This window comes from Cohnella sp., from assembly GCF_041641335.1.
Taxonomy (GTDB): domain Bacteria; phylum Bacillota; class Bacilli; order Paenibacillales; family Paenibacillaceae; genus Cohnella.
In genome coordinates, this window is record NZ_JBEPYQ010000029.1 from 1 (window position 1) to 57,671 (window position 57,671).

Here is a 57,671-nt window from a genome sequence, read left to right on the forward strand (position 1 = left end):
TGCAACAGGTCCAACAGGAGCAACCGGTCCAACGGGTGAAACAGGCCCAACTGGTGCAACGGGTCCAACGGGAGCAACAGGCACAACCGGAGCAACCGGTCCAACCGGAGCGACAGGTCCGACAGGAGCAACTGGTGCAACGGGTGCAACCGGTCCAACGGGTGAAACAGGTCCAACAGGAGCAACAGGTCCAACGGGAGCAACAGGCCCGACAGGAGCGACAGGTCCAACGGGAGCAACAGGCCCGACAGGAGCGACAGGTCCAACAGGTCCGACAGGAGCAACGGGAGCAACAGGTCCGACCGGAGCAACGGGTCCAACGGGCGCAACTGGCCCGACAGGCGCGACTGGCCCAACGGGAGCAACAGGTCCAACCGGAGCAACAGGTCCAACAGGTCCAACAGGAGCGACTGGCCCAACGGGTCCAACAGGAGCAACTGGCCCAACGGGTCCAACGGGAGCAACCGGCGCAACGGGAGCAACAGGTCCAACAGGTCCAACAGGTCCGACAGGAGCAACAGGTCCGATAGGAGCCACTGGCCCAACAGGAGCTACCGGTCCAACGGGTCCGACAGGTCCGACGGGGGCAACCGGCCCAACTGGAGCCACAGGCCCAACGGGAGCAACAGGCCCGACAGGAGCAACCGGTCCAACGGGTCCGACAGGTGCGACAGGAGCTACGGGTCCGACAGGTGCAACCGGAGCCACAGGCCCAACGGGAGCAACAGGCCCGACAGGAGCAACCGGTCCAACGGGTTCGACAGGTCCAACGGGTGCAACCGGAGCAACGGGTGCAACAGGTCCAACGGGAGCAACGGGTCCGACAGGTGCAACTGGCCCAACAGGAGCGACTGGTCCGACAGGTCCGACAGGTCCGACAGGCGCTACAGGTCCGACGGGTGCAACCGGTCCGACAGGTCCGACAGGTCCGACGGGTGCGACAGGTCCAACCGGAGCAACAGGAGCGACTGGTCCGACGGGAGCCACTGGCCCAACAGGAGCAACCGGAGCGACTGGTCCAACAGGTCCGACAGGCGCAACAGGAGCAACTGGTTCAACCGGAGCAACAGGTCCGACAGGAGCAACTGGTGCAACGGGTGCAACAGGTCCAACCGGAGCAACAGGCCCAACCGGAGCAACAGGTCCGACAGGAGCGACTGGCCCGACAGGAGCAACGGGTCCGACAGGAGCTACTGGCCCAACGGGTCCGACAGGAGCGACTGGTCCAACGGGAGCAACAGGTCCGACAGGTCCGACAGGAGCGACAGGCCCAACGGGAGCAACGGGTCCGACAGGTCCAACGGGAGCAACAGGTCCGACAGGAGCGACTGGCCCGACTGGTCCAACAGGAGCCACAGGTCCGACGGGGGCAACAGGCCCGACAGGTGCAACCGGCCCAACTGGAGCCACAGGTCCAACGGGAGCGACAGGTCCGACGGGAGCAACGGGTGCAACAGGCTCAACGGGAGCAACGGGTCCGACAGGAGCGACTGGCCCAACGGGAGCAACCGGTCCAACAGGTGCTACAGGCCCGACAGGAGCAACAGGCCCAACGGGAGCAACCGGTCCAACAGGTTCTACAGGCCCGACAGGAGCAACAGGTCCGACAGGTGCGACAGGAGCCACAGGCCCAACGGGAGCAACCGGTCCAACAGGTGCTACAGGCCCGACAGGAGCAACAGGTCCGACAGGTGCGACAGGAGCTACGGGTCCGACAGGTCCAACTGGCCCAACTGGCCCAACTGGCCCAACAGGCCCGATGCCGGAATTATTTGCAACCGGCGCTGCTGGAGCTGTGTCATTGACGGATAGCACTCCGCTGACTTCCATGACGGTGAACAATGTGTCTGTAACTACCTCGGATAATGTGAAAATAGATTATTCGATTCAGGTGAACTCGACCATTACCGTAGGGGACGTTGATCTGGTGGTTACTCTGGAACTGCAGAGAGACGGCACACCTATTCAAACTATTCAATATGCGGTTTCGGGACTTGCCGTAGGAACTCAAATCCAGCCGATCAGCTACACCTTTGTAGATACTCCGCCGGCTACCGCCTCCGTGGATTATTCCGTCGAAGTCACTTACTCGGCCACGGGTGCCGGAACGGCGAGCGTTACGGTAAGCAACAGATATATGAACGTCGCGATTTTCCAATAATGATTCCATGACTCTCAATCGGCATGCAGGATACGCCAACCTTGTAGGCGTATCCTGCCTTTGCCTTTTGTCAGGCCCGATAAGTCGCAAGGCACAACTTGATTCGGAAGGGGAAGATAATAAGGTGGTTTCAATCAGCCTCTGCATGATCGTTAAGAACGAGGAGGCCGTTTTGGCCCGCTGCCTCGATTCCATACGCGATCTGGTGGACGAGATCAACATCGTCGATACCGGATCGACGGATGATACGGTTGCGATCGCTCGCCGATATACGGATCGGGTTTACTTTCACGAATGGACCGGCAACTTCGCCGATGCCCGTAACGTATCTTTCTCCTATGCGACCAAAACGCACATCCTCTACATGGATGCCGACGATGTTCTTCTCGAAGAAGATCGCCACAAATTCGTAAAATTGAAGGAAACGCTAGACCCGGAGGTCGATTCGGTATCGATGTTTTACAATGCCGGAGAAGACAGCTTCGGCAACGTCACGCTTCGTTATCGTCGCAATCGGCTGATTAAACGAGCGCGCAATTTTCAATGGAAGGGAGATTGTCATAACTACCTGGAGGTGACGGGGCTGATCGTGAATTCCGATATCGCGATCACCCACCGCAAGATCAAACATTCCGTCAGCAGAAATTTAAATATCTATAAAATGAAGCTGGAACGAGGGGATGCTTTTACCGCGAGGGATTACTTTTACTACGGGAATGAATTGAAGGATAATCGGCATTATGCGGAAGCGATCGAGAGCTACGAGAAGAACATCGAGCTCAGAACGGGCTGGGTCGAGGACAAAATCAACGCCTGCATCAACATGGCTGACTGTTATCGGTTCTTAAACGACCAAGACAACGAACTGCCGGCGTTGTTTCAATCGTTTCGGTTCGACAGTCCCCGGCCCGAAGCGCTGAGTCGGATCGGCGATCATTTCAAGCGCCGCAAATCCTACAGAATAGCGGCCTATTGGTATGAGCAGGCGATCCGAATTCCAGAAAACCTTAACCAATGGAGCTTTAGCTATCCGGCATACCGGACGTGGTACCCGAATTTGCAGCTATGCGTTTGTTATTACTACCTGGGAGATCTGGACGCCGCTTATCGCCATAACGAGGAAGCGCGCAAATATCGGCCTGATGATCCGCACGTTCTTCACAATAAGCAATTGATAGAATCCAAAAGGGCCTAAGCGGCAAAGCCCGGAAAAGAAAAGCCGCGCGGAAAGCGCTCAGGCAGCTTTCCGCGCGGCTATATTCAGTCGTTCACGCTTCCGTTATTTCAGTAGTCGGAACAAGTCCTTGTGAGACAGCAGGATGAGATCGTTGCAGCCTTTATCCAACGCGAAGTACCGGGGGACTTCGTTTACGGGATCCGCGAATTCGATGAGCTGCCCGCGCTTGTTCACCGTACAGACGTCAAAAATCTCTTCCAGGTAGTCGAGAAATTCCGCCGTATCGATTTTTTTACTCTGCAAGTAAGCGAAATTGAATTCTATGCAACCCACGACCGCGCGACACTGCGCCAGCAAGCGCTTCATTCCGCGCAAAGCGTGCCACTCGTAACCCTCGATGTCCATTTTGAACAGGAGTACTTCGCGGTCGAGATCCCTGTCGCCAAAAAGGCTGTCAATCGTTGTCGTGCGAATTACTATTCTTTGCGAAGACTTGGAATATCCAGGATGCGCAGACGATAAACCGGAATGGAGCTTATTGACGAAGAAAGAGGCGTTCTCCTTGTCTTCGTCGGAAACAAGGGCATGTACAATCCTCATTTGGGCGGCATTCGGATGCTCATCGATTGAACGCCGCAAATAAGGAAGCAGCGCCTCGTTTGCTTCGATTGCCGCGATGACGGAATCGGCCGGATATTCCGAGGATAGCAGGATTTCTCCGTAGTTGACGCCCGCATCCACGACAATCGAGGGCTGAAGCGCGTTCACTGCATGCTTCCAGAATGTCGTCACGCGCGGCTGCGATAAGCCGCCGAATCGGATCATCCTGCTGCCTCTGCGGTCTTTCGGGTTGACGTACATGACGCGGTCCGTGCCGCGAATCGAAACCGGGTACAAGATGGGTGGGCACCTCCTTGAACGATTAAAGCTAGATTAGCGCTTGGACTAGCATATTCGGGGAGGATGAGATCGGAGTGGATGGTTTGCTGGGAGAGAACGCCCCTTTTCGAATCCGTTCGTGCTGAGAAGGTTATCAAGCGGCGGGAAATGTTATAATCATAATATCCCGTAATGAAGGAGGGCAATGATGAGCTTTCGCAAACATTCCACGTTTCTGAAGTATTCGGTGCTCTTTATCGGATACGCGATTGTGGTTGCTCTCTATGCATGGTATACGATGCCGAATCAGGTCCCGGAAGCTTATCGGGGCACGGCGGCCGATCCTACGACCTTTTTCACTGCGAACCAGCTTCGGAACAGCGAATGGCTGAATGCGGCCCGCAACTGGATTTTCTTCATGAGCGGCCCTTGGGAATGGCTGATCTATTTCATGATGCTGGCCAGCGGGCTTGCGCGCCGCTGGAGAATCAAACTCGAAGAGCGAGGACTTCCGATTTACATACGCTTTCCCCTCTATGTGATGATGATTCAAGCGACGGCGTACTTGTTATATTTTCCGATGAGGGTCATCGGCTACAATCTGTCGAAGGCTTACGGCATCTCGACGCAGCCGGTGTCGGGGTGGCTCAGAGACAAGCTGATCGCGTTCGGGATCAGCTACGCGACGATGCTGGTCGTATCCGCGGTGGCGTTCTGGATCGTCTCCAGGGGAGGGAGATGGTGGCTGAAGCTGTGGCTGCTGTCCGTCCCGTTCACCTTATTCATGATGTACGTGCAGCCGGTCGTGATCGATCCGCTGTACAGCGACTTTACCCGTCTGTCCGATCCTAAGCTGGAGGCGGCCATTTTGGAGCTTGCCGAGAAGGCGGATATCCCCGCGCATCGCGTATACGAGGTCGATATGTCGGAGAAAACGAACGCCTTGAACGCGTACGTCAACGGCATCGGCTCCTCGCTGCGAATCGTGCTGTGGGATACGACGCTGCAGCGGCTGGACGAGCCGGAAATTCTGCTGATCATGGCGCACGAAATGGGACATTACGTCATGCATCATCTGGAATGGAGCGCGGTGGGCGCGGTCGGTTCCTCGTTCGTGCTGCTTGCCGTGGGGGGCTGGATTTACCGGGTGGCAATCCGCAGCCGGGGCCCTCGCTGGGGCATTCGGTCGCTGTCGGACATGAACGCGCTGCCGCTGGCGCTCATGATCGTCTCGATGATCTCCTTCGCGGCGTTGCCGGTATCCAACTACGTGTCGAGGCAGGCGGAGACGGCGGCCGACCGGTATGCGGTCGAATTGATCGGAAGCGCGGAGGGCTCGGTGACGATGAATCAGAAGATGGCCGTAGCCGCGCTGAGCGACGTCAATCCGCCGCTGCTCGTCAAGTGGTTCAGAGACACCCACCCTTCCGATATGGAAAGGATTCTATATGCGGACAATTACGAACGGGCGCGCGGACAATAAAATCGAAATGTATTTTCTGGCGGGGCTGGCGACGGCTCCCCTCTTTATGGAAAATTTGCGGCTGGCGCTGGAGCGGAGGCTCTGGCAAGCGGATATGTCCGATGAGGCCGTAATCCGGTCAACTCTTCTGTACCCTTACGGCGATTGGAGCCGAAACGTGCTCGCCCAGATCTGGGAAATTCGCGCGGACATGAGAAGGAAGGACGGGGGATTGGAGAAATCGATCGGAGGCAGCCGCACGTTCGAAGCGATTAAGCGCGCACGGGGAGAAAATGGCGATTCGGAAAAAGCGGGAACAACGCTGCTCGTCGGCCACAGCGGAGGCGGCATCGCCGCCGTCCATGCCGCCGCGATGCTGATGGCGGCCGGAGAAAGCCCGTCCTGCTTCGCCGTCAAGGTCGGTTCGCCTCGCTGCCGCATTCCGGAGCGAATGAAACGTCGCGTGCTCTCGATCCATGCGGAAGGACGAAGAAGGGGGGACGCCGTCGGAAGGTCGCCGGACTTCGTATCCCGCATCGGCTCCTATGGAGGCTGGGGCAGAAGCAGGGCATTGCCCGTCTGGCAGAAGGGCATGCATGCCCCGGGAACCCGGACCGCCGTGCCGATCGTCGGGAAGCACGCGGACTATTTTCGCGACCGGGCTCCTTACTTGAATGAGGAAGGGAAATCGAACCTGGATCTGATCGTCGATGCGATCGTCGCCTGGTTAACTGCATGGAAATAAACATCATTTCGGTAGTATCGCGCATTTTGGCTCTGCTCCTCCGGCTTCATAATGGAAGGTACATTCGAAGCCGAAGGCGAGGGAGCAGCTATGAGTTGGATCGTGGAGGAAACCGAATTCGATCCGGACCGGATTGCGATCAGTGGAAACAAGTACATGCTCGGCAACGGAGCCATGGGATACAGGGGGACGTTGGAGGAGTTCGGGAAGGAGCAATTGACGGCTTGCACACTGGCAGGCCTGTATGACAAAGTCGGCGACTGTTGGAGGGAGCCGGTGAACGCGCCGAACGGGCTGTCTACGCGGTATTACTGCGAAGGCGAGCCGCTCGGCTTATTGTCGTCGGACCACGACTCGCACCGTCAATCGCTGAATATTCGCAATGCGACGTTTCATCGGGAGACCGTATTCGCAACCTCGGGAGGCGTCCGGGTCGAGATTGGTTCCCGGCGTTTCGTCAGCATGAGACGGCTCGACTTGCTGCTGATGAAGGTGGAGTTCCGCGTCTCGGAAAATGGCGAGTTCACGGCGGTTACGGGCATCGACGGCGACGTGTGGGACATTAACGGACCGCACTTGGAAGAGGCGGAAACGCTCGCGGCGGATGGCATCGTCGCCGTATCGGCAATCACGCATGAATTGCGCAAGACGGTAAGCGTGGCCGAGGCAATCCGCTGGGGAAGCGCTCCGGCGGCCGAATCGATCGAACGGGAAGGCTCGTCCGTGTACAGAAGGGCGACGTTCTTGTGCAAGGCTGGGGAGACGTATTCCTTCACGAAATACGTGGCGGTTGTTACCGGGGAGGAGCGGCAATCCGTTCTGGAGCAGGCGATAAGCCGGGCGCGGAGCGCGGCCGAATCGGCTTACGAAGACCATCTGCGGGAGCACGAAGCGGAATGGGAGAAAAAGTGGGAGGAATCGGACGTCGCGATCGATGGGGACGAGGAAGCCCAGTTCGCGCTGCGTTACAGCCTCTACCAGTTGCATATCATTGCGCCGACGCATTCCGAGAAAGTATCCATTCCCGCCCGCGGACTGTCCGGTCAGGTGTATAAAGGGGCCGTATTCTGGGATACGGAGATGTTCATGCTGCCGTTTTTCCTGTACAGCCAGCCTGACGTCGCCAGAAATCTGGTCATGTACCGCGTGCATACGCTGGAAGGCGCTCGCAGGAAAGCGGCCGAGTACGGCTATCGGGGCGCGTTCTACGCTTGGGAGAGCCAGGAGACGGGCGACGACGCCTGCACGTTGTTTAACGTGACCGACGTTTTCACGAACCGTCCGATGCGGACGTATTTCCGCGACAAGCAAATCCACATCAGCGCCGACGCGGCCTACGGTATCTGGCAGTATTACGAATACACCGGAGACGAGAGCGTGCTGCTGGACGGCGGCACTGAAGTGATTCTCGAATGCGCGCGCTTCTTCTATACGTATTCCTACTATAAAGAGGACAAGAAACGCTACGAGCTGCTCGACGTTACCGGGCCGGACGAATATCACGAGCGGGTCGGCAACAACGCGTTCACGAACGCGATGGCCAAGCTGACGATCGGAATCGCGCTGGCGACGCTGGAGCTGCTGGAATCGAAGTATCCCGAAGCCTGCCGCGCGTTGGTCGGCAAGCTGAACTATTCCGAGGATTTGGCCAACCTGAGCAAAATGCACAGCGAGCTGTACGTGCCCGGCCCCGACCCGCGGACGGGAGTGATCGAACAGTTCGACGGCTTTTCGAAGCTGGAAGATGTCGATCTGCCGACGTTGAAGTCGCGAGTGCTGAACAAAAATGAATATTTGGGCGGCGGCAGCGGACTGGCGACGACGACGCGAATTTTGAAGCAGGCGGACGTCGTGCTCATGCTCCATCTGCTGAAGGACGATTATTCGCAGGACGTGAAGCGGGCGAACTGGGAGTATTACGAGCCGAGGACGGAGCACGGCTCCAGCCTCAGCTCGTGCATCTACGCTCTCGTCGCGTCGGACATCGGTTCCCCGGATTGGGCGTACCGCTACTTCATGAAGACGGCGACGATCGACCTGAACGGGGAATCGAAGCAGTACGTCGGCACGCTGTACATCGGCGGAACGCATCCGGCCGCGAACGGGGGCGCCTGGATGGCGGTCGTGCTCGGCTTTGCGGGCGTACGGCTGCACCGCGGCGCGATCGTTGTGAAGCCATCCCTTCCGCAAGGGTGGGAGTCGATCTCGTTTCCGATGCACATCAAGGGACAGCGTCTGCTTCTCACGGTGACGCCGACGGAGGTTGTCGTCCGCTCCGACGCCGCGAACCGTTCGTCGCAGCATGTTCGCGTAGGTGAGGAAGAGCGCGCGGCGCTGCCGGGAAGCATGCTGACTTTTCGCTGCGAGAATTCCGAGAGGGGTGACGGACTTGCTGGATAATTTCAAAGGAGCGCTGTTCGACTTGGACGGGGTGCTGGTCGATACGGCGAAGTATCATTATCTCGCTTGGAAGCAGCTTGCCGAGCAGCTCGGCTTCGAATTTACGGAATCCGACAACGAGCGGCTGAAGGGCGTCAGCCGGATGAGATCGCTGGAGATCGTGCTGGAGGTCGGAGGCGTCGAGTTGACGGAGGAAGAGAAGCTTAGGCTGGCGGAGGAGAAAAACGAGAGGTATCTGCAGTACATTCGGCGGATGGACGAATCCGAGCTGCTTCCGGGAGCCAAGGAATATTTGCAGGCGCTCAGGGCGCAGGGCGTGCGGATCGCGCTCGGATCGGCGAGCAAAAACGCCGCGTTCATTCTCGACAAGGTAGGCATCGCGGGGCTATTCGACGCGGTCGTCGACGGGACCAAGGTGTCCCGCGCCAAGCCCGACCCGGAGGTGTTCGTCGTCGGCTGCAAGGAGCTAGGGCTGGAGCCGGCCGATTGCGTCGTGTTCGAGGACGCCGAAGCGGGCGTTCAAGCGGCTCTCGCCGCGGGCATGCGAGTCGTCGGAATCGGGCATGCCGACATTCTCGGCGCGGCGGACCGGGTCGTGCGCGGATTGGATGAGCTGGTCGGTTAGTTGACGCTTAAGCTTGGCGCTTATATACTCGTTACAGCACGACAATATCGGAGGGATATGCGCCATGACGCAGCATGAGGCAAAGCTGGGGCAATACGAGAGCGAGCGAGCGGTCTTTTTGAAATACGGAAAATATTCAGCCATCGCGCTGCCGGGCATCGGCGGCAATTTGATTTCTTTCCGGGACGACGATCGGGGATTCCAGTTCGTTCGCGAGCCTGAGGGAGACGCATGGGCGGGATTCGTGGAACGTCCGTGGGTACACGGGATTCCGGTTCTGTACCCGCCGAACCGCTACGATGCGGGAACGTTCGAATTTGACGGACGTACATACCGGTTTCCGGTGAACGAGCCGTCGACAGGCAACCATCTGCACGGCTTCGTCTATAGCTCGAAGTGGGAGCTTGTCGAGTATGGCAGCTCGGAAGAGAAGAGCTTCGCGACCGTTCGGCTGCGGTTCGACGAGAAGGAACCGGGCTTTGCGCATTTCCCGCTTCGGGTCACCCTGTCGCAGACGTTTACGCTAACGGACGCCGGACTTTCGCTTCGGTTCGACGCGACGAACGACGACGACAAGGCGATTCCGTTCATGCTCGGCTTCCATACGACGGTGAACGCACCGTTCGCGCCGGGAAGCCAGGTAGAAGATCTGGAGTGCGGCTTCTCCTTCGGCGAACGCTGGGAATTGAACGAAAGGATGCTTCCGACCGGGAAGCTGCTACCTTTGAACGAGGGCGAGCAGCAGCTCCGCAACGGGAAGGGCAATCCGTACTTCGCGGCGATGGACAACCACTATACGGCGGCGAATGTGAACGGGATGAACGCGATGACGCTGTACGACCGCCGTGCAGGCGCGCGCTTCGTCTACGAGGCGGGCGACGCCTACAAGCATTGGATGGTATACAACGGTGAGGCGAGCGGCAGCTTCTTCTGTCCGGAACCGCAGACCGGCATGGTGAACGCGCCGAACGTCGACTTGCCGGCGGAGCAGACCGGTCTGATCCGGCTTGAGCCGGGCCAGAGCTGGAGCGCGGTCAGCCGCATGTATTCGGAGTAAGGGAACGGATAGCAGATAGGACAAAAACGCGAGTTCGAGGGAGATTGTCCCTGAGCTCGCGTTTTTTAATGGCTGCACTAGGGCATGTATGCAAACCCGCTCAGGGGCATCTCCCCTGCTTCGTCACTTTTGCTTGACGTACCCCCGGTACGCCTTCACAAAAGTTCCTTGCATCATTCCGACAAGGAGAACGGATAGGAACGTCGAAACGAAACAAAAGACAGGATGAACAATTTCGCTCCTACCGAACGCAGCATACGCATGAAGACGCCTTCTCCGGGATTGACAGCCTCAGTCCGCAAACGAAATACTCGAGTGCGTAACCTTAATTGTAAAGGCTTACGCCAGACTGATAATGTGTTATTCTACGGAAACTAGGTGCGCTTGTACGACGTTGGGAAGTTGCACTGCCGCGACCGACGGATCGCGTGCGATAATATGGTCGAGAGTCGTTGGAGGGATAGCCGTGCGCTTAAAGTTAACGAATCCTCTGACGAGGATGAACGTCAGACAGCAGCTCATTTTACTGTTCCTGATCTTGGTCAGTCCGGTTATTTTGTTGAACTGGTATGCGAACTCGAAAGCCGAGGACATCTTGAAGGAGCATGTCACGAGCGCCTACGAGGAGCTGAACAAGCAGAACCACTTCCTGATCAACCGGGATATCGATACGATCAGCCGCATCATGACGACGATCATCCAAAACCCGGTGACGCAGAGCATGATCAGCAAAGAGACGGATACGGAGTTCGATCGCGTCGTGAAGTACGGGGATATGAACACGCTGCTCGGCAACAATTCCGTCGGCCTGTTCGGCGGGGAAGCGATCTATTATTTCCTGTTCGTCTACGATCCGAATAACAGCTATCCGTTCGCTCCGGCCATTCCGGACATCAACCGCAGAAACAACGGTTCCTCGGTCTTCTTCTATTCCGACGAGACGAAAACTCCGTGGATCGAGGCGGCGCTGGAGGTGAAAGGCAAAGGCGTGCTGGCGCTGATCGACGATTTCGGACCGAGGGGAGACCAGAGGACGCTGGCGTATCTTCGCGCGGTCAACAGCATCACGAACGGCAGAAGCGTCGTCGGCGTGCTTGTCGCGACGAAGATGGACAAGAAAATCGAAGAAGCGTTCCGCACCGTGTCCTTGCCCGAGGGCGGCGAGCTTTATTTGACCGACTGGTCCGACCGCATTCTGGCCGCCACGACCCCGACGATGGGAGAGACGTTCCGGTTTCCGGACGGCCTGGTAACCGGCCAGGCGATGGAAGAGACGCTCAGCGAAGTGACCGACGATTCGATCTACGTCGTCCATACGAAATACTCGCTGAAGCAGAAGCTCGTCTATACGATTCCGACGCAATCGCTGCTGCAGCAGCAGAGCGCGCTGAAGCGGGTCATTCAGACGATCTCCATCGTCTATTCGGTGTTCGCGATCATCGTCATGATGTATTTCTGGCGATCGCTCATGAATCCGCTGCGCAAGCTGGCGATGTTCGCAAGGTCCCACGAGCCGGGCAAACCGCTCTCGTCCGCTCCGTCGAGGGAGCGCAACGACGAGGTCGGCGTGCTTATTCATTCCGTTCACAATATGGCCAATCGGATCAACGATATGATCCACGAGCATTATTCGATGGAGATCAAGCAGAAGGAATCCCAGCTGCAGCTTCTCTATCAGCAGATCAATCCGCATCTGTTGTACAATACGCTGGAAAGCATTTATTGGAAGAGCTCTCTGGAAGGCAACGCCGACTCCGCGGAGATGATCAAGGAGCTGTCCAAGCTGATGCGGATCAGCTTAAGCCGAGGCAGGGAGTTGATCTCGATCGAGGAGGAGCTGGAGCACGCTCGGGCCTATACGAGCCTTCAGCAGAAGCGATACGAATACGGTTTCTCGATCCGCTGGGACGTCGAGGAAGACGCCCTGCCGTACCTGATTCCGAAGATCACTCTGCAGCCGCTGATCGAGAACGCTATCATCCATGGCGTGATCAATATGGGAGAGGACGGGGAAATTGTCGTCTCCGTCCGCTCGGACGAAGATCTGATCCGGCTGACCGTCGAGGACAACGGCTACAAGCCTGTAGACGTCGCGTCGATCAATCGGCTGATCTCCGACGAGGAGTCGGGAGCGGGTTACGGAATCAAGAACGTCAATAAGAGAATTCAGCTGCATTTCGGCAGCGAGTTCGGGCTCCGCTACGAGGAGAGACGGCCGGAAGGCACGAAGGTGGAAGCCGTTATTCCGAAACGGCAGGACGAATCCGCGGAACGACACCAGGGCAGAGGAGGCAACGCCAATGTATAACATTCTGATCGCAGACGACGAGCCGCTTATTTGCAAGGGGCTGGCGAATTTGCTGGAATCTTCCGGCCTGAACATCGAGAACATCTATACCGCGCACAACGGCTACGAAGCTTTGGACTATTTGAAAATGGAATCGATCGACTTGCTCGTGACCGACATCCAGATGGGCGCGATGAGCGGCATCGAACTGATGCAGCAGGCGAAAATCGTCAAGCCTTGGGTGCAGGTCATCGTCATCTCCGCCCACGAGACGTTCCAGTACGCGCAGCTCGCGATGAGACTCGGAGCCCGGGACTATCTCATCAAGCCGATCAACAGCGAGCAGCTGCTTAATTCCGTCCGGCACGTGCTTCTGCACATGGACCGGCCCGAGCAGAATCAGGAGGAGCTGATCTCGGATTTGCGCGAGCATTTCCGCATGGAACAGCCACAGCCGCAGCGCATGGACATTCTGAGTCGTCTCGTGAGCAAGTCCGGCTCCTCGGGGGAGCTGCTGAGGCAGGCGAGGGAGCAGGGCGTCGATCTTCGGGGGCCTTACTTCGCCATGCTCAAAGTCCGGCTCGATTTCGAGAGCGGAGGCAAGACGATCGCCGACAAGGACGTCCTCCTGCTGCAATACGCCGTGCTCAACATCGTGAACGAGCTTCTGGACAAGGATTGGAGCCATCATTCTTTCTATTCCGCCAACCGGGACGTCAGCATCATCGTGCAATGGGACGAGGCGGCCTACGGCAATATCAGCTCGGACAAAGTCAATCAGCTCGAGATGATCGGGCGCAGCCTGCACTTCAACATTCGCAAATATTTGGGCTTCGAGTGCGTCGTCGGCATCAGTCAAATTCTGAAAGGGCACGAATTTCTGCCCGAGCTGAACGATCAGGTAGGCAAGGCAATCGTCTGGAACCGCCAGCATCGGGACCATTACGTGTTCTTCTTCGGCGACTTCAAATGGGGGCTCCCGACCGAGGATCCGACGGAAGAGGACTTGGCCGCGCAGAACAATCTGATCGTTGAGAAGGCCCAGGAGTACGTGCTGGCCAACTATGCGCAGAAGGGGCTGACGCTGAACGAGGTGGCGCAGAGAAACCACGTGAGCCCGAACTATCTCAGCTACCTGTTCAAGAAATATACGGGGACCAATCTGTGGGAATACGTCATCAAGCTGCGCATGGAGGAGAGCAAGCGGCTCATTCTGACGACGGACTTGCGCCGATACGAAATTTCGGAGCGGGTCGGGTACGAATCTCCCGAGCATTTCAGCAAAATTTTCAAAAAATATTTCGGAATGAGCCCCAGCGAAATGAAGAAGTAAGAATGCCCATGATCCGCATAGATACGCACATGTTCACGCCTCGTTCCTTTTCCTACAATAAAGTTTATCGATAAGATATTCTAAGCGCGAGTCCCGGAGCCCGGTCAGGCTCCGGCGGCGATCGCTTAAGGAATGAGGGAGACCTAATGAATCAAACGACCGCAGTCCCGATCCGTCCCTTGGACGCTCCGCCCAAGCGACCTCCCGCCAAGTGGAAAAAGCATCTGTGGGGCTACCTGTTCCTGCTTCCCGCCATCGGCATTTTCTTCACGTTCTTGTGGCTGCCTATCGGCAAAGGAATCGTCTTCAGCTTCTACCACATCGATTTCGTCAAAGGGGATACGTTCGTAGGCTGGGACAATTACGCCAAAGTGCTGAAGGACCCGGACGTGCTCGTATCGGTAAAAAATACGCTGTACTACATGCTCCTCGGACTGGTCATCGGCTTCTGGGTTCCGATCCTGTTCGCCATCGCCATCTCCGAGATGAGGAAGTTCCAGGGCTTCGCCCGGATCGCGGCCTATTTGCCCTACGTCGTGCCGGTCGTCGTGCTGTACGGCCTGTGGAGATGGCTGTACGATCCGGTAGGTCCGATCAACGCCGTGCTGACGAGAGTCGGCTTCGATTCCGTCCTCTTCTTGACGGACAAGGCCTGGTCGATGATCTCCATCGTCATCATGGAGACGTGGCAGAGCTTCGGCTCGGCGCTGCTTATCTACATCGCCGCCGTTCTAAGCATTCCGCGCGATTGGTACGAGGCAGCCGAGATCGACGGCGCCGGCGTCTGGCAGAGAATCCGCTACATTACGCTTCCGGCGATCAAAAACCAAATCGTGCTGCTGCTCCTGCTGCAGTTGATCGCGACTTCGCAGAACTTCCAGACGCATTACGCGGTTCTGGACGGCGGGCCGAACAACGCGACGCTAACCTACGCCCTGCTGGTTATCCGATATGCGTTCACGAGGCAGGATTACGGCTCGGCCTCGGCGCTCGGCGTGCTGATGTTCATCGTGCTCAGCGTGCTGGCCATACTTCAATACCGGATGTCCAACAGGAAGGAGGCCTAGCGCATGAAAGCGGTCGAGAGAGGCATTATATCGGATTACGACTTGAAGATTCCGGGCAAACGCGCGCTCTATTACTTGATGATGTTCGTCGTGCTCGTCATGGTGTGCACGATGCTGTACCCGATGCTCGTCATCTTCTTCAACGGCGTCAAGCTCAATACGGAGGTCAATTCGTTCCCTCCGACGTTCCTGCCCAGCGAGTGGCATTTCGAGAACTACAAGAAGGCATGGGGCTATATCAACCTGCCGCAATTCGCGAGAAATACGCTGTACATTTTCGCCGGCAACATGGCGATGACCGTGCTCGTCGTCGGGTTCGCAGCGTTCAGTCTCTCGCGGATGGACGTACCTTACAAGAGGGTCATCCAATATTTCTTCCTGCTGACGCTGTTCATTCCGCCGACGACGTACATCATTCCGAACTTCGTCAACCTGCGCGATCTCGGGCTGATGAATACGTTCTGGGCGCTGTGGCTGCCCGCGGGAGCCAACGCGTTCTTCCTGCTGCTGCTGAAGACGTTCTTCGACGGCATCAACATGGAGATGTTCGAATCGGGCCGGATCGACGGCGCTTCCGAGCCGCGCCTGTACTTCCAAATCGCGTTCCCGCTGTCGATTCCGATCTTCGCCACGCTGGCGATCTTCGTGTTCTCGTCGGCCTGGAACGATTGGTATTGGCCTTCGCTCATTCTGTCGAGCGACGAACGATATCCGCTGGCGACGGCCATATACAAGTACGTCATCAACGTCAGACGGCTGGACTTGAACCTCAGATTCGCCATCCTGTCGATGATAACTTTCCCGCCGGTCATCGTGTTCCTGATTTTCCAGAAATACATCGTCAGAGGTCTTCATATGGGTGGCGTAAAAGGATAATCCCGATTTCCAGCATGCGTAAATCTGCACATGATCGAAATAGGAATACACATCGCTTTAAGAATTGCGCCTCCATTATGATGAGCGTGTAAGCAAAACCAAAACGAAAAGGGGATTAACACCATGCGCAAGATTTCAACGGTAATCGCTTGTCTTCTCGTGTTCAGTCTGGTACTGGCCGCGTGCGGCGGCAACGACAAGAACAATACGTCGTCTCCGTCCGCTTCCTCGGCATCGCCTTCGGCCAGCCAATCGTCGAGTCCTTCGGACACGCCGTCGGACGGCGGCAGCGGCTCCGGCGGCTTCGATCCCGCCACGCTGAAAGCGACGATCAGCATCTACTATCCGACTCCGGACCAAGTGGAGAAACGCGCGTTGGAAGACGACAGAATCAAGCGCTTTAACGAAGTGTTCCCGAACGTAGAAGTCGTGAAGAGCGACTGGCAATACAATCCGAACGAAATCGGCATCAAGATGGGCGCGAACGAAGCGCCGACGCTGTTCAACACTTACGCGACCGAGGGCAAATTCCTCGCGGAAAAAGGTTGGGCGGCCGACATTACCGAGCTGTTCAACGCCTACGACAAGAAAGACCAGCTGAACCCGATTTTGCTGAACCAGTTCAATATCAACGGCAAAATCTTCGGCATTCCGCAGCAAGGCTACGTCGTCGGAACGGTCGTGAACAAGAAGATGCTGGAGGATAAAGGAGTAGCCGTTCCTTCGCTGAACTGGACTTGGGACGACGTGCTGAGCACGGCGCAGGGGGTCGCGGATCCGGGCAAAGGCATCTCCGGCATCGCCCCGATGGGCAAAGGCAACGAAGCCGGATGGAACTGGACGAACTTCCTGTTCGAAGCCGGCGGAGAGATCCAGGCGGTCGAAGGCGGCAAGGTCGTGGCGAAATTCAATTCCGAAGCCGGTCTGAAAGCGCTGGAGTTCTATAGCAAGCTGAAGGAAGCGAACGTCATCCCGGCCGACTGGGCGCTCGGATGGGGCGATGCGGTAGGCGCGTTCGCCCAAGGCAGAACGGCGATGGTCATCGCGGGTCCGGACGGTCCGGTCGACCAAGGCTTGAACCAAGGCGGCATGAGACCGGAAGACATCGTCGTGTACCCGATGCCTGCGGCAACGGCGGGCGGCAAGCACACGGGCGTTCTCGGCGGCGACTTCCTCGTCATCAACCCGAACGCGACGCCGGAAGAGCAATACGCGGCATTCCACTACGCCGTGTTCGACTACTTCACGGACAAAGGACTGGAGTCGCTGGAAGCGAACATCCAATCCCGTAAAGCGGAAAACAAATACTTCGTGCCGCCGGTCATCCAGTACTTCAGCCAAGATTCCGAATATGGCCAGAAGCTCAAGGACATCTACGCGAAGTACGACAACGTCTATCAATACAGCGACGAGCTGATGTCGCTGCTCGACGGCAAGCCGGAAGCGCAGTTCAACACGCAAGAATACTACGCTGCGATGACGAACGTCATTCAAGAAGTGTTCTCCAAGAAGGGCGTGGATCTGAAAGCGCAGCTGGACGCCGCGGCGAAGACGGTGCAAGAGCAATTCTTCGATAACATTAAAGTGGAATAGAAAGAGAAGAGGGTTGCCTTGGGCGAACGAAAGTTTGCGAGGGGCAACCCTCTACAGTATCCGAGGATCGAGTGCCTCGGCCAATCCGCATAACGGGAGGGCAGGTTCGGTGAAGCGAATTCGGCAATCGAAAGCGATATGGATATCGGCCGGCGCGCTTGCGGCGCTGCTGGCGGCCGCGGCTTACGCGCTGCTGTACTCGCCGCTCGGCGCCAAGGCCGGCTTCAAAGACAAGGACGGGCTTCTGATCGTCAGCCGCGCCGGCGCGGAGATCGCGTTCCGCGCCGACAACGGGGCGATCGCCCATATCAAGAACAAGGAAGCGGCCGGCGTCTTGACGATGGGCAACCGCGAGAACGCGCTGTGGTGGGCGTTCTTCGAAGACGATTCGTCCGTGAACGGTCAGAAGGCGGACAGCTTCTCGTACGACTGGAATTCGCGCAAGGGCGAGCTTACGCTGAGCTACGGCGGCCAGATTCAAGTCGAGATCGCGGCAACGTTCGACGAGGACGATCGTATCCGTCTACGGGCGGAGGTCGACAACCGGACGGAGAAGGCGATCAAGTCGTTCCGGTTCCCGTACGAGCTGAAAGTCGATTCCGCCGAAGTGAAGGACGCGCTGCTGCCGATGCTGCCGGGAGTTAAGCTGCGCGACGCGTTCTTCAAGGAAAGCAATTCGTTCCAGGATCAGTATCCGGGCGTTCTGTTCGCTTCCTATTTGGCCTTGCGCACGGGAGGCGGGGAGCTGGCCGTATACGACCTGAGCCGCGATATCGCGCCGATGACGGAGCTGGGATTCAAGAACCAGGTGGACGACAAAGGCAAGTCGGGCATCGTTCACAACTACAAGACCTGGATCGCTGCCGGGACGAAGTGGAGCAGTCCGACGGTCGTGCTGGAATTCGGCGATTACGAGAAGACGATCGCCAGCTACCGCGAGCTGAACGGCATCGCGGAGTACAAGTCGCTGTCCGAAAAGCTGGGCGACGACAAAGCGAAGTACTTCGAGCTTCCGTTCTACAAGACGGACGTTTCCGCGATCAAGGACAGCGGCTGGAGCCACTTGACGACGAACTTCATCGACAAGATGAACGATAACGGCGTTATCCATCTCGTCGGCTTCCAGAAGGGCGGGCATGACGAGAACTACCCGGATTTCATGCCTCCGGATCCGCAATGGGGCGGCCAGAAAGCGTTCGCGGCGTTCATGCAGGCGGCGAAGGACAAAGGCAATCTCGTCATTCCGTACACGAACATGAGCTGGTGGGGTGTCGATTCGCCGACGCTGGCGAAGCTTCCCGAAGGAACGTCGATGGAAGAACTGATCGTGAGGAAAGACAACGGGCAGATCCTGAAGGAGGATTACGGAGCGCACAGCGGCTACGTCGTCAATACGGGCCATCCGTTTTTCAAGCAGCGCACGGCCGAGGAGCACAAGAAGCTGTTGGAGGGCGGATTTGACGGCATTTTCGAGGACCAATGGGGCATTCGCAATTCCCCGTACGCCTTTAATGCGACGATCCCCGAAGGCACGGATCCTTCGACGGCCTACTTCAAGGGGCTGCGCGATTACGTCAGCTCGATCGGCCACAAGCTGTACATGGAGGACGGAACGGACGTGCTGGCGGACGGGGCGGTCGGCTTCATGGGCTCGACCTATCTATGGGACCTGCTCGGTTATCGTAAAAACACGGCCAGCTACGCGGACTATTATCCGATGTCCGGCATGCTGCTGCGGGACAAAGTGCTGCAATACCAGCACGACCTGGCCGCGGAGACGATGACGGACGATCCGGATATGCTGCGCTGGAACTTGGCGATGGGCTACAATCTGGCGGCGGACTTCTTCAACGGGGTGGCGAATCCGTGGGTGGACGCGGTGGCCGTTCTTCAGAAAAATATTTTGTCGCAGTACGGGGATTCGCTGGTAAAGAGCTTCGAGGAGGTCGCATCGAACGTGACGCGCACGGACTTCGGTTCATACGCGGTGACGGCGAACTGGAGCAAGGAAGGCGGATACGAGATAAGCGCGGAAACGGAGCTGGCTCCGGGCGGATACGAGGCCTCCGCTGCCGACGGCAGCAGACGGGCCGGAAGCTACAGCCGCTTGAACGGACTTGAACTCGACGCGGGCGAGCATCACTTGGTCGAAGTGCGGGAGAAGAACGCGATCCGGGTATACCAGCCGATCGGCTCCGATACGACGCTGAAGATCAAGAAGGGCGACGGCTGGAAGCATGCGGTCGCAAGCGCATACGAGGCGAACGGGACGAAGATCGCCGATCTGGTCGTCCGGGATGAGGGAGACTACGTTCAATTCGACTACGTGGGCGTTGTTAAGGAGCGCAAGGTCGCTTACGTCGAGTTGGCAAGCTCGGCAGAGGCAAGCAAGGCGACGGAGACGTTCAAGAAGGTCAAGGCCATGACGAACGTAGCGCTCGGGAAGAAGGCGCGGGCGACATCGCTGACGGCCGACGCGTTCCCGCCGGAGCTGGCGGTGGACGGAGATCCGTACACGTACTGGGAGAGCACGGACAAGCAGTTCCCGCAATCGCTGACGCTCGATCTGAGCGAGGAGCGGGAGTTGACGAAGCTGATCGTGCGGCTGCCTCCGCAGGACGCCTGGGAGACGAGGCAGCAAGAGATCGAGGTGCTCGTAAGCTCTGACGGACAATCGTATGCGTCCGTGCTGGCTAAAGCGGCTTACACGTTTGATCCGGCCTCCGCCAATGCGGTGGAGATCCCGTTGGACGGAACGAAGGCGAAGTTCGTGAGGCTGACCATCACGGACAACACGGGCTGGCCTGCGGCGCAAATTTCCGAATTCGAAGCTTATTGACGAAGGGGCGGGAAGCTCACGCGATCGTGCGTGCGGTTTTCCCGTCTTTTCGCGCGGAATGTCGCGATCCTTATCAGAATCGTCTCCGACAAAGCGCATTGATCGTCCTGTAGACGCCGAAGACGCTTTTGCATGAAAATCGGGGAGATTGTACGCATGAAAAACACCGTTCCAATCTTGTCCCACCGCTCATATGCTAGATTATCATCTGCAACAATGAGGGGGAACGGTACATGCAACTGTACGCGGGGACGGTATGCGCCTTGCTCGGCGCGGCGGTGACTTTCTCGTTCGGCATTTGGAGCGAGTCTCTTACTTTTTTGCTTGTTCTGATGGCCGTCGACTATATTACCGGAGTGGCCGCGGCATTGAAGGAGGGCAGCGGGCTCAACAGCAACATCGGTTTCTGGGGACTGTTCAAGAAAGGACTCATTCTGCTCGTCATGATCATTACGCATCGGCTGGACGTGCTGCTCGGAGCGGATTTGATCATGGGCGGAGCCGTATTTTTCTATATCGCCAACGAACTGCTGTCCATCATCGAAAATTACGGACGTTTGGGGCTTCCGCTGCCCGACCGGCTGAAGCGCATCGTTCAGGTGCTGCGCGACCGGGCCGGGGAACCGAAAAATCCGAGTTAAACGAATCGTTTTTTGTTTCGGGCGGAATGGCTATAATGGATGAGTAACCCCATTTAGCCAGGAGGTTGATTCTAGATGAGACTGGAAAGCGGGACGAGCGTCATTTTTCGGGTCGAGATGGACAAGCAGAAGGTGACGTTCGGCGAACTCGTGTCTTTGATCGGCCAGCAAGGGGGGGATATCGTCGCCATCGACGTCATTCAGCCCGGCAGAAAAACGGAAATACGGGATCTCACGGTCAGCGTCGCCGAGCCGTCCGAGATCGGCACGCTGTCGGACGCCGTCAAGGCGATGAAGGGCATTCATCTGGTCAACGTCTCCGACCGGACGTTCCTGCTGCATCTCGGAGGGAAAATCCAGGTCCGCTCTAAGGTTCCGATCAAAAACCGCGACGACCTGTCCCGCGTGTACACGCCCGGAGTGGCGAACGTCTGTCTGGCGATTCGGGACGATATCAACAAGTCTCACTCGCTTACGATCCGCCGCAATACGGTCGCGGTCGTATCGGACGGGACCGCGGTGCTCGGACTGGGCGACATCGGGCCTCACGCGGCGATGCCCGTCATGGAAGGAAAGGCGATGCTGTTCAAAGAGCTGGCGGGCGTGGATGCGTTCCCGATCTGCCTGAATACGAAAGATACGGAAGAGATCATCTCCATCGTGAAGGCGATCGCGCCTACATTCGGCGGCATCAACCTGGAGGATATCTCCTCGCCGAGGTGCTTCGAGATCGAACGCCGGCTGAAGGAAGAGCTGGACATTCCGGTATTCCACGACGACCAGCACGGGACGGCTGTCGTGCTGCTCGCGGGTCTGATCAATGCGCTGAAAATCGTAGGCAAAAACATTTCCGACATTAAGGTCGTCGTCTGCGGCATCGGCGCCGCGGGCTTCGCCTGTTCCCGGATGCTGCTGGCCGCGGGCGTATCCCGGTTGATCGGGGTCGATAGGTTCGGCGCCATTCATAAGGACGAGCAGTACGACAACGAAGCTTGGAACGAGTTTGCCAGGCTGACGAACCCCGACAACGAGAAGGGGAGCTTGTCCGAGGTAATCGCGGGAGCGGACGTATTTATCGGGCTGTCGAGGCCCAAGCTGTTACATAACGGAGACGTTCGGAAGATGAATTCGGACCCGATCGTGTTCGCGATGGCCAATCCCGATCCGGAGATTACCCCGGAGGAAGCCGGTACGGACGTGCGGGTGTTCGCGACCGGACGTTCCGATTATCCGAACCAGCTCAACAACGTGCTCGCCTTCCCGGGTATTTTCCGCGGCGCTCTGGACGCCCGGGCGAGAACGATCAGCGAGTCGATGAAGCTGGCCGCCGCGCACGCGATCGCCTCGATCGTGACGCCGGAAGAGCTGAACGAGGAGTACATCATTCCCAGCGTGTTCAACGACAAAGTCGTGCCCGCCGTTCGGCGCGCCGTCATCCAGGAAGCGATCAACGCCGGGGTCGCCCGCAAGGTTCCGAGCGATTTTCGCAACCTCGACTGAGCGTTATTAGTCGCCTTTTCTCGGCCGAATGCGGAGTTGTTCATGAATTTGTCAAAAGTTTGGCGGGAAGAAACGCGACAAATGCTTGAGTTCAAACGCGGATTTTAGGTAGAATATGAGTTAGACATTTTGTAGGAAGCAGGGGAGCAGACAATGCACAAATGGATGATGTCCGCATTGGTGACGATCGCGTGCGCAATGGGGGTCTACTTGCTGGCGACCGCGCTGCCGGAGAGACCGAAAGAGGAAACTTTGGCCGAAGGCCAGGAGATGCTCAGAATCAAAGCGACGAACTTCGAGTTCGACCAGGCGGAGTACAAAGTTAAAGCCGGAACCAACTACAAAGTGAAATACTCCAATACGCTCGGAACCCATGGTGTCGAGTTCGTCGGATTGGGCATCGAACTGGACAAGGACAATCCGGAGACCGAAGTGACTTTCGATAAGCCGGGCACTTACGAGCTGCACTGTTCGATCATGTGCGGGCAAGGTCACGCCACGATGATTTCCAAACTGATCGTCGAATAGAAAAAGAAGGAGCCGTCAGGCTCCTTTTTTCCAACCTTATGATCGGCTTCTTGCCCGGGAGCGGGTTCGGGAGACGCCGAAATCCGCCAAATACCCGATCAAGGCCCAGCTAAGCACCGTAAGCGCGTACATGAACCATACGCTGACGCTGTGGAGATCGGTGAACAGCTCGATGAACCATATCGGCACGCTGAACATCATCAGGAACAGGTTGTGGGGATCGTAGCCGGTCATGTTAAAAAGGCAAAGCGCAAGTCCGATAAGCGTACATATTGCGGTAATGGGATAGCGCATATCGCGTGCATGCCCCTTTCGCTGTTTATGGCCTAGTATGCGCGGAACGACATATCCTCATGATAAGAAAGGAATGGAAAACATGATTACTCATATCGTATTGTTCAAGCTGAAAGACCGCAGTCCCGAGAGCGTCGAACGCACCGCTCAAGTGCTGCGCGACATGGAAGGCAAAATCGACGAGCTTCGTTATTTGGAAGTGGGCAAGGACGTGATTCATTCCGAGCGTTCCTACGATATCGCGTTGGTAACGAAGTTTGATTCTCTTGAGGCTCTTAACGCTTATCAGGTGCATCCGGTGCACAAAAAGGTCATCGAGCATATGACGGAGGTCCGCGAAGCTTCGGTCGCGGTCGATTATGAGAGCTGATCAAATATTGACGCTTGCGACGGAGAAAGATCCGTCCAATATGGGCGACGTGTATCAGATGGCTACGTACACGATCCTTATTTTGATCAGCGCGGTCATCATGATCGTATGGCTGAAACGCAGAGGACGCGCCAAGAAGAAATGATAAGGGGAGGACGTCCGATGTACGACGTTAACGTAACATACATTCGCAGTCGGCTGGCCTGTCTTCCCGAGCTTGCGCAGGCGCTGTCTGCCGCGACCGTGTCGTGGTCCGGGGCGTTGACGGAAGGGCTCGCCCAGGAGCGCGCGCTTCATCTGGCCGCGGAAATTGCGACGGATGTCGGACATGCCCTGATCGACGGCTTCATTATGAGAGACGCGAGCAGCTACGAGGACATTATCGATATCATCTCCGAGGAAGGCGTCGTCGCGAAGGAAGTAGCGGAGCCGCTGCGCCGTCTCGTGCTGCTGCGCAAGACGCTCGTGCAGGAATACGACCTCTGGCCGCGCAAGGAGCTTCATCCGCTTACTCCGGAGCTTCCGAGAGTGCTGATGGGCTTCTCCGATCAGGTCGAGGCTTATTTGAAGAAAGAGCTGATCTAGACAATACGGATTCGGCAAACGCATAAGGCTGTTCCATAAGAAGTCAGGAGCAACAAATGGCATTATCGATGAACAAGAACGGGGTATGTATCTCCTTACGCTACAATGCACCCCAGAAAGTGACGAGAAGCTTCGCAGCTTATTCCGATTACTTTCCGGGGACCCCGAAGCGCGTCATGAAATTGGGAATTGATTAACCCGTAACAGGGTAATTTCATGACCGTATGAGGCAGGCGCTTCGCTCTCCAGGAGATACATACCCCTTTTCTATCTCGATAATACCTGTTGCCTGACCTCTTGCGGGACAGCTTTTTTGTTATGGCCGGATGCCCCGAGAGAATATTTATGCCCGTCCGCTGTGTCAAGACAAGCGGCTGCTACTTATATTGTATTAACCGCATGGGCATTCGCCCGGGAAAGCGGCGGACGGAGGGGATGCGGATGGCGTGGCAGGTGGCGGGTTACGGAATTGCGGCGGCGGCAGTAGCCGTCGCGGCGGCGATTGTATTCGCGTTGGCGTCGCTGTCGAGGTCGGTAAGGCGGCTTGAGCGAGCGGCGGAAGCCGTCGGCAAGGAGGCGGAGGTTTCCTTGCGGCAATGCGGCAGCTTGGCCGAAGAGGCCAGAGAGACGCTTGCTCTGTCCCGAAGAAGCCTGGAAGGCTTCGCTTCGCTCGCGGAGGGGGCGCGGGCGATGGGAGAAGCCGTTCATGCCGCCGCCAAGACGACGGCGCGCTTGACGGAGCTGTACCGAGACTGTTTGTCCGCGCCGTTCCAGCCCGCGTCCGGCGAAAGCAAAGCAGGAGAGGGAGCGGAGCTGTCGGAGCTCGGGCGCTTGCTATGGTCCATGTGGAAGAACCGCTTCGGCCGCGACCGCGCCTCGGCCGCCGATCGCCGCAACCCGGAGGCGAATGCGGATCTATCAGAGGGAGAGTGAGTAAGATGGCAGAGAAGAAAGTCGTAAAATCGTTCTTGTGGGGTGCGTTGACCGGAGCCGTTACGGGCGCGGTCGCCGCTCTGCTGCTGGCTCCGAAATCGGGGCGAGAGCTTCGCGGCGATATCGCGGACACGGCGCACAAGGTCGGAGAGAAAACGGCCGATATCGGCCGTCAAGCCGGTACCGCCGTGCAGTCGCTGGCGAAACGCACGTCCGGCCTGATTACGGATATTCGTTCGCGCAGAAGCCAGGAAGACGCCGAAGCGGTTCCCGCCGAGAAGGAAGAGGAAAACGCGGCCGCACTGTAACATCGTCAGCCTTCGCGCATACGAACATGAGCCCCCCGCTCCCGCGGGGCGGCTCTTTGCCGTTCGCGGAGGGAACCATTTGGTCTTCGTCCTCATAATGTAATCTGAAGCGACCTCTACAACAATGAAGAAAGCGGTGTTTCTGTGCAGCAAGCGATCGCTGTTCTTGACTCCGGAGTGGGGGGGCTGACCGTCGTCAAAGAAGTGATGCGTCAGCTTCCATCTGAGCAAATTTTGTATTTCGGCGACACCGCGAGAACTCCTTACGGACCCAGAGCAGCGGAAGAGGTCGCGCAGTTTACGCGCGAGATCGTCGACTATCTCGTTCAGTTCAATCCGAAGATGATCGTCATTGCCTGCAATACGGCAACCGCGGTAGCGTTGGAGGATATTCGCCGGCGGGTCGCGATTCCGGTCATCGGCGTCATTAACCCCGGCGCGAGAGCGGCGTTCGGGCGAACGCGATCCGGAATCGTCGGCGTCATCGGCACGGAAGGAACGGTAAGGAGCGGCGCGTACGAAGCCGCGTTAAAGCGCCTTTCTCCCCAGGTGGAAGTCGTCAGCCGCGCCTGTCCTTCGTTCGTCCCGTTGGTAGAGGACGGCAACTTCCACTCGGATCGCGCGTTGGAGATCGTCGCGGATGCGTTGTCCCCGCTTCGGAGTTCGAAGATAGACTGTTTGATTCTCGGCTGCACGCACTACCCTTTTCTGGCGGACAGCATCTCCCGAGTCATGGGGCCGGAAGTCGTTCTGATCAATTCGGCGGAGGAGACCGCCAGAGAGATTCGCGACGTGCTGAGGCGGAGCAACGAGCTTGCCGGCAAGGACGTGTTGCCGATCCACAGGTTTTTCTGCAGCGGGGAGCCATGGAAGTTCAGGGAGATCGCCCGGGAGTGGCTGGACGAACAAATCCGGCTGACGCCTGTCGTATGGCAATTTCCGCATATCGGCGTGTAAGGCCTCGATTCTCGTCGACAAAGAGAAGAACGCCTCGCTGTCCGGTCGGGCGTAGTTCGGAGCGCTTCGCTCTTCGGCCGATCCGTCCCGGTTATTCATAAGTCGGGTTCGCCGCGCATACATGATAGCATCTCGGAAAAACGGGAGGGATCGCGATGGCGGACGAATCGATTGAACCGGTTTGCTGCGCTTACGAGGATTACGGGCCGGAGAGGCTGGAAGCGGATCTGCAAGCATTAACCCAGAAGCATTCCTTTATCTCCGCGGGATCGATCGGCAGCAGCGCGCTGGGCCGGCCGATCCCGTTCTTCAGGTTGGGGACGGGGCCGTTCCGGTGGCACTTCAACGGCGCGTGCCACGCGAACGAATGGATCACGTCGGTGCTGTTGATGAAATTCGCCGAGGACTACGCCGACAGTTATGCGCGCGGCGCTTTGTTTTGGGGCAAGTCCGCGAACGATCTGTTCGCCAGGTGCAGCCTGTGGGTCGTGCCGATGCTGAACCCGGACGGCGTGGAGCTTGTCCAGCGGGGATTGACGGAGGAGCATCCGTACTATCGGGAGCTGCTTCGATGGAACCGGGGTTCGGGACAGTTCCGGCGCTGGAAGGCGAACGCGAGAGGCGTCGATCTGAACGACCAGTTTCCCGCGTTCTGGGAAGAGGAGCGCGCCCGCCGCGCTATGGACGGTCCGGCCCCTCGCGATTATTCCGGGGAGAAACCGCTGAGCGAGCCGGAGGCTGCGGCTTTGGCCGAGTTTACCGAACGGAACGGTTTCCATGCCGTGCTTGCGCTTCATACTCAGGGCGAGGAGATCTACTGGAATTATCGCGGCGGGGAGCCGAAGGAGTCGCGGGAGTGGGCGGACCGGATGGCAAAAGCGGCAGGCTATCGCGCCGTCTACTTGGAGGGCAGCGACGCAGGATACAAGGATTGGTTCATCGCCCGGTTCGGGCGACCGGGATTTACGGTCGAGGCCGGGTGGGGACATAATCCGCTGTCGCCGGAGACGGCCGACGAATTGTACGACGATATCGCAAGACTGCTGGCGGAAGCGTTGGACTGCGCTCCCGCTTGACTGACGGGCGTGCCGGTAGGGTACAATGAGGGGAACCGCTTGTCGGAAAGGAGCGATCTCTCATGGCCCGTAAATCCGGATTGGCGCTTTGGATGCGCATTCCCGGACGCGTATGGCGCATTCTGCGTTCGAACAGGGTGACGCTGAAGGATAAGCTGATCTTCGTCGTGCCGGTGTTGCTCTATTGGGTATTGCCGGATTTCATGCCGCTGCTGCCGATCGACGACGCGGCGTTCACCGCGGCCGCGGCCGTATGGTACGCGCGGGCGATGGAGCGCAAGTACGGCATATGAACCAGAATATGGGCGATTGCATATACTCTCTATAGATTTTCAATCCTGCTATGGAGAGGCGGAACGCAAGTTGGCTATTTCGTATATGGATTACGCGTCCCCGAGCGCGCAATTCACGTTCGATCTTAAGAACGATCTGTTCTTCAAGAAGGACGACCGCAATTATATCAACCGGTTGTCGATCAAAGACCTGAACACCTTGGGCAACTACTCCTTGCTGGATATCTATTTGAGCACGGGCAACGTGGTCGAGCCGCATATTCATCAGAACGCGTCCGAGCTCGTCTATTGCATTTCGGGCTCCGCGGTCGTGTCCCTGATCAATCCGTTCTCGCTGAAGCTGATGAATTTTCCGATCAAGCCCGGCCAAGTCGCGAACGTTCCGCAAGGCTGGTGGCATTATGAGATCGCTACGGAGGACAATACGCATCTGCTCGCGATTTTCGACGCCCCGATTCCGGAGGCGATCTTCGGCTCCGATATTTTGCGATTGACCCCCGCCAGCGTATGGGCGCATTCGTACTGCCTGGACGAGGCGCAGGTGAAGGCGACGTTCGCGCCGATCCAGGAGACAGCGTATATCGGACCTCCGAAAAGCTGCAAGAAGGGCCAGCAGGTCGCGCCCCATTCCGCGCGGAGCGGCTCGCAGCCTGCCCGGCACGCTCAAGCCGCTCCTCCCGTTCAAGCTGGGCAGCCTGCTCAAATGTACGGCTATCCGGCTTACTACCCGCAAGCTTACGGGCAAGCGTACTACGGGCAGCAAGCCGGCGCTTCTCAAGGCTACGGACAACAGCCGTACGGACGCGCATAAGAGACAGAGGCTGGCCCTTAAGTAAGGGCGTACAAGATTGCCGATGAAAATAAGAGGGCATCTATCTCCTGGAGCCTGCCTCATACGGTCCTGAAATCGACTTATCACGGGTCTGCCTATTCAAAATTTCAGGATCAGGGTTCGGGGGATCTTGCATCGGAAGGAGATAGAAGCCCATTACCCTGCATCCATCGATAATCGTTGTGTACGCCTCTGTTTACTTATGGGACAGCTTCTTGTTTTCCTGCGGTAAACTCTTTACAATAGAACGGAGAAACCGACGGGAGTGAAGGACGAATGAACTGCAAAATTACCCGCAATGCGGCGAAGGTGCTGCGCCAAGAATTGGACAAGCCCGAGAACGCCGAATTGAAGCTTAAAGTGTTCGTTACGCACAGTCACGGAGACCATGCGCATTACGGCATGGATCTGGGCAAGCCGACCGACAAGGACGAGGTCGTAACGACGGATAAAGGCATTGACGTGATCTTGACGAAGGGCGAAGAGTTTCTTGACGGCGTGAAGATCGACTATCTTTATTTTCCGGAAGAAGGATTCGTCATTACGAATCCAAGCAAGGGGAACCATGGAGACCATTGATCGCGAACGCGTCGCCTCCCGGAACGATATCCGGATCTGCGACAAATGCAAGCATATCCGGGTCAAATCGATGCTGCCCAAGCTGCAGAAGATAGCCCCTGGAACCGAGATCAAGGTGGCGTGCAAGTCTTATTGCGGCCCATGCGCCCGGAAAGCTTTTGTCTTCATCAACGGACGATACGTAACGGCTCCTACGGAGGACGAAGCGATCGAAATAGCGAGCAAGTATGTAAAAAGCTAATATCCGCAGTCGAAGAAGCCGAAAATGGCGGTGCAGGGAAATGTCCCTGCACCGCCATTGCCTGTTCATGAACGTTTACGGCTGACCGTCTTCCTCGCGGAGCAGCGAAATCAAATCGTTCTCGACCATCATGTCCGATACGTTCAAATCCCGTTTCGCCGCTTCGGCGCCTTCGGCGCAGGCGGCGACGCCGGTTTCGGCCGCTTCCTCGCCTTCCAGGGAGTAGCATTTGCCGTTCTCGATCAGACCGTCGGCGTTCGGCACGAAGTAGACGCGTCCGTCGGTAAAGCCTCCGTTGCGGAACACGACCGATTTGCGCGCTTCGGAGAGCATACTGACTCCCATCATGTAGCGGCCCTCCGCCGGAACGCCGAGCAAGTGCATGAGGGTAGGCGCCGTATCGATCTGTCCGACGGCTTTCTCAATGACGCCCGCGTGCTCGTCGCCCGGAAGATGGACCAGGAACGGCACTTGCCGGACGATCCGGTCTTTGTCCAGCTCGGAGACCGGCTTGCCGAGAAACTTCTCGTACAGGCTCCAGTCGTATACGGAGTTGTCGTGATCCCCGTAGAACATCAGAACGGTGTTGTCCCACAAGCCTTCGTCCTGCAAGTCCCGAATGAGCTTGCCTACTGCGGCGTCCACGTAGTGGGCGGCCTGGATGTAGTCTCCCATGATCGTTCCGTCGAGCTCGCCCACGTTCAGCTCCTGATTAACGGAAGGCAGCTTGAACGGATGGTGGCTGGATAAGGTAATGGTCATGGCGTAAAAAGGAGATCGGTTGCGTTCCTTCAATTGCTCGATCGTCTGGCGGAAGAAAGATTCGTCTCCAAGAGACCATCCGATCGGCTCGTCGATCCGATAATCCTTAATAGTGTAAAACTGATCGTAGTCCATGTTGTGGTACATGTTGTTGCGGTTCCAGAAGCTTCCGTCGTAGGCGTGATGAACCGTCGTGTCGTAACCCCGGCTATTCAGTATGCCGGGGGCGCAGTCGAATTCGTTGCCCGCGAACCGGATAAATACGGATCCGGTCGGCAACGGGTGCATCGAGCAGCTGGTCAGGAAGTCGGCGTCGGAAGTTCGGCCCTGCGCCGTCTGATGGTAGAAGTTCGGAAAGTAAACGCTCTGCCCGATCAGCCGGTTCAGATTAGGCGTAATTTCTTCGCCGCCGATCGATTGACCGATGACGAACGTTTGGAAAGCTTCCGCCTGAACGATCAGCACGTTCTTGCCCGCATACTGGCCGAACAGAGGCTCGGATTCCGCCTGTCTCTGCAGCTGCCGTCTTTCCTCGAACCAGGATTTTGCTTCGAGGATTTGCTCCTCGGACAGCTTCTCGCCGAGCCAATGCTCCTTGGCGTAACGATAGGCGTCATAGCCGTGAAACCCGAGCAGTCCCGTCACGTTGTAGATCGGCACGTTCCACCAGTTGCCGACGAATAAGCCGCGCGCCCAGCCGTTTTTCGGGTTTGTCTGCTCTTCTACCGGATAGTAGACGAGAGACCAGCCGATCGCGAATACGAGCGCTGCAGGGAGCAGCTTGCGCCAGAGGAAGCTTATTCCGGACCTGGAGGCTCGCGGACTTCGCTGTCCGTCAAGTCTTCGCTTGGCGGAATGCTTCCATAACGTCCGCCCGGCCAGCGCGAAGGCGATCGGAAGATCCGCGAAGTAGATCCAGTCTCCCGGCCGCATCAGGCTCCAGATGCTTTCCTGCAGTTCTCCGACTTGGCCGGCCTGAAGCAGGACGGGGACGGAGATAAAGTCTTTGAAAAAACGGAAATAAATCAGGTCCGCGAAGATCAGGGCGGACAGCGCCAGATCCAGAGCGGCCAAGGAAACCGCTCTTGCCCGCACTCCGAGGAAGAGCGTCCAGAAGGAAGCGAGCAGCACCGCTCCGAGGTTGACTGCCCATTTCCAATGATTCATCCCGCCGACGTTGAATTGGTGGTCCAATTCGTTTAATTTATATAGCATCGACGCGACGAGCAGCGCGATCCCCCAGACCGGCCACGACCCCAGCGCGTTCCGGCCCCGGCGCAGCCCTGCTCCGGCGGCGGATCGCATCTTTGACAGCATAGTATGACTTCCTTTCCTGCAAGCGGCGAACGTTAACGTCGCCATTCCATAATATTGAATTTCACGATAAGCGTAAGCAAAAAATAGTATAGCTCTCTGGAAAGGGATTTACAAACTTTGTGATAAAATGTTCATTAAAAAAGCTCCCGCCGGCCGACAAGCGGCCGCGGATTCACTTGGAGGAGATTTAACGATGGAAAGGACGCCTGAAGCTTATTTCGACGGTCTATACGAGAGCGACGCCGATCTCGATCGGGTTGCCGACCGCTTGCGCGAGGCGGGGATGCGGGATATTTCCGTGGCGGCGGGTTACGGGAGGCTGCTTACGTTTCTGGTGGCGGCGACCGGCGCGACCAGGGCGCTCGAAATCGGAGCGCTGGGCGGATACAGCGGGATATGTCTTGCCCGGGGGCTGCCGGCGAACGGCCGGCTCGTCTCGCTCGAACTGAACAGCGAGTTCGCCGAGATGGCCCTGGCCAATCTGACGGCGGCGGGGCTGGGGGACAAGGCGGAATACCTCGTCGGAGAAGCTTCGGCGAATCTCGTGAAGCTCAAGGAGCGAGGAGATACGTTCGATTTCTTCTTCATCGACGCGGATAAGGAAAACTATCCTTATTATTTGGAAGCGTGTCTGGAGCTGGCGAATCCGGGGGCAATCATCGCGGCCGACAATACGCTGCTGAGAGGGAAGACGATCGACGAAAAGAAGCAAGGACCTTCGGTTCGCGCGCTTCGACAATTTAACTTGACGATTGCCCGAGATAATCGTTTTCAAGGCGTTCATCTGCCCGCATACGACGGTTTGGCGCTTGTTCGCGTTAAAGCTTAGCCGCTAAAACGGCATAAAATTTCGAGCCCTTTTTCTCCATGAAAGGGCTCTTTTTTACAGATGTATAATCCTTTTTTAATCCATTCGAATAATTTAATTAGGATTTTACTAAAAACATCGCCATTTAGAATACAAAAATTCAATAAATTTCTATTTTAATGAACATTTTTTCATGATTAGCAGATCTTAATTTACATTAATATCAATATCGATGAATGTTTATACGAACCAATAAATGTTTAATCATAAAAGTAAGCGGTTTCTGTCATTAATATGTAAGATAATGTGACATTGAGAGTTCTTTTTGCTAACCATTCCATAAACTCTCATTGCAGAACACGAACAATCATAGTAAGATGACTTTTGTTCCAGAACAACTGACGGTAAATGAAACGAAATTTCATTTGCGGGAGAGTGGACTGGGGAGTGTACTCTGCGGATTTTGTCGAAATTCGCGGAGGAAACGGAGCGTATAGAAACGATGCGCTTCAGGGAAGATACTCAATAAATGGGGAGGCAAAATCATGAAGTACAAGAAGGTATTATCGACTGCGATGGCAGTCACGCTTGCCGGCTCTCTGCTAGCGGCTTGCAGCAACGACAAGAAAAATAACACGGACACGGCTTCACCGTCCGCCAGCGCGACCAACTCGCCTGCGGAGAGTCAAGCATCCCAGGAGAACAAAACTCCGCAAGAATTCCGCTTTACCCTTGCCAGCGAGCCGCCTAGCTTGGACCCTGCATTGATGACGGACGCGCAGTCCTCGATCGTTGCATCCGGTCTGTACGACGGCCTTACCCGCCTCAGTCCGGACGGCGTTCCGGAGCCAGCCATCGCCAAAGAGTGGACGATGTCCGATGATGGCAAAACTTACACGTTCAAACTTCGCGACGACGCGAAGTGGAGCAACGGGGATCCAGTAACGGCCCATGATTTCGAATACTCCTGGAAGCGCGCGCTGAATCCGGAAACGGCTTCCGAATATGCATACATGCTTTTCTACATCGAGAACGGCGAGAAATATAACGATGGCAAAGCTACGGTCGACGAAGTCGGCGTGAAGGCTCTGGACGATACGACGCTGGAAGTGAAGCTCGCATCCGCTACGCCATACTTCAATAGCTTGATCGCGCATTACACGTTCTGGCCGGTACACCCTGCTTCCGTGGACGGCAAGCCGGAGTGGGCTGCTGACGCCAAGACGATGGTCACCAACGGACCTTTCCTGCTGAAGGAATGGGCTCACGGCGACAAGCTCGTCTTGACGAAAAACCCGGACTACTACAACGCGGCCAAGGTCAGCTTTGATACGGTCACGATTTCTCTCGTGGAGGACGACTCTACCGTATATAACCTATATGAGACCGGCAAAATCGACTGGATCGGAGCACAAGCGGGCTCCGTGCCGAGCGACCGCGTTCCGCAGCTCGTTGCGGACGGCAAGGCCGAAATCAAAGAGATTGCCTCCACGTATTACTATCTGTTCAATAACACGCAAAAGCCGTTCGACAACGTCAAAGTGCGCAAAGCGTTCTCGATGGCGATCGATCGTCAAGCGATCATCGACAACGTCACGAAAGCGAACCAAACTCCGGCCTACGCTTTGATTCCGCCTAGCATCGGCGGTCTGGACGGCAAAAACTTCCGCGAAATGTATCCGGACAACAGCTACATCTCCGAGAACGTAGACGAGGCGAAGAAACTGCTCGCCGAAGGTCTTGCGGAAAGCGGTCTCGACAAGTTCCCGGAAACGACGCTGCTGTATAACACGAACGAAGGTCACAAAGCGATTGCGGAAGCGGTCGTCGACATGTGGCGTAAAAATCTCGGCGTCGAAGTGAAGCTGTCCAACCAGGAGTGGGGCACGTTCCTCGAATCGAGAAAAGCCCAACAGTTCAATGTCGCTCGCTCCGGATGGGGCGCGGACTTCAACCATGCGATCAACTTCTCGTATGACTTGATTCATCCGAAATCCGGCAACAACGACGGTAAGTACAACAACCCGGCTGTCGGCAAGGCGCTGGACGACGCGATTGCGGCATCCGATGAGAAAACTCGTCTCGACCTGATTGCGCAAGCTGAAAAAACCGCGGTCGCCGAAGATATGGGCGTTATGCCGATCTACTACTACACGACGGTTACGATGAAGAAAGACGGCTTCGAAGACGTCGTCTCCGATTATGCAGGTCACCTGGATTGGGCATTCGGCAAGAAGAACTAAAGCATCATTGACGTAACGCTACAAATCCACGACGCGAAAGGGTATATATAGCATCCCTATATATACCCTTTCGGTTGCATGAATAAGGAGAACGGGCGGGTGAAAAAAGCTTGATTCGTTATATTTCGAAAAAATTCGCGTTTATGCTGGTGTCTTTGTTTTGCCTGGTTACGGCGACGTTCGTTCTGATGAACGCCGTGCCGGGCAGTCCGCTGCAATCCGAAAAAGCGACAAGCGCAACGATCCAGAAAAACCTGGAAGCGTATTACGGCTTGGATAAGCCGTTGATCGTACAGTACGGCGTTTATTTGAAAAACCTCGTTCAGGGCGACCTGGGCATCTCCATGAAAAAGAAGTTTCAAGCGGTAGACAAAATCATTTCCAATTCTTTTAAGTATTCTCTAAGGCTCGGCTTGGTTTCCGTCGTCACCTCCGTGGTGGCGGGCTGCGTGCTGGGCATTCTCGCGGCTATGTATCACCGTAAATTTCTCGATAATTTCGCGATGGTGATTGCCGTCATCGGCTTATCCGTTCCGAGCCTGGTGCTGGCGCCGCTCTTGCAATACGTCTTAGCTGTGAAAATTCCGGCTTTCGAGGTGGCGGGACTGAACGGGCCGCTGGATTACGTGCTGCCGACGATCGCTCTTTCTTCCACTTCGATCGCTTTTATCGCCAGGTTGATCCGTTCAACCATGATAGAAGTATTAAACGCCGACTTTATCAAGACGGCGAAGGCCAAAGGGTTGGCCGGCCATTTGATCGTGTGGCGCCACGCGCTTCGCAACTCGATGCTGCCGGTCGTGACGTTCCTCGGTTTCTTGATGGCAAATGTTATTACGGGGTCCGTCGTTATCGAGAAAATATTCGCGATTCCCGGACTCGGCAAGTTCTTCGTGCAGAGCGTCTCCGACCGGGACTACCCGCTTATTATGGGAATTACGATTTTTTATGCCGTTATTCTAATGGTCAGCCGTTTGCTGGCGGATATCGCCTACGTATTGGTTGATCCGCGCATTAGAATGTCGGGTGGAAAGGTGGCGAAATAAGCCTTGCTGCAGAAAGATTCCAAGACGGGGGCGATTCGCCCCGAGATGTTCCAGCCGCTTAGTCGCGACTCCGGCGAAGCCGAGAGAATCGAGCGCAAGCGGTTGACCGCCTGGCAGGATATTCGCATGCGGCTGTACAGCAATAAGCTGGCTATGACCGGCTTCTGGATCATGGTCGTCGTCGTGCTGTTCGCGATATTCGGCCCGCTTATTTATCCGCACGACCACTATACGAACTATTTGGACAAAACAAACCTGCCGCCAAGCGCCGAGCATTGGTTCGGCACCGACGATCTGGGACGGGATATGTTCGCAAGAACGTGGAAAGGCGCGCAAGTGTCTCTGTTCGTCGGATTTGCGGCCGCTCTGATCGATTTGGTTATCGGCATCATCTACGGCGGCATTATGGGCTACTACGGCGGCAAAGTGGACGAAATCATGAACCGGTTCGCCGAAATTCTGTACGCGATCCCGTATCTGCTCGTCGTTATCCTGCTTCTTGTCGTCATGGAGCCAAGTCTCACGACGATCATCGTCGCGATGTCGATCACCGGATGGATCAATATGGCGTGGATCGTGCGCGGTCAGATGATGCAGTTGAAAAATCAAGAATACGCGCTCGCCTCCAAAGCGCTCGGTGCTGGCGCGATGCGCATCATTTTCCGTCATTTGATTCCCAATGCGATGGGACCGATTCTCGTCACGATGACGCTTACCGTTCCGAGCGCGATTTTCACCGAAGCGTTCCTAAGCTTCCTCGGTCTCGGCGTTCAGTCGCCGATCGCATCCTGGGGAACGATGATAGACGACGCGGTCAAGTCGATGACGCTCTTTCCGTGGAGACTGTTCTTCCCGGCGTTTTTCCTTAGCTTGACGATTTTCGCTTTTAATATTTTTGGAGACGGAATGCGCGACGCGTTCGATCCGAAGCTGAAAAAATAGACGCAAGACGCGGAAAGGAGGTCTCGGCCTTCATGAAATCGACCTATGGCGCAAGCAAAACGCTGTTGGACGTGAAAAATCTAAGCGTATCGTTCGACGTATACGGCGGCGAGGTGCAAGCCGTCCGCGACGTCAGCTTTCAAATCAAGGAAGGGGAAGCGGTCGCCGTCGTCGGCGAATCCGGTTCCGGCAAGAGCGTAACCGCCCAGACGATCATGCGCTTGATTCAGATGCCTCCGGGAAGAATCAAGGGCGGTCAAGTGCTGCTGGGCGGACAGGATTTGCTCGCTCTTTCCGAGAAGGAAATGCAGAAAATACGGGGCAACAAGATCGGAATGATCTTCCAGGACCCGATGACCTCGCTGAATCCGACGATGACGGTCGGCAAGCAGATTATGGAAGGTCTGCTGCAGCACCAGGAGCTGAGCAGAGAAGAAGCGAAAAACCGCGTCATCGAGCTGCTGAGAATGGTCGGTATCCCGAACCCGGAAACTCGGCTGAAGCAGTACCCCCACCAATTTTCCGGGGGCATGCGCCAGCGGGTCGTCATTGCAATCGCACTCGCATGCAATCCTTCCCTGCTGATCGCGGACGAGCCGACGACCGCCCTCGACGTGACGATCCAGGCGCAAATCCTGAGCCTCATGAAAGATCTGCAACAGAAAATGAAAACCTCGATCATTCTGATCACGCACGACTTGGGCATCGTTGCGGACATCTGCGACCGCGTGATCGTCATGTATGCGGGTCAGATCGTGGAGACGGGGACGAAAAGGGAAATATTCAACAATCCGCAGCATCCCTATACGAAAGGGCTGCTGAGATCATTGCCTCGACTGGATCAGGCGAAGGACGAGCCGCTTATTCCGATCTTCGGAACTCCGCCGGATCTGATCAAGCCTCCTCAAGGCTGCGGCTTCTGCAGCCGCTGCGACGAGGCGATGCGCATCTGCGAAACCGAGGTTCCGGACTATACGGAAATCAGCGGTACGCAGGCAGTTCGCTGCTGGCTGCAGCATCCTTATGCGAAGCAAGCAGGTTCGGCCGGCAGCAAGGAGGCTAGCGTATGAGCAAGGCATTCATCGAGATCGAAGGCTTGCGCAAGCATTTCGACCTGGGCAATCATCGTATCTTAAAGGCAGTCAATGACGTCAGCTTCTCGATCCAAAAGGGAGAGACGCTCGGGCTGGTCGGAGAGTCCGGCTGCGGCAAGTCGACGGCGGGGCGTACGATCATTCGCTTGTACGAGCCGACGGCTGGCAGCATTTCCGTCGACGGAACGGATATTACGAAACTGTCCAAATCCAAATTAAAAGCGTATCGCAGCAAAATGCAGATGGTGTTCCAGGATCCTTACGCTTCTCTGAATCCGAGAATGACCATTCTGGACATTATCGGCGAAGCGCTCGACATTCACGGATTGGCGGGTAGCAGAGCCGAGAGGAAACGCAAGGTTGAGGAGCTGCTCGAGATGGTCGGCCTGAACGCCGAGCACGCTTCGCGTTATCCGCACGAATTTTCCGGCGGTCAGCGGCAGCGGATCGGCATTACCCGCGCGCTTGCGGTGAATCCGCAGTTCATGATCTGCGACGAGCCGATCTCCGCGCTCGACGTCTCGATCCAGGCGCAGATCATCAATCTGTTGATCGAGCTGCAGAAGAAGATGGGGCTTACCTATCTGTTCATCGCGCACGACTTGTCGATGGTCAAGTATATGAGCGACCGCGTTGCCGTCATGTATTTGGGCAAAATCGTCGAGATGGCGCGCAGCGAGGATCTGTATTCCAACCCGCAGCATCCTTATACAAGGGCGCTCTTGTCGGCGATTCCCGTGCCGGACCCGGATGTGGAAGAGAACAAGGAGCGCATCGTCCTTAAGGGCGACCTGCCAAGCCCGGTCAGCCCGCCGAGCGGTTGTCCGTTCCGCACCCGCTGCCCTCTGGCGACGGAGAAATGCGCGGCCGAAGTTCCGGCTTTCCGCGAGACTCGTCCGAATCATTATGCGGCTTGTCACTACGCGTAAACAAACGAGCATCCCCAAAGCCGGTATTCCGGCCTCGGGGATGCTTGACAAAGGTTCGACGTTATTATAAAGTGGTGCAAACAAAGCAATAAGAGAAAGCGATGAAGGGAATTAGTAGCGTTCGAATGGCGCGTTCCAGAAAGCCGGCGGTCGATGCAAGCCGGCACGCGCGCGAATGGCGAATTACGTCCCGGAGCTTCTTGATCCGAAACCGTGCCGGCGCGGAAGGACAAGACGGCTGCCAGCCGTTATCGGGCTTGAGCGGAGGATGCGCGTAATCGCGCATGCTCAACTAGGGTGGTACCGCGATGACTCGTCCCTGTCTATACGACAGGACGGGTCTTTTTTGATTTCGGCCGCAGCGCCGCCCCTCGAACACATTCCGAAGGAGAGACACCGCTATGACAAATCTGGATCAAAGCTTGTTGGACAATCTTGAATACAGAGGGCTGATCTACCAGTCGACGAACCGCGACGGTTTGCAGGAGAAATTGAACAAGGAGCCGATCGTGCTCTACTGCGGTTTCGACCCGACGGCGGACAGCCTGCACATCGGCCACCTGCTGCCGATTTTGATTTTGCGTCATTTCCAGAAGGCCGGCCATAGACCGATCGCGCTTGTCGGCGGCGGAACGGGCATGATCGGCGATCCGAGCGGACGTTCGACCGAGCGTTCCCTGAATACGGCCGACACGGTAGCGCTCTGGACGGAGCGGCTGAAGGCCCAGCTGTCCCGCTTTCTCGACTTCGAGGGCGACAATCCGGCCAAGCTCGTCAGCAACTACGATTGGCTTGGTTCCCTGGATCTGATCACGTTCCTGCGGGACATCGGCAAAAACTTCACCGTCAACTACATGCTGGCGAAGGACTCCGTAGACTCCCGATTGGCTAACGGCATTTCCTTCACCGAATTCAGCTACATGATCCTTCAGTCGTACGATTTCTACAAGCTGCTGACCGACCACGGCTGCTCGCTGCAAGTCGGAGGAAGCGACCAGTGGGGCAACATTACGGCTGGCCTCGATCTGATCGGCAAAATGGGCGGGGGAGAGGCGTACGGCATGACGCTGCCGCTCGTGACGAAGAGCGACGGCAAGAAGTTCGGCAAATCCGAATCCGGAGCGGTCTGGCTCGACCGGAGCAAAACGTCGGTGTACGCGTTCTACCAGTTCTGGATCAACACGGACGACAACGACGTCATCAAGTTCCTGAAATACTTCACGTTCCTGGAACGCGAACGGATCGCCGAGCTCGAACGGGAGCTGGCCGAGCGTCCGGAGCAGCGCGCCGCGCAGCGCGAGCTCGCCCGCGAGGTGACGCGGCTGGTGCACGGCGACGATGCGGTCGTCAGCGCGGAGAAGATTACGCAGGCGCTGTTCTCGGGGGACGTAACCCAGCTCAGCGAAGCGGAGCTCGTCGAAGCGCTGCAGGATATGCCGACGACGGTCGTCGGCGGCCAAGAGGAGACGCCGCTGCTCGAGCTTCTGATCGAGACGAAGGCCGCGCCTTCGAAGCGCCAGGCGCGCGAGGACATCGAGAAAGGCGCCGTTTACTTGAACGGGCAGCGCGAGCAAGCGCTCGACTTCGTCGTTACGCGGGAACATCGCCTGCACGGCAAATACGCGGTTATCCGCAGAGGCAAGAAAAACTACTTTCTCGTCAAGTTTGAATAGCTTGTATTAACGATAGCGGGGGCTGCCCCATAAGTAACTTACTTATGAGGCGGCTCCTTTTCGTCCGCGATTCTGCGTCTAGAGGACGAAGAGGGCGTTGCTGTGTTGAAAGTCGGAGTCTCCCGCAAATTATTTTAAATATTCCTTTACAGGAATATTCCTTGTGTGGTATATTTAATTCACAAGGAAACCGACAACGGTGATGAAGGGGTTGGGGAGCCACCGGAGATCTGATGTTAACGAGGTGAACGACATGTCAGGAAACGATCCGGACATGGACATGGACATGACAATGCTGAACGCATTGGCCGAGCCGAATCGCAAGAGGATCGTCGAGCTGCTGAGAGAAGGCCCTCTGACCGTAGGGGAGATTGCCGATCAATTGGGGATCCGCCAACCTCAAGCTTCGAAGCATCTGAAGGTCCTTAGCGAGAGCGGAATCGTGGACGTGCAGGCGGAGGCCAATCGCAGAATTTACCAATTGCGGCCCGATCCCTTCCGGGCGCTGGATTCATGGATACAATCGTTCCGGCGCATTATGGAAGAGAGGTTCGACAAGCTGGACGACTATTTGCGCGAATTGCAAAATAAAGAGAAAAACTAAATCAATCAGGTTCACGAGGAGGAATTGCAATGTCCGGCAACGCTATGGTTTCGAGAGTGGAGAACGAAAAGGTGCTCGTATTGGAACGCGTATTCGACGCGCCGCGCGAACTCGTATTCGCGATGTTCAAGGAAGCCGACCATCTCAAGCACTGGTGGGGACCGAAAGGCTGGGAGCTGCCCGTATGCAGCATTGATTTTCGTCCGGGCGGCGTATGGCATTACTGCATGAAGTGCGCGGATGAGAGCCAAGGAGATTTTTACGGAATGGAGTCGTGGGGCAAAGGCGTCTATAAGGAAATTATAGAGCCGGAGAAAATCGTCTACACCGATTACTTCTCGGATGCGGAAGGCAACGAGAATCCCGAGATGCCGGCAACCGAAGTCACGATGGAGTTTATCGATCTGGACGGCAAGACGAAGCTGGTCAGCTACAGCGAATACGTGTCGGCCGAATCGCTCAAGACCGTCATGGATATGGGCATGTTGCAAGGCATCACGGAAACTTGGGATCGCTTGGAAGCTCGTCTCAACGAAGTCAAGTAAACGCCAAAACGCCTTCGGCATCCTAAGGACGCCGAAGGCGTTTTGGCTTGAGTGACGAGTGACTTCTCTTCGCGCCCTTTTTTCGATAGATTAGGCATACGCGGCGGAGCGGCGAGGTTGGGGAGTTGAAAGCGGATTGTCCGCTCTCCTCGTAGGGCGGTAATTCCGCGCTAATTTTGTCGAATGGGTCAGATAAGCAGATTTAGAGCGGAAAGCCTGCTTTTATTTATTCAAAATGGGAGAATCGGGGAAATAGAGCGGAAAGCCCGCTTTAATTTATTCAAAATGGGAGAATCGGGGAAATAGAGCGGGAAATCCGCTTTAAATCGCTCGAAAAGTTGCGGCAGCGAATTTTAAAGCGGAATTTTCGCTTAAAATCAGCGCGCCTTCCTCCATCTCCCTCGACTACGACGCCTAGGCGTGTACGATTACCCGAGCGGATCGAGCTGGTGCAGCTGGTCCGTTATTTCTTGCGCGCCCGCAAGGCGCGGGTGGCCCATATGCATGTCAGGAACAGCAGCACGCCCGCGAGAATGAACAGCCCTTCGATGCCGATCCAGCCGGACAAGGCTCCGCCGACGACCGGTCCCATCATGTTGCCGAGACTGAGCGCGCTCGTGTTGAAGCCGAACGCCCGGCTTTCTTTTCCGTCCGGGGTATATTGGCGCACGAGCGCGTTGACGGTCGGAATCAGCCCGCCCATAAAGCAGCCGAGCAGGAAGCGGAAGACGAGCAGCATGCCGACGGAGTCCGCGAACGCTTGCGGGATCGTCATGACGGCGGAGCCGGCCAAGCAAATAAGCAGAATGCGCGTGGCTCCGATTCGGTCGCTTAACCGTCCCAGCACGGGAGAGCAGATCATGTTGGATATTCCGGTGACGGAGCCGACGAAGCCGGCGTAGAAGGCCAGATTTTCCGAAGTGCCGTGCAGATGCTGCACGTAGAGCGGGATGAGCGGCATCGGGCTCAGCATGGCGAACTGAATCAGGAACGTGATCGTGAGCAGCACCGGCAGCTGCCGGATGACCATGAGCTCGCGGAAGCCTTTCAAGACGCTGACCTGCTCTTTCTTGGCGGCCGCGGCCCGGTCGAACTTCTCGTGAACGAGCAGCCACGAAATGACGGAAGCAAGAAACAATAAAGTGCCGGTAATGTAAAAAATCGGCCGAAAGCCGAAATTGTCCGCCATCAATCCTCCGATAAAAGGACCTAGAATGGCCCCCGCGGTGCCTCCCGACTGGAGCGTGCCCATCGCGAAGCCCATCCGTTCCTTCGGCGTCGTCGACGACACGAGAGAGACGGCGGCCGGCATATATCCCGAGATGACGCCGTTAAGCATCCGCAGCAGAAGCAGATGCCAAGGCGCGGTCGCGAATCCCATGAGCAGCATGACGATCGACATGCCGAAGCCGGATCGCAGCAGCATCATTTTACGGCCGTATTTTTCCGCGAGCTTGCCCCACAGCGGTTGGAACAGGAAGGACGTCACGAAATTCGCGGCAAAGATGATTCCCGCCCATACTCCGATCTCGTGCTCTCCGGCCAAGCCCAGATCGTGTTGGAGGTAGAGAGACAAAAAAGGTATGATCATCGTCATGCCGGCCATGACGAGAAAGTTGCCGACCATTAAAATGTATAAATTGATTTTCCAGCGTTGCACGGTGCACACCTTCTTCGCTGCCAACGTAGGCATTGCCAGTATAACATAGTCGGACGAGCCGTTAAAAACCGCATTGTCAAACTATTGTCATACTCCGTCCGGGAGTAAAGGTTGTTCGCGCAGGGCAAAAGGGGCATAATGAAAGCAATGAAAACCAAATCGGTACATAAATGAGGCTGGAAGCTTATGTTGAAGAACGACGTGTTCTTGCGAGCGTGCAAGGGGGAGGCGGTGGAGCGCGTACCCGTATGGTATATGCGCCAGGCGGGACGCTACGATCCGGATTACCGCAAAATCAAGGAGAAGTATTCGCTTCTGGAAATTTGCCGGCAGCCCGAGCTGGCCGCCGAAGTGACGGTGATGCCGGTTCGCAAGCTGGGCGTCGATGCGGCTATTCTTTATTCGGACATCATGAATCCCGTCGCTTCGATTGGCATCGACTTCGATATCGTCAAGGATATCGGACCCGTCATTCATAACCCGGTGCGCGGCGCGGCCGACGTGGAGAAGCTGAAGCCGATCGACGTGGAGGCCGATCTGTCGCACGTCTTGGAGACGATTCGCATTTTGGACCGCGAGCTTGAAGTTCCGCTGATTACTTTCGCCGGAGCTCCTTTCACGCTGGCCAGCTATATAATAGAAGGAAGACCGACAAAATCGTATATTCGCACGAAAGCGCTGATGTATGGAGATCCGCAAACGTGGCATCTTCTCATGGGCAAGCTTGCGGACATGGCCGCGACCTATTTGCGTGCGCATATCGCGTCGGGAGCGAAGGCGGTGCAGCTGTTCGACAGCTGGGTCGGCTCTCTGGCTCCGCATGATTTCCGAGAGTACGTGCTGCCGCATATCGAAAGCATTTTCGCGTCGTTGTCGGACTTGGACGTTCCTAAGATTTACTTCCCGGGCGTCAGCTCGGGCGAGCTTCTGCCGCACTTGACCGGCTTGCAGGCTAACGTCATCGGACTCGACTGGCGGGTGCCGCTGGCGGAAGGCCGGCGCAGGCTAGGCGGCCGCTTCGCGATCCAGGGCAATCTCGATCCTTACGTGCTCACTGCGCCGTCCGAAGTCATCCATGAACATGCGCGCAGATTGCTCGACGAGGGCATGCGCGAGCCCGGCTACATTTTCAACCTGGGACACGGGCTGTTCCCGGAGGCGTCGCTCGACAAGCTGAAAGAGTTGACGGACTTTATTCATAGCTACAGCGAGCGGAAGCTGACAGAGGAGGCCAAAGTATGAGCGCGGACGAAAGAACGATCGGCGTGCTTGTCATGTCTTACGGGACGCCTGAAAGTCTGGAGGGCGTGGAAGCCTACTATACGCACATCCGCAGGGGACATCCGCCGACGGCCGAGCAGTTGGAAGATTTGACTTCCCGTTACCGGGCGATCGTCGGGGGAGTGTTCCCGCTCCGCGAAAACACGAACCGTCAGGCCGCGGCTCTGCAGAGCAAGCTGGACGAATTGGCCGGGGCGGGCGTCTACGCCTGCTATCAAGGCTTGAAGCATGCGGCTCCGTTCATCGAGGACGGCATCGCGGCGATGGCGGCGGACGGCGTTCGCGAAGCGGTCGGCATCGTTCTGACGCCGCAATATTCGTCGATGAGCGTAGGCGGCTACTTGAAGCGGGCGCGGGAGGAAGCGGAGAAGCACGGCATTCGCTTCCGCGGCGTCGAGGAGTACCACCTGCATCCCCAATTGATCGAAGCGCTGAGCGAACGCGTGAACGAAGGTCTGGAGAAGCTTGGCGATCGGGACGAAGCGCTCGTACTGTTCAGCGCCCATAGCCTTCCGGCTAAAATCTTGGAGCTGAACGACCCATACGCGGATCAACTGCTGGCGACTTCTGCCGCCGTGGCCGCGCAAGCGGGAGTGGACAAATGGCAGTTCACCTGGCAGAGCGCCGGTCAGACCGGCCAGCCTTGGCTCGGGCCGGACATTCTCGAGACGCTCGAGAAGCTGGCGGAGGAAGGCGTCCGTTCCGTGCTCGTGACTCCGGTCGGCTTCGTGTCGGACCACCTGGAAGTGCTGTACGATATCGATATCGAAGCGAAGAAGTTCGCGGACGAGAAGGGGATTCGTTTGGAGCGGATCCGCATGCTGAACGACGATCCGCAATATATGGCTGCGCTTGCCGATTCGGTTATCGGCGCGGCGAACGGGGGAAACGGCCATGACGAATAGAAGTCGCCGGGTGGCGGTGCTGGGCGGCGGGATTACCGGCCTCAGCGCCGCCTTTTATTTGCTTAAGCTGGCCGAGGAGGGCGGAGAGGCGGTCGAGGTAACGGTGCTGGAAGGCTCCGACCGTCTCGGCGGCCGGGTCAACACGCTGCGCAGAGACGGATTCGTCATCGAACGGGGGCCCGACTCCTTCCTCGCGCGCAAGCTGCCGATGATCCGGCTGGCCGAGGAGCTCGGGCTTGTCGGGGAATTGACGGGCACGAACCCGCAGGCGATGATGACGTATATTTCCCGGGACGGCAAGCTCGTTCCGATGCCGCAAGGGCTGGTGATGGGCGTTCCGTCGGATCGCGAGAAATTTATGCAGACGGAGCTCGTCTCCGAGCAGGGCAAGCTGAGGGCGCTCCAGGAAGCGGACCTGCCCGAGGACGCGAAACCGGGAGACGAGCCTGTCGGGACGTTCCTGGAAAGGCGGATGGGCAAGGAAATGGTGGAGCGCGTTTTCGAGCCGTTGCTGGCGGGCATTCACGCGGGCGACTTGTACAAGCTGGGGCTGGAGGCGACGTTCCCGCAGTTCAAACGGATGGTCGAGGAGCACGGAAGCTTGAACGCCGGAACGCAAGCGGCTCAGGCGGCTGCTGCCGCCGCCTCGAAGGCGAGGGCGTCGGCAGGCTCCGCGGGTTCGCCGGCGCTGCCGGCCAGCGTCTTCCTGACGTTCAAGAACGGGCTGTCGACGGTGATCGAAGCGTTGGAACAGCGAATCCGTGCGGCGGGCGGTCATATCCGGTTGGGAGCGATGGTTCGGGAGATAGCGTCGGCGGGTTCGGCGGAGAAACCGTCATACCGGCTGAGCTTGTCCGACGGAACGTCTTGCCAGGCCGATCAGGTCATCGTGACGCTGCCTGCCTATGCGGCGGCGGAATTGCTTGAGCCGCATACGGACGTCTCCGCGCTATTGGCGATCCGCTACGTCTCCGTGGCCAACGTCGTGTTCGGCTACGACGCGGCGGAAGGGTTCGATCACGACCTGGACGGCTCCGGCTTCCTCGTCCCGCGCGGGGAGAAACGCCTCATCACGGCGAGTACGTGGACCTCGTCGAAATGGCAACATACCGCGCCCGAAGGCAAGCGGTTGATCCGCTGCTACGTCGGGCGCGCGAACGACGAGCAGGGCGTGGAACTGGACGACGAAGCGATGATCGCCGCGGTGCGCGGAGATTTGCGCGACTTGATGGGGCTGGAGGCGGCGCCGGAATTCGCCGAGATTACGCGGCTGCGCCGTTCGATGCCGCAATATCCGGTCGGGCATGTCGAAGCGATCGCCGATTTCCGCGCGAAGCTCGCGCAGCGGCTGCCGGGCGTCAACGCCACTGGCGCGGCGTTCGAAGCCGTGGGCTTGCCGGACTGCATCGCGCAAGGGAAGCAGGCTGCCGAAGCTTTGCTGGCCGACTTGCAGGTCGTCGTTGGGAGTGACTCTTAAGCGAATAAGAACAGGGGATATCCCTAGTCATCTTTTGTGACTTTGGGGAATCCCCTTTTGCTTGTTTACGGACGAAGTTGCGGGCATCTGTGCTAGAATGGTGGGAAAGCGCATACAAGAGGGGGAGACGGATGAGGATAGGCCGCTTCAAACTTCCGACGCGTTGGCGCAGTATCCGCCTGCCTTACAAGCTGGTGCTCGTCTACACGCCGCTTATACTGCTTCCCGCGCTCGCGGGCATTTACTACTTGACGGAAAACTATACGTCCTCCTCCAAGGCGACAGCCGCCGAGTACGCGACCGACCTGCTCGGCTTGATGGGGCAGAAGGTCGACGACCGGATGAGAAGCTACGAGCAGCTCAGCAAGCAGATCATGACGGACGGCGAACTGCTGAGGCTGGCGAAGACGGAGCCGGAGTCTGCCTATGACCGGTTTAAGGTGGAGAGCGCGATTAACGAGAAGCTGAACGTGCTTTGGCTGGGGGCGGACCAGAACAGCTATATCCGCTCGATCAAGATCGAGACGCTGGGCGCCATCTATACGTACGGCAAAAACGCCATAGACGAGTACAACGTGCGCGATCCGGCCTACCGGGCGGCGGTGGGGGAGATGAAAGGCGGAGCCAGATGGTTCGCCCCGATAACGTTCGACGACGGCTACACGAAGTTCCGGGCCTTCAGGCTCGGACGGACGATCCGCGACGAGAAACTGAACGAGCTGGGCACGTTGACGCTCGTCATTCGCGTCGAAGCGATCGGCGATATTTTTCGGCAGACGAAGTTTCAGGAGGATACGGCGCTTAAGCTGCTGGACGAACGCGGAGAAGCGCTCGTCGACAACGAGGTGTCGATCGACGAGGCCAGAAGCGACCGGCTGCTGTCATTCACGGACGGCCAGTTGGGCAACGGCTGGACACTGGCGGTGCAGATGCAGCTCGACCGGCTGTACGAGCCGATCTATCGTACGGTCAGACAGGCGCTGTTCATTTTGTTCGGATGTATTCTGCTCGGTCTCGTCGTCACACATCTGCTGGCGCTCGATCTCGTCATCCCGATTCGTCGGCTGACGTTGAACATGAAGATGGGTATCAAGGGCGTCCGCCCGGGCAAGCTGAAGCGGTTCGGCGGAGCGGTGGAAATCGTGGAGATGAACGATACGTTCATCTCCATTATGTACGAGATCGAACAGTTGATCGACGAGGTCGCCAAGCAGGAGAAGAAAAAGAAGGACGCCGAAATTCGGGTGCTGCAGAATCAACTGTCCCCGCATTTTCTGTACAACACGCTCAATTCGATCCGGTGGATGGCGATGATTCAGAAGCAGGACAACATCAAAGAGATGGTCGATTCGCTGAACGCCTTGCTTACCTATGCGCTTCGCGGGTCGGGCGATCCCGTGTCTCTGGCGGACGAGATCGCGATTCTGCGCAATTACGTCGCGATTCAGAAGGTGCGCTACCAGCACTTCGAGTTCTCGACGAACGTTCCGCATGGGCTGGATCGGGTGGAGGTGCTCAAGTTTCTGCTGCAGCCACTGATCGAGAACGCGCTTATTCACGGCTTGGCGCCGTCGGAGCGTCCCGGGGAACTTACAGTGTCCGCCGCGTCGGAAGGAGACCAACTGTTCGTGACGGTCGAGGACAATGGAGTCGGAATGCAGCCGGAGAAGGTAAAGGCGCTCGTAAGCGGGTTGTCCGCTCCTCCGACCGATCGGCTGGGCGTGCGCAGCGTTCATGAGAGAATCCAGCTTCATTACGGAGTAAGTTACGGCTTGACGATACGGAGCGAACCGGGGGCAGGCACGTCCGTTACGGTAAAGGTGCCTTTAAGAATAGGGGAAACGACGGTGGAAAAGGGGGAGCCCTCGCATGCGTAAAGTGATGATCGTCGACGACGAGGCGCTCGTGCGGATCGGGCTGCAATCAATCATCGAATGGGAAAGCCGCGGTTATCGGATCGCCGGCGTATTCAAGAGCGGGGAGGAAGCTCTGCGCGCGGCGGAAGAAGAAGCGTTCGACATCGTGCTGACCGACATCCGCATGCCGGGAATGGACGGGTTCGCGCTGATCCGCGAGCTGAAGCGGCTCGATCCGGGGCTTCGTTTTATTATTTTGAGCAGCTACAGCGACTTCGAATATACCCGCCAGGCGATTCAGGCCGGCGTGAACGACTATATTTCCAAATACGAGATGGAACCCGAGGAGCTGCTGCGCGTTCTGGACGCTCTGACGGTTGGAGAGGAAGGGAGCTCGGGAGGAGAGCGCGTTCTAGACAGGGGCGCGGAAGCGAACTCGTTGACCGACGAGAAGACCGGACTGCTTTCAAGGACGAAGGAGCAGCCGGACGGCCTCCTGTCCGGGCATTGCCCGTCGCTGCTGAAGCGGCTGGAAGCGCTGGGCAGGTCGGCGCGCTGGCTTGTTCTGATGCCGCTGCCAAGAGAGTCGGACTACTCGCAGACGGAACGCAAAGCGATGGCGCTGCAGACGGAGGAGATCTTCTCCCGGCTGGACGGCCTGGAATACTTCGGAGAGCAGGACGGCATGCTGCATGGCGCCTGCGCGCTGGATGCAAGCGATCCCGACGGGGAAGTTCGGCTGCGGCAGATCGCCGAGGAGCTGACCGCGGCATGGGCGAAAAACCTAAACGTCGCGCTCGTCGCTGGAGCGGGAGCCTCCCTGCCGTTCGAGCGGCTCGGGCAGTCGAGAACGGATGCGGAGCGTGCCGTTCGGATGTGCTTCTACGAGGGGGCGGGCATCTACTTCGGCGAAAGCGCCGTATTGCGGGAAATGGGCGAGCAGGAATGGCTTGATCTGTACAGGCAGACGAAAAATAAAATCGAGTTTCTCCACTTCGAGGAGCTGGGGGACGAGATTCGCCGCCGCATGGCCGACTCGGCGGAGCGGCTGCTTCCGTCCGAATGGGGAAGGATCGGCGAGATGATCGCGACCCATCTGATGAATCTGATGATCGAGCGCTACGAATTGGACCCGGAGAGCCTCCGCGGCCGGTTCGGGACGAATGAAGCGTTCCGCAAGGCCGGTACGAAAGCGGAGTTCGTCCGCATTCTGGAGGAGATGCTCGCGCGGGCCAAAGAGGCGGCTTCGTCGCTGCAAGCGAGCCGGGGCTGGCTGGCCAAGGCGAAGGCGTTCGTGGAGAGCCGCTACGCAGAGCCGATCCGGCTGGAGGACGCCGCCGAGCGCGTCGGCTTCAGCCCGAGCCACTTCAGCCAGCGCTTTCGCCAGGAGACGGGGGAGGCGTTCTCCGACTATTTGACGCGTATCCGCATCCGCGAGGCGATCCGCCTTTACCACGAGACGGAGCTGTCTACCGAGGAGATTGCCGCCCGGGTCGGCTACTTGAACCCGAATTATTTTATTAAAGTGTTCAAGCGCACGACCGGACAGACGGTGAAGCAGTTTAAGCAAAGAAGGTAATTCCGGATAAATGGAACCTGATTCGTAAAATATGGAACATCACCCGGGGAACGGTCGCGTTCTTCGATTGAGATGGAACGTTCTCAGGCGATTGCTGCATGGAGCGCTCAGGTGCAATCGCTTACACTGTAGGAAGATCGCGATCTTGCCTACATTCCTACGAAAATCGGAGGGGTTTCATTTGAAGGGAAAAAGACTCGTTACCGCGCTTGCGCTGTTCGCCATGACCGGCGCGGTGCTGCAAGGCTGCGGCGGCGGCAAGGACAATGGAAACGATGCGTCCAGTCCGTCGGCCAGCCCGTCGGGAAGCGCTCCCGCGGCCAGCTCGCAAGCTCCTCAAGAAGAGAGCGTCACATTAAAGGTGTGGGGAGACTTGGGCAACCAAGCCGTACTGGAAGAGCCGTTCAAGAAGATCAACGCGGCCTTCGCGGCCAAGTATCCGAACATCAAGCTGGAGTACGACTTCGCGCAAAACGACCAGAGCCTTAACGTCGCGCTGCAGGCGAACGAGCTTCCCGACCTGTTCTGGGTGCAGGGAGACAAGACGGCGAAGATGGGCGAAATGGTCAAGAACGGCTTCCTGCTGGATCTGACTCCGTACAACCTGGATCTGTCTCGTTATGCCGAATCCGAGGTAACTTACTGTACGGTGGACGGCAAAATTTATTGCTCGCTGCCGTCGTTCTTCGATACGAACGTCGTGTACTACAACAAGGACTTGTACGAGAAAAACGGCCTGCAGTCGCCGACGACGTGGGACGAATTCGTCCAGGGCCTGGAAGCGCTGAAGGCCGCCGGATTGACGCCGATCGCGCTCGCCGGCAAGAGCGAGTGGGACCGCGCCTGGCCGATCTTCGCCTTCGCTCCGGCTTTCTCCAACTCGGCGCTGAAGGCGGCCCAAGCCGGACAAGGCAAGCTGACCGATCCGGCCGTCGCCGAGACGCTGCAGGCGTTCCGGGACTTCATCGACAAAGGTTACTTCGGCAAAGACTTCCTCGCCCAAGACTACGCGGCCGCGCAATTCGCCTTCACGAACGGCAAAGCGGCGGCGATCGTCGACGGAACGTGGGCTAACGCGACGTACGTCGATTCCGGCATCAACCTGGGCCGCTTCTCGATTCCGAACAAGGAAGGCAAGAAGGTCGTGCAGTCCAGCTACAGCAACTTCATGACGTATGCGGTGTCCTCCAAGACGGCGCATCCCGATCAGGCGGTCAAATATATCGAGTTCCTGAATTCGCTCGAAGCGCAGCAAATTCTGGAAGACGCGGTAGGGCTCGTGCCGACGCTCAAGGACATTGTGGCGAAGGACGAAGGCGTCAAGGAGCTGGCGGTATTCGACGAGGCGGGCGTCAACATCTACAGCGTGCTGACCGCGCTGTCCTCGCAGGAGTCCAATGCGGCCGACGTGCTCATGAAGGACGTCATTCCGAAGCTGATGACGTCCGCGATTACCGGAGCCGAAGGTGCGGAAATTCTCGACAAGGCGGCCGCTTACCCGGCGCAGTAAACACGAAGACATCATCCGGATAAGGCCGGGCGGCGCTAATGCGGCGCCGCCCGGCCTTTGCCGCGGGCAAAGAGGGTGCTACGGTTGGCTTGGTTCAAAAAAAGGCCGTTTCTATGGTTCATATTGCCGGGGTTCGCGCTGTACAGCTTGTTTACCGTCTATCCGATCTTCTCAGCGTTCCAGATCAGCCTGAACCGATGGGACGGGATCGGGCCGAAGACGTTCGTCGGCTTCGCCAATTACGCCGAGCTGTTCGGCAACAAGGAACTGTTCGGGCAGCTGACCGGAGCGTTCCGGCACAGCGTCGTGCTGTTTCTGCTTAACACGCTCGCCGTGCTGCCGGGCCAGCTCTATATGGCCTATTTGCTGTACAGCCGAATCAAAGGACATCGCTTCTTCCAGGCGATGATTTTCTCGCCTCAATTTATCGCTACGCCTGTGATCGTGTTCATGGGCACGCTCATTTTCGACGGCAACATCGGCGTCTTTAACAAGCTGCTGGAAGCGGTCGGATTGGGCGAGTGGACGAGACCGTGGATCGGGCTGCCGGAGCTCGGCATCTATATCGTCTGGATGATGGTCGCTTGGTCGGGCATCGGCGTCGGCATGATCTTTTTCCTCGGGGCGATGAAAATGATTCCGGTTGAAATGATGGAAGCCGCACTGCTCGAAGGAGCGTCCTACTGGCGGAGATTTTTCAGCATCGTGCTGCCTCAGATCAAGACGACGGTGCTGAATATGCTCATCCTGACTTACATTTTCGCGATGACGATGTTCGACTTCAGCTTTATTCTGGGCGGCGTATCCGGCGGCATCAACCGCAGCGTGGACGTGATGGCGCTGTTCTTCTATCGGATCGCCTTCGGCGACAACAGCGCGGTCGGAGGTACGATGAACGTGAACGCCATGGGGATGGGCACGACGATCGCCTGCGTCATGTTCTCCGTTATCTTCGTCGTCGCCGTCGTTCAAGTCGTCCTTACCTATCGCCGAACGGAGGATGGAGCATGAATCTGAAAGCGCGCAGAACGTACGCCAGCTCCGCGATCCTGTGGCTGTATTCCTCTTTTACGCTGTTCGTTCTCGGCTATATGACCTACCAGGCGTTCCGGTCGAAGAAGGAGCTGCTGTCGAACACGTTCGGCTGGCCGGAAGTGTTCAACTTCGCCAACTTCGGCAAGCTGTTCGCGGAATCGGGCTTTCACCGTTACTTTTTCAATAGCGTCTTGATTCTGGCCGCCACGCTGCTGATCGTGATCGCGCTGTCGTCGATGGTCGCGTACGGGATCGGCCGGTTCCGCTTCCGTTTCAAGAACGGGCTGCTCGTTTATTTTCTGATCGGCCTGATGTTTCCGGTGCAGCTCGGTATCGTTCCGATTTTCCTGCTTATTCGCGACATGGGGCTGATGAATTCGCAATGGGGCGTCGTGATCGTGCTTGCGTCGGGGTTGTCGATGCCGGTGTTTCTGCTGACGACGTTTTTCGAGAAGCTGCCGGCAGACCTGTACGAATCGGCGAAGATCGACGGAGCCGGGGAATGGACGACGTTCGCGAAGGTCATGTTCCCGCTGGCGAGCCCGGTCGTGTTCAGCATCTGCATCATTATGTCGGTGCAAATCTGGAACCAGTTTTTCGTTCCGCTGATCATGCTGCAGAGCGAAGCGAAGAAGACGATTCCGCTCATGATCATGAAGTTCACGAACAATCTGATGTACAATATCGACCTGGCGATGGCCGGTTCGGTTATGGCGACAGTGCCCATTCTGATTCTGTTCTTCATTTTCTCCGGCAGGGTGCTGGAGGGCGTCGCTTCGGGCGGCATTAAAGGGTAGAGAGACACGGATAGCTAGGAGGCAGAGAGATGGAAACGTTGAGAGCGCAGCGGCTTCGTACGGAACATTTGGACGATCCGCTTGGGATAGACGTCGTGCGTCCCCGTCTCGGATGGATCGTCGCGTGCGGCAGAAGAGGAGCGGCGCAAAGCGCGTACCGGGTGCTGGTCGCCTCCAGCCCGGAGCTGCTGGGCGTGGACGAAGGGGATTTGTGGGACAGCGGAATCGTGGAGAGCGCGGCGACGCAGCAGGTGGAATATGAGGGAAGCGAGCTCGTCTCTGAGCAGCAGGCGTACTGGAAGGTGCGGGCTTGGGACGAGCTCGGCCGCGCAGGTCCCTGGAGCGAGACGGCCAGTTGGTCGATGGGCCTGCTGAGCCGGGACGAATGGAACGGCGTATGGATCGGGTGGAAAAAGGACGTCAAGCCGACGAAGGAAGCGCCCAAGCCGAACGTATACTTGCGCAAGGGATTTGTCGTGCGAGCGGGCGTGCGCAGGGCGACCGTATACGCAACTGCGCTCGGGCTGTACCGCCTGTGGCTGAACGGGCAGCGCGTCGGACGGGACGTCTTCTCGCCGGAATGGACCGACTATCATGTACGCGTTCAGTATCAGACGTACGACGTAACCGATTGGCTGAGGGAAGGGGACAACGCGGCAGGCGTTCTGCTGGGGCAGGGCTGGTACTCCGGCTATATCGGCATGTTCGGGTATCAGAAATACGGCATGGACCCGGCATTCCTGATGCAGCTCAATCTCGAATACGCAGACGGCTCGCGGGAAAAGGTGACGACCGACGGATCGTGGGCGGCGTCTCTCGGCCCGGTCGTCTCCTCGGATTTGCAGTTGGGAGAGACGATCGACGCGCGGCTGGAGATGCCGGGCTGGAGCGGGCCGGGCTTCGCGGATGCGGGCTGGAGTCCGGTCGATGTCATGTACGATTACCGCGGCTGGATCGTCGCGCAGATGTCGCGGCCGATCCGGGAGACGGAGGAGCGGACGCCGCACAGCTTGCGATGGACGCCGGACGGGCGCGTGTTGATCGACTTCGGACAAAATATGGCGGGGTGGATTCGCGCAAGCGTGCGGGGAGCGGAGGGGACGCGGATCACGTTCCGGTTCGGAGAGGCTCTGGACGCGAGCGGAGAATTGTATACGGACAACCTGCGCTTCGCCCGACAGACCGATGTGTACGTATGCCGAGGCGGGGACGAGGAGACGTTCGAGCCGACTTTTACGTATCACGGCTTCCGCTATGTGGAAGTAAGCGGGGGCGGACCGTTCGAGCTGAGCGATGCGGTCGGCGTCGTCGTTCACTCGGATTTGCCGGACACGGGGGAACTGGAAACTTCGCATCCTCTCGTTAATCGGCTAATCGAGAATGTGCGCTGGACGCAGCGGGCGAACTTCATGAGCGTGCCGACGGATTGTCCGCAGCGGGACGAGCGCCACGGCTGGACGGGGGACGGACAGATTTTCTCCGGCACGGCTGCTTATTATATGGATGTTTCGGCTTTCTACGCGAAGTGGCTCGTCGATCTGGTGGATGCGCAGAGGCCGACCGGGGCGTATACGGATTTCGCTCCGTTTATTTTCGGTCCGAAGACCGAGTACGACAACGATTTCACATACACGCATACGGCTTCGGCGGGGTGGGCGGACGCGCCGCTCATCGTGGCGTGGCTGCTGTACGAAACCTACGGGGACAAGCGCGCGCTTCGCAAGCATTACGACTCAATGAAGCGCTGGGTCGAATTCAATCGCGCGCAGTTCCCTGACGGCATTCGCGACGACGTGCCTCAGTACGGGGACTGGCTGTCCGTGAACGAGCGTCCGTTCGAGGAGCGAATCGCCGAATTCGGACGCCTGGTCAGTCATTACTCCACGACGCCTTACGATATTTTCTCGACTGCGTATATGGCCTACAGCGCCAAGCGGATGGCGGATATCGCCGCAGCGCTGGGCGAAGAGGAGGACTGCCGGTCTTACCGGGAGCGGTTCGAACAGATTCGCTTCGCGTTCGCCGATCGGTTTGTGGAAGAGGAAGGGCGGATTAAAGGAGATACGCAGACGGCTTATGCTTTGGCATTGGAAATGGAACTGCTGCCGGAGAGGCTGCGGGGGGCCGCGGTCGCGAGACTCGTCGGCAAAATTCGCGAGCTGGGAGACATGGCGACGACGGGCTTCCTCGGCACGAAGTTTCTGATGGATGCGCTCGTGCGGGAAGGGCATGCCGACTTGGCGTTCCGTCTGCTGCTGCGTGAGGAGTACCCGTCCTGGCTGTATTCCGTGCGACAGGGCGCTACGACGATCTGGGAACGGTGGGACGGCTGGACGGAGGAGAGAGGTTTTCAGAATCCGGGGATGAATTCGCTGTGCCATTACGCCTTCGGATCGATTGGCGAATGGCTGTTCCGTCACGTCGGCGGCATCGGGCGGGAGGGCGCCGGCTTCGGGGAGTTGCTTATTCGTCCGCGGCCGCTCGGCGGATTGACGTTCGCCCGCTGCCGCTACGACAGCGCGCATGGGCCGGTCGCGACGGAGTGGAGGGTCGTGAACGGTGAGCTGCTGCTCGTCGTGGAAGTGCCGGCCAATGCGACCGCGCTCATCTACGTGCCGTCCGTGGAAGGCACGGAAGTGCTGGAAGGGAACACGCCTGCCCGGCTGGCTGCGGGCGTCAGCGAAGTCGGCCGGAAGGACGGGTGCGCCGCGTTCCGGGTCGGCTCGGGCTGGTACAGCTTCGTGTCTCTGCTTCCGCAGACATAGTGACCAATGTGCTTGCTTCGTTAGTCGATAGAAGACTACAATGGTAGAAACAGTAACATCAATGAATCATTCTATTCGCGGGTCAGCCTGCAATAGTCATAGAAATTCGGCGAGGTGCGAAGCGGTGAAGCAGGCGGAAGTAACGACGGTTATCTTGGCCGGCGGAGAAGGCAGGAGAATGGGCGGCCGCAATAAGGCGCTGCTGACGATCGGTCGGGAGACGATTATCGAACGCCAGCTTCGCGAAGCGGCGAAGATGTCGGACGAGATCGTCGTCGTGGCCAACGATCCGGCGTTTGCCGAAAAGCTGCGGACGACGGTGCCGTCCGTTCGGACCGTGTCCGACATCTACGCGGGAGAAGGCCCGCTTGCCGGCGTGCATGCCGGGTTCCAAGCCGCCGCGTCCCCGTATATTTGGCTGCTGGGCTGCGATCAGCCGTATCCGAGCGCGGCCGCGGCCGATTACTTGCTCGGCCGGCTGACGAGCGGCCGGGATCAGGCGGCGGTTCCCGTAATCGGAGGGAATCTTCAGCCGCTTCACGGCGTCTACCGCAAGGAAACCGGTACGATCGCGGAAGAGCTGTTGCAAGCCGGAATGCGCCGATTGCGGGATTGGATGGAGCGAATGGAACGGTGCGAGATCGGAGAGGACGAACTGCAGGCCGGCGGGCATTCGCTCGCTTTGGCCGAGGATATCGATACGCCGGAACAGCTCGCCAAGGAGAACGCCCGATGGGCGGAGCATACGCAGCAAAGGAGTTAGCTTCTACTATGCAGCAGACAGACACCCCCGAACGTTTTCGTCGCAGAGCAATACAGCCGGAAGAAGCGCAGCAAGCGATACTGGATCATATTCGGGTTCTTGGCGCCGAGACCGTTTCTTTGCACGAGGCGTGGGACAGACATTTGGCGGAGGCGCTGATCGCGCCGCATCCGTTTCCGCCCTTCCGCAGATCGGGCATGGATGGCTACGCCGTACGCACGGCGGATCTGGAACATGCCCGGCCTGACGGCCAGGCGGAGCTCGCCGTGCTGGAGAATCTGCCCGGAGGCACCGAGCCGAAGCATCCGATAGGTCCCGGCCAAGCATCCCGGATCATGACCGGCGGCATGGTGCCCGAAGGGGCGGACGCCGTCGTCATGCTGGAGATGACTTCGCCCGGGGAACGGGAAGGCCGTGCATACGTGGAGATCGGCAAGTCCGT

Annotated in this window: 52 protein-coding genes and 1 other annotated feature (1 of these 53 running past the window's edge); of the genes, 47 read left to right on the forward strand and 5 right to left on the reverse strand. The window is 57.6% G+C overall.

Annotation, left to right across the window (positions count from 1 at the left end):
* Positions 1–545: hypothetical protein (locus ACESLM_RS11630; RefSeq protein ID WP_372631741.1), on the reverse strand; the 545-nt coding region annotated here is incomplete at its 3' end.
* Between the two features lie 1,256 nt (positions 546–1,801).
* On the opposite strand from ACESLM_RS11630, the gene ACESLM_RS11635 reads away from it, so the two are divergent.
* Together ACESLM_RS11635 and ACESLM_RS11640 are read left to right on the forward strand one after the other, a co-directional pair.
* Positions 1,802–2,161 (forward strand): hypothetical protein, encoded by a 360-nt coding sequence (locus ACESLM_RS11635; protein WP_372631742.1) that lies wholly within the window; start codon positions 1,802–1,804, stop codon positions 2,159–2,161.
* Between the two features lie 124 nt (positions 2,162–2,285).
* Positions 2,286–3,356 (forward strand): glycosyltransferase, encoded by a 1,071-nt coding sequence (locus ACESLM_RS11640; RefSeq protein WP_372631743.1) that lies wholly within the window; start codon positions 2,286–2,288, stop codon positions 3,354–3,356.
* 84 nt (positions 3,357–3,440) lie between these two features.
* Here the strand turns inward: ACESLM_RS11640 and ACESLM_RS11645 are convergent, their stop codons facing one another.
* Entirely contained in the window at positions 3,441–4,235 is a 795-nt protein-coding gene (locus ACESLM_RS11645) for an FkbM family methyltransferase (protein ID WP_372631744.1), read from the reverse strand.
* 190 nt (positions 4,236–4,425) lie between these two features.
* Between ACESLM_RS11645 and ACESLM_RS11650 the strand changes: the two genes are divergently transcribed.
* From ACESLM_RS11650 to ACESLM_RS11715, 14 genes are all read left to right on the forward strand, one after another.
* Positions 4,426–5,700 carry a M48 family metallopeptidase gene (locus tag ACESLM_RS11650; protein ID WP_372631745.1) on the forward strand — a complete coding sequence of 425 codons (1,275 nt, stop codon included), beginning with the start codon at positions 4,426–4,428 and terminating at the stop codon, positions 5,698–5,700.
* Positions 5,666–6,424, forward strand: coding sequence for a hypothetical protein (locus ACESLM_RS11655; RefSeq protein WP_372631746.1), 759 nt, complete (start codon positions 5,666–5,668; stop codon positions 6,422–6,424). The genes ACESLM_RS11650 and ACESLM_RS11655 overlap by 35 nt, the downstream gene beginning before the upstream one ends.
* 90 nt (positions 6,425–6,514) lie before the next feature.
* Positions 6,515–8,824: a glycosyl hydrolase family 65 domain-containing protein gene (locus ACESLM_RS11660; protein WP_372631747.1), complete on the forward strand. Its 2,310-nt coding sequence runs from the start codon at positions 6,515–6,517 to the stop codon at positions 8,822–8,824.
* Positions 8,817–9,449: a beta-phosphoglucomutase gene (gene pgmB / locus ACESLM_RS11665; RefSeq protein WP_372631796.1), complete on the forward strand. Its 633-nt coding sequence runs from the start codon at positions 8,817–8,819 to the stop codon at positions 9,447–9,449. The genes ACESLM_RS11660 and pgmB overlap by 8 nt, the downstream gene beginning before the upstream one ends.
* A gap of 64 nt (positions 9,450–9,513) precedes the next feature.
* Complete coding sequence (locus tag ACESLM_RS11670; protein WP_372631748.1) at positions 9,514–10,506, forward strand: aldose 1-epimerase; 993 nt, start codon at positions 9,514–9,516, stop codon at positions 10,504–10,506.
* A gap of 466 nt (positions 10,507–10,972) precedes the next feature.
* Entirely contained in the window at positions 10,973–12,814 is a 1,842-nt protein-coding gene (locus ACESLM_RS11675) for a cache domain-containing sensor histidine kinase (protein ID WP_372631749.1), read from the forward strand.
* A complete protein-coding gene (locus ACESLM_RS11680) occupies positions 12,807–14,126 on the forward strand; it encodes a response regulator transcription factor (protein WP_372631750.1) in 1,320 nt (439 codons plus the stop codon). The genes ACESLM_RS11675 and ACESLM_RS11680 overlap by 8 nt, the downstream gene beginning before the upstream one ends.
* Before the next feature lie 146 nt (positions 14,127–14,272).
* A complete protein-coding gene (locus ACESLM_RS11685; RefSeq protein ID WP_372631751.1) occupies positions 14,273–15,193 on the forward strand; it encodes a carbohydrate ABC transporter permease in 921 nt (306 codons plus the stop codon).
* A gap of 3 nt (positions 15,194–15,196) precedes the next feature.
* The gene (locus ACESLM_RS11690; RefSeq protein WP_372631752.1) at positions 15,197–16,069 is read left to right on the forward strand and encodes a carbohydrate ABC transporter permease; all 873 of its coding nucleotides are present in this window, start codon (positions 15,197–15,199) and stop codon (positions 16,067–16,069) included.
* A gap of 123 nt (positions 16,070–16,192) precedes the next feature.
* Entirely contained in the window at positions 16,193–17,662 is a 1,470-nt protein-coding gene (locus ACESLM_RS11695) for an ABC transporter substrate-binding protein (RefSeq protein WP_372631753.1), read from the forward strand.
* Positions 17,663–17,771: 109 nt separating this feature from the next.
* Entirely contained in the window at positions 17,772–20,501 is a 2,730-nt protein-coding gene (locus tag ACESLM_RS11700) for a discoidin domain-containing protein (RefSeq protein WP_372631754.1), read from the forward strand.
* Positions 20,502–20,734: 233 nt separating this feature from the next.
* Positions 20,735–21,142, forward strand: coding sequence for a phage holin family protein (locus ACESLM_RS11705; protein ID WP_372631755.1), 408 nt, complete (start codon positions 20,735–20,737; stop codon positions 21,140–21,142).
* 75 nt (positions 21,143–21,217) lie between these two features.
* Positions 21,218–22,642 (forward strand): NAD-dependent malic enzyme, encoded by a 1,425-nt coding sequence (locus ACESLM_RS11710; RefSeq protein ID WP_372631756.1) that lies wholly within the window; start codon positions 21,218–21,220, stop codon positions 22,640–22,642.
* Between the two features lie 153 nt (positions 22,643–22,795).
* Positions 22,796–23,170 carry a cupredoxin domain-containing protein gene (locus tag ACESLM_RS11715; RefSeq protein WP_372631757.1) on the forward strand — a complete coding sequence of 125 codons (375 nt, stop codon included), beginning with the start codon at positions 22,796–22,798 and terminating at the stop codon, positions 23,168–23,170.
* 36 nt (positions 23,171–23,206) lie between these two features.
* Here ACESLM_RS11715 and ACESLM_RS11720 read toward each other — a convergent pair whose 3' ends face one another.
* The gene (locus ACESLM_RS11720; protein WP_372631758.1) at positions 23,207–23,464 is read right to left on the reverse strand and encodes a hypothetical protein; all 258 of its coding nucleotides are present in this window, start codon (positions 23,462–23,464) and stop codon (positions 23,207–23,209) included.
* Positions 23,465–23,546: 82 nt separating this feature from the next.
* Here ACESLM_RS11720 and ACESLM_RS11725 point away from each other — a divergent pair, with 82 nt between their 5' ends.
* The 11 genes from ACESLM_RS11725 (at position 23,547) to ACESLM_RS11775 (ending at position 29,638) form a co-directional block, all read left to right on the forward strand.
* Complete coding sequence (locus ACESLM_RS11725) at positions 23,547–23,834, forward strand: Dabb family protein (RefSeq protein WP_372631759.1); 288 nt, start codon at positions 23,547–23,549, stop codon at positions 23,832–23,834.
* Positions 23,824–23,979: a hypothetical protein gene (locus ACESLM_RS11730; protein ID WP_372631760.1), complete on the forward strand. Its 156-nt coding sequence runs from the start codon at positions 23,824–23,826 to the stop codon at positions 23,977–23,979. Before ACESLM_RS11725 ends, ACESLM_RS11730 begins: the two co-directional genes overlap by 11 nt.
* Before the next feature lie 17 nt (positions 23,980–23,996).
* Complete coding sequence (locus ACESLM_RS11735; protein ID WP_372631761.1) at positions 23,997–24,419, forward strand: DUF86 domain-containing protein; 423 nt, start codon at positions 23,997–23,999, stop codon at positions 24,417–24,419.
* Between the two features lie 441 nt (positions 24,420–24,860).
* Positions 24,861–25,352 (forward strand): hypothetical protein, encoded by a 492-nt coding sequence (locus tag ACESLM_RS11740; protein WP_372631762.1) that lies wholly within the window; start codon positions 24,861–24,863, stop codon positions 25,350–25,352.
* Positions 25,353–25,357: 5 nt separating this feature from the next.
* On the forward strand, positions 25,358–25,660 hold the full coding sequence (locus tag ACESLM_RS11745) for a YtxH domain-containing protein (protein WP_372631763.1): 303 nt from the start codon (positions 25,358–25,360) through the stop codon (positions 25,658–25,660).
* A gap of 144 nt (positions 25,661–25,804) precedes the next feature.
* A complete protein-coding gene (gene racE, locus ACESLM_RS11750; protein ID WP_372631764.1) occupies positions 25,805–26,617 on the forward strand; it encodes a glutamate racemase in 813 nt (270 codons plus the stop codon).
* A 155-nt stretch (positions 26,618–26,772) separates the two neighbouring features.
* Entirely contained in the window at positions 26,773–27,693 is a 921-nt protein-coding gene (locus tag ACESLM_RS11755) for a M14 family metallopeptidase (protein WP_372631765.1), read from the forward strand.
* A 62-nt stretch (positions 27,694–27,755) separates the two neighbouring features.
* Complete coding sequence (locus tag ACESLM_RS11760; protein ID WP_372631766.1) at positions 27,756–27,986, forward strand: hypothetical protein; 231 nt, start codon at positions 27,756–27,758, stop codon at positions 27,984–27,986.
* A 70-nt stretch (positions 27,987–28,056) separates the two neighbouring features.
* Complete coding sequence (locus ACESLM_RS11765) at positions 28,057–28,797, forward strand: cupin domain-containing protein (RefSeq protein WP_372631767.1); 741 nt, start codon at positions 28,057–28,059, stop codon at positions 28,795–28,797.
* A gap of 297 nt (positions 28,798–29,094) precedes the next feature.
* On the forward strand, positions 29,095–29,397 hold the full coding sequence (locus ACESLM_RS11770) for a heme biosynthesis protein HemY (RefSeq protein ID WP_094041811.1): 303 nt from the start codon (positions 29,095–29,097) through the stop codon (positions 29,395–29,397).
* The gene (locus tag ACESLM_RS11775) at positions 29,384–29,638 is read left to right on the forward strand and encodes a YuzB family protein (protein ID WP_372631768.1); all 255 of its coding nucleotides are present in this window, start codon (positions 29,384–29,386) and stop codon (positions 29,636–29,638) included. Before ACESLM_RS11770 ends, ACESLM_RS11775 begins: the two co-directional genes overlap by 14 nt.
* Before the next feature lie 75 nt (positions 29,639–29,713).
* On the opposite strand, the gene ACESLM_RS11780 is transcribed toward ACESLM_RS11775, so the two are convergent.
* The gene (locus tag ACESLM_RS11780; protein ID WP_372631769.1) at positions 29,714–31,717 is read right to left on the reverse strand and encodes an LTA synthase family protein; all 2,004 of its coding nucleotides are present in this window, start codon (positions 31,715–31,717) and stop codon (positions 29,714–29,716) included.
* Between the two features lie 193 nt (positions 31,718–31,910).
* Between ACESLM_RS11780 and ACESLM_RS11785 the strand changes: the two genes are divergently transcribed.
* The 9 genes from ACESLM_RS11785 (at position 31,911) to ACESLM_RS11825 (ending at position 41,601) form a co-directional block, all read left to right on the forward strand.
* Positions 31,911–32,546: an O-methyltransferase gene (locus ACESLM_RS11785; RefSeq protein WP_372631770.1), complete on the forward strand. Its 636-nt coding sequence runs from the start codon at positions 31,911–31,913 to the stop codon at positions 32,544–32,546.
* Positions 32,547–33,070: 524 nt separating this feature from the next.
* The gene (locus tag ACESLM_RS11790; RefSeq protein WP_372631771.1) at positions 33,071–34,768 is read left to right on the forward strand and encodes a peptide ABC transporter substrate-binding protein; all 1,698 of its coding nucleotides are present in this window, start codon (positions 33,071–33,073) and stop codon (positions 34,766–34,768) included.
* A 110-nt stretch (positions 34,769–34,878) separates the two neighbouring features.
* Entirely contained in the window at positions 34,879–35,814 is a 936-nt protein-coding gene (locus ACESLM_RS11795; RefSeq protein ID WP_372631772.1) for an ABC transporter permease, read from the forward strand.
* Positions 35,815–35,859: 45 nt separating this feature from the next.
* Complete coding sequence (locus ACESLM_RS11800) at positions 35,860–36,756, forward strand: ABC transporter permease (protein ID WP_372631797.1); 897 nt, start codon at positions 35,860–35,862, stop codon at positions 36,754–36,756.
* Positions 36,757–36,788: 32 nt separating this feature from the next.
* Positions 36,789–37,826 (forward strand): ABC transporter ATP-binding protein, encoded by a 1,038-nt coding sequence (locus ACESLM_RS11805; RefSeq protein WP_372631773.1) that lies wholly within the window; start codon positions 36,789–36,791, stop codon positions 37,824–37,826.
* Entirely contained in the window at positions 37,823–38,779 is a 957-nt protein-coding gene (locus ACESLM_RS11810; protein ID WP_372631774.1) for an ABC transporter ATP-binding protein, read from the forward strand. Before ACESLM_RS11805 ends, ACESLM_RS11810 begins: the two co-directional genes overlap by 4 nt.
* 92 nt (positions 38,780–38,871) lie before the next feature.
* Positions 38,872–39,103: a binding site (T-box leader), on the forward strand.
* Between the two features lie 77 nt (positions 39,104–39,180).
* On the forward strand, positions 39,181–40,452 hold the full coding sequence (gene tyrS / locus ACESLM_RS11815; protein WP_372631775.1) for a tyrosine--tRNA ligase: 1,272 nt from the start codon (positions 39,181–39,183) through the stop codon (positions 40,450–40,452).
* A gap of 253 nt (positions 40,453–40,705) precedes the next feature.
* Positions 40,706–41,056 (forward strand): ArsR/SmtB family transcription factor, encoded by a 351-nt coding sequence (locus tag ACESLM_RS11820; protein ID WP_372631776.1) that lies wholly within the window; start codon positions 40,706–40,708, stop codon positions 41,054–41,056.
* A 29-nt stretch (positions 41,057–41,085) separates the two neighbouring features.
* Entirely contained in the window at positions 41,086–41,601 is a 516-nt protein-coding gene (locus tag ACESLM_RS11825) for an SRPBCC domain-containing protein (protein ID WP_372631777.1), read from the forward strand.
* A 463-nt stretch (positions 41,602–42,064) separates the two neighbouring features.
* On the opposite strand, the gene ACESLM_RS11830 is transcribed toward ACESLM_RS11825, so the two are convergent.
* The gene (locus ACESLM_RS11830; protein ID WP_372631778.1) at positions 42,065–43,261 is read right to left on the reverse strand and encodes an MFS transporter; all 1,197 of its coding nucleotides are present in this window, start codon (positions 43,259–43,261) and stop codon (positions 42,065–42,067) included.
* A 186-nt stretch (positions 43,262–43,447) separates the two neighbouring features.
* Between ACESLM_RS11830 and hemE the strand changes: the two genes are divergently transcribed.
* The 11 genes from hemE to ACESLM_RS11885 all read left to right on the forward strand — a co-directional run.
* Complete coding sequence (gene hemE / locus ACESLM_RS11835; RefSeq protein ID WP_372631779.1) at positions 43,448–44,503, forward strand: uroporphyrinogen decarboxylase; 1,056 nt, start codon at positions 43,448–43,450, stop codon at positions 44,501–44,503.
* Complete coding sequence (gene hemH / locus ACESLM_RS11840) at positions 44,500–45,447, forward strand: ferrochelatase (RefSeq protein WP_372631780.1); 948 nt, start codon at positions 44,500–44,502, stop codon at positions 45,445–45,447. The genes hemE and hemH overlap by 4 nt, the downstream gene beginning before the upstream one ends.
* Positions 45,437–46,924 (forward strand): protoporphyrinogen oxidase, encoded by a 1,488-nt coding sequence (gene hemG, locus ACESLM_RS11845; protein WP_372631781.1) that lies wholly within the window; start codon positions 45,437–45,439, stop codon positions 46,922–46,924. The genes hemH and hemG overlap by 11 nt, the downstream gene beginning before the upstream one ends.
* A gap of 131 nt (positions 46,925–47,055) precedes the next feature.
* The gene (locus ACESLM_RS11850; RefSeq protein ID WP_372631782.1) at positions 47,056–48,801 is read left to right on the forward strand and encodes a cache domain-containing sensor histidine kinase; all 1,746 of its coding nucleotides are present in this window, start codon (positions 47,056–47,058) and stop codon (positions 48,799–48,801) included.
* Positions 48,794–50,359 carry a response regulator gene (locus ACESLM_RS11855; RefSeq protein WP_372631783.1) on the forward strand — a complete coding sequence of 522 codons (1,566 nt, stop codon included), beginning with the start codon at positions 48,794–48,796 and terminating at the stop codon, positions 50,357–50,359. The genes ACESLM_RS11850 and ACESLM_RS11855 overlap by 8 nt, the downstream gene beginning before the upstream one ends.
* A gap of 181 nt (positions 50,360–50,540) precedes the next feature.
* The gene (locus ACESLM_RS11860) at positions 50,541–51,869 is read left to right on the forward strand and encodes an ABC transporter substrate-binding protein (RefSeq protein WP_372631784.1); all 1,329 of its coding nucleotides are present in this window, start codon (positions 50,541–50,543) and stop codon (positions 51,867–51,869) included.
* Positions 51,870–51,953: 84 nt separating this feature from the next.
* Positions 51,954–52,880, forward strand: a complete 927-nt coding sequence (locus ACESLM_RS11865; protein ID WP_372631785.1) for a carbohydrate ABC transporter permease — start codon at positions 51,954–51,956, stop codon at positions 52,878–52,880.
* The gene (locus tag ACESLM_RS11870) at positions 52,877–53,701 is read left to right on the forward strand and encodes a carbohydrate ABC transporter permease (RefSeq protein ID WP_372631786.1); all 825 of its coding nucleotides are present in this window, start codon (positions 52,877–52,879) and stop codon (positions 53,699–53,701) included. The genes ACESLM_RS11865 and ACESLM_RS11870 overlap by 4 nt, the downstream gene beginning before the upstream one ends.
* 29 nt (positions 53,702–53,730) lie before the next feature.
* Positions 53,731–56,466 carry an alpha-L-rhamnosidase gene (locus ACESLM_RS11875; RefSeq protein ID WP_372631787.1) on the forward strand — a complete coding sequence of 912 codons (2,736 nt, stop codon included), beginning with the start codon at positions 53,731–53,733 and terminating at the stop codon, positions 56,464–56,466.
* Positions 56,467–56,590: 124 nt separating this feature from the next.
* Positions 56,591–57,229: a molybdenum cofactor guanylyltransferase gene (mobA, locus tag ACESLM_RS11880; RefSeq protein ID WP_372631788.1), complete on the forward strand. Its 639-nt coding sequence runs from the start codon at positions 56,591–56,593 to the stop codon at positions 57,227–57,229.
* An 8-nt stretch (positions 57,230–57,237) separates the two neighbouring features.
* Positions 57,238–57,671, forward strand: the 5' end (the start) of a protein-coding gene (locus ACESLM_RS11885; protein ID WP_372631789.1) for a molybdopterin molybdotransferase MoeA. It continues 829 nt past the right edge of the window; the window shows 434 of its 1,263 coding nt (coding positions 1–434); it begins with the start codon at positions 57,238–57,240; its stop codon lies beyond the right edge, outside the window.

Bases quoted from the DNA above. Each gene is read 5' to 3' on its own strand.
- ACESLM_RS11715 (WP_372631757.1), top strand. From the start codon at position 22,796: ATGCACAAATGGATGATGTCCGCATTGGTGACGATCGCGTGCGCAATG.
- ACESLM_RS11850 (WP_372631782.1), top strand. From the start codon at position 47,056: ATGAGGATAGGCCGCTTCAAACTTCCGACGCGTTGGCGCAGTATCCGC.
- ACESLM_RS11690 (WP_372631752.1), top strand. From the start codon at position 15,197: ATGAAAGCGGTCGAGAGAGGCATTATATCGGATTACGACTTGAAGATT.
- ACESLM_RS11800 (WP_372631797.1), top strand. From the start codon at position 35,860: ATGTTCCAGCCGCTTAGTCGCGACTCCGGCGAAGCCGAGAGAATCGAG.
- tyrS (WP_372631775.1), top strand. From the start codon at position 39,181: ATGACAAATCTGGATCAAAGCTTGTTGGACAATCTTGAATACAGAGGG.
- ACESLM_RS11720 (WP_372631758.1), bottom strand. From the start codon at position 23,464: ATGCGCTATCCCATTACCGCAATATGTACGCTTATCGGACTTGCGCTT.
- ACESLM_RS11855 (WP_372631783.1), top strand. From the start codon at position 48,794: ATGCGTAAAGTGATGATCGTCGACGACGAGGCGCTCGTGCGGATCGGG.
- ACESLM_RS11875 (WP_372631787.1), top strand. From the start codon at position 53,731: ATGGAAACGTTGAGAGCGCAGCGGCTTCGTACGGAACATTTGGACGAT.
- ACESLM_RS11745 (WP_372631763.1), top strand. From the start codon at position 25,358: ATGGCAGAGAAGAAAGTCGTAAAATCGTTCTTGTGGGGTGCGTTGACC.
- ACESLM_RS11670 (WP_372631748.1), top strand. From the start codon at position 9,514: ATGACGCAGCATGAGGCAAAGCTGGGGCAATACGAGAGCGAGCGAGCG.
- ACESLM_RS11730 (WP_372631760.1), top strand. From the start codon at position 23,824: ATGAGAGCTGATCAAATATTGACGCTTGCGACGGAGAAAGATCCGTCC.
- ACESLM_RS11725 (WP_372631759.1), top strand. From the start codon at position 23,547: ATGATTACTCATATCGTATTGTTCAAGCTGAAAGACCGCAGTCCCGAG.
- hemH (WP_372631780.1), top strand. From the start codon at position 44,500: ATGAGCGCGGACGAAAGAACGATCGGCGTGCTTGTCATGTCTTACGGG.
- ACESLM_RS11790 (WP_372631771.1), top strand. From the start codon at position 33,071: ATGAAGTACAAGAAGGTATTATCGACTGCGATGGCAGTCACGCTTGCC.
- ACESLM_RS11710 (WP_372631756.1), top strand. From the start codon at position 21,218: ATGAGACTGGAAAGCGGGACGAGCGTCATTTTTCGGGTCGAGATGGAC.
- ACESLM_RS11740 (WP_372631762.1), top strand. From the start codon at position 24,861: ATGGCGTGGCAGGTGGCGGGTTACGGAATTGCGGCGGCGGCAGTAGCC.
- ACESLM_RS11805 (WP_372631773.1), top strand. From the start codon at position 36,789: ATGAAATCGACCTATGGCGCAAGCAAAACGCTGTTGGACGTGAAAAAT.
- ACESLM_RS11820 (WP_372631776.1), top strand. From the start codon at position 40,706: ATGTCAGGAAACGATCCGGACATGGACATGGACATGACAATGCTGAAC.
- ACESLM_RS11695 (WP_372631753.1), top strand. From the start codon at position 16,193: ATGCGCAAGATTTCAACGGTAATCGCTTGTCTTCTCGTGTTCAGTCTG.
- ACESLM_RS11775 (WP_372631768.1), top strand. From the start codon at position 29,384: ATGGAGACCATTGATCGCGAACGCGTCGCCTCCCGGAACGATATCCGG.
- ACESLM_RS11655 (WP_372631746.1), top strand. From the start codon at position 5,666: ATGCGGACAATTACGAACGGGCGCGCGGACAATAAAATCGAAATGTAT.
- ACESLM_RS11735 (WP_372631761.1), top strand. From the start codon at position 23,997: ATGTACGACGTTAACGTAACATACATTCGCAGTCGGCTGGCCTGTCTT.
- ACESLM_RS11685 (WP_372631751.1), top strand. From the start codon at position 14,273: ATGAATCAAACGACCGCAGTCCCGATCCGTCCCTTGGACGCTCCGCCC.
- ACESLM_RS11705 (WP_372631755.1), top strand. From the start codon at position 20,735: ATGCAACTGTACGCGGGGACGGTATGCGCCTTGCTCGGCGCGGCGGTG.
- ACESLM_RS11785 (WP_372631770.1), top strand. From the start codon at position 31,911: ATGGAAAGGACGCCTGAAGCTTATTTCGACGGTCTATACGAGAGCGAC.
- ACESLM_RS11660 (WP_372631747.1), top strand. From the start codon at position 6,515: ATGAGTTGGATCGTGGAGGAAACCGAATTCGATCCGGACCGGATTGCG.
- ACESLM_RS11810 (WP_372631774.1), top strand. From the start codon at position 37,823: ATGAGCAAGGCATTCATCGAGATCGAAGGCTTGCGCAAGCATTTCGAC.
- hemG (WP_372631781.1), top strand. From the start codon at position 45,437: ATGACGAATAGAAGTCGCCGGGTGGCGGTGCTGGGCGGCGGGATTACC.
- ACESLM_RS11870 (WP_372631786.1), top strand. From the start codon at position 52,877: ATGAATCTGAAAGCGCGCAGAACGTACGCCAGCTCCGCGATCCTGTGG.
- hemE (WP_372631779.1), top strand. From the start codon at position 43,448: ATGTTGAAGAACGACGTGTTCTTGCGAGCGTGCAAGGGGGAGGCGGTG.
- ACESLM_RS11650 (WP_372631745.1), top strand. From the start codon at position 4,426: ATGAGCTTTCGCAAACATTCCACGTTTCTGAAGTATTCGGTGCTCTTT.
- ACESLM_RS11755 (WP_372631765.1), top strand. From the start codon at position 26,773: ATGGCGGACGAATCGATTGAACCGGTTTGCTGCGCTTACGAGGATTAC.
- ACESLM_RS11760 (WP_372631766.1), top strand. From the start codon at position 27,756: ATGGCCCGTAAATCCGGATTGGCGCTTTGGATGCGCATTCCCGGACGC.
- ACESLM_RS11770 (WP_094041811.1), top strand. From the start codon at position 29,095: ATGAACTGCAAAATTACCCGCAATGCGGCGAAGGTGCTGCGCCAAGAA.
- ACESLM_RS11780 (WP_372631769.1), bottom strand. From the start codon at position 31,717: ATGCTGTCAAAGATGCGATCCGCCGCCGGAGCAGGGCTGCGCCGGGGC.
- ACESLM_RS11825 (WP_372631777.1), top strand. From the start codon at position 41,086: ATGTCCGGCAACGCTATGGTTTCGAGAGTGGAGAACGAAAAGGTGCTC.
- ACESLM_RS11680 (WP_372631750.1), top strand. From the start codon at position 12,807: ATGTATAACATTCTGATCGCAGACGACGAGCCGCTTATTTGCAAGGGG.